This is a genomic window from Fibrella aestuarina BUZ 2 (assembly GCF_000331105.1).
Classification (GTDB): domain Bacteria; phylum Bacteroidota; class Bacteroidia; order Cytophagales; family Spirosomataceae; genus Fibrella; species Fibrella aestuarina.
Window position 1 is genome coordinate 6,391,158 of sequence record NC_020054.1, and the last position, 57,671, is coordinate 6,448,828.

Annotated in this window: 49 protein-coding genes and 1 tRNA gene (2 of these 50 cut by a window edge); 18 read left to right on the top strand and 32 right to left on the bottom strand. The window is 55.9% G+C overall.

All coding sequences use genetic code 11. The annotated features are described in order from the left end of the window. Both FAES_RS26495 and FAES_RS26500 read right to left on the bottom strand, forming a co-directional pair. Nucleotides 1–113 carry the start of a Gfo/Idh/MocA family protein gene (locus FAES_RS26495; RefSeq protein WP_015334280.1) on the bottom strand. 955 nt of this gene lie to the left of the window's left edge, so the window shows 113 of its 1,068 coding nt (coding positions 1–113); its start codon is at nucleotides 111–113; its stop codon lies beyond the left edge, outside the window. Between the two features lie 69 nt (nucleotides 114–182). Next, nucleotides 183–782: a hypothetical protein gene (locus FAES_RS26500; RefSeq protein ID WP_015334281.1), complete on the bottom strand. Its 600-nt coding sequence runs from the start codon at nucleotides 780–782 to the stop codon at nucleotides 183–185. 280 nt (nucleotides 783–1,062) lie between these two features. On the opposite strand from FAES_RS26500, the gene FAES_RS26505 reads away from it, so the two are divergent. Beyond that, nucleotides 1,063–3,909 carry a M16 family metallopeptidase gene (locus tag FAES_RS26505; RefSeq protein WP_015334283.1) on the top strand — a complete coding sequence of 949 codons (2,847 nt, stop codon included), beginning with the start codon at nucleotides 1,063–1,065 and terminating at the stop codon, nucleotides 3,907–3,909. Between the two features lie 119 nt (nucleotides 3,910–4,028). Here FAES_RS26505 and FAES_RS26510 read toward each other — a convergent pair whose 3' ends face one another. The 8 genes from FAES_RS26510 to FAES_RS26545 form a co-directional block, all read right to left on the bottom strand. Further along, nucleotides 4,029–4,574, bottom strand: a complete 546-nt coding sequence (locus tag FAES_RS26510; protein WP_015334284.1) for a DUF2911 domain-containing protein — start codon at nucleotides 4,572–4,574, stop codon at nucleotides 4,029–4,031. Nucleotides 4,575–4,665: 91 nt separating this feature from the next. Continuing rightward, complete coding sequence (aspS, locus tag FAES_RS26515) at nucleotides 4,666–6,414, bottom strand: aspartate--tRNA ligase (protein WP_015334285.1); 1,749 nt, start codon at nucleotides 6,412–6,414, stop codon at nucleotides 4,666–4,668. 287 nt (nucleotides 6,415–6,701) lie between these two features. Then, complete coding sequence (locus tag FAES_RS26520) at nucleotides 6,702–8,138, bottom strand: DUF5723 family protein (protein WP_041258428.1); 1,437 nt, start codon at nucleotides 8,136–8,138, stop codon at nucleotides 6,702–6,704. 193 nt (nucleotides 8,139–8,331) lie between these two features. Beyond that, nucleotides 8,332–8,934: a NifU family protein gene (locus tag FAES_RS26525; protein WP_015334287.1), complete on the bottom strand. Its 603-nt coding sequence runs from the start codon at nucleotides 8,932–8,934 to the stop codon at nucleotides 8,332–8,334. A gap of 102 nt (nucleotides 8,935–9,036) precedes the next feature. After that, on the bottom strand, nucleotides 9,037–9,465 hold the full coding sequence (locus FAES_RS26530) for an arsenate reductase ArsC (RefSeq protein WP_015334288.1): 429 nt from the start codon (nucleotides 9,463–9,465) through the stop codon (nucleotides 9,037–9,039). 142 nt (nucleotides 9,466–9,607) lie between these two features. Continuing rightward, a complete protein-coding gene (gene arsN2, locus FAES_RS26535; protein ID WP_015334289.1) occupies nucleotides 9,608–10,039 on the bottom strand; it encodes an arsenic resistance N-acetyltransferase ArsN2 in 432 nt (143 codons plus the stop codon). A gap of 37 nt (nucleotides 10,040–10,076) precedes the next feature. Next, the gene (locus tag FAES_RS26540) at nucleotides 10,077–10,964 is read right to left on the bottom strand and encodes an arsenite methyltransferase (protein WP_015334290.1); all 888 of its coding nucleotides are present in this window, start codon (nucleotides 10,962–10,964) and stop codon (nucleotides 10,077–10,079) included. 48 nt (nucleotides 10,965–11,012) lie between these two features. Continuing rightward, a complete protein-coding gene (locus FAES_RS26545; protein ID WP_015334291.1) occupies nucleotides 11,013–11,339 on the bottom strand; it encodes an ArsR/SmtB family transcription factor in 327 nt (108 codons plus the stop codon). Between the two features lie 180 nt (nucleotides 11,340–11,519). On the opposite strand from FAES_RS26545, the gene FAES_RS26550 reads away from it, so the two are divergent. Further along, nucleotides 11,520–13,319 (top strand): acyl-CoA dehydrogenase FadE, encoded by a 1,800-nt coding sequence (locus FAES_RS26550; RefSeq protein ID WP_015334292.1) that lies wholly within the window; start codon nucleotides 11,520–11,522, stop codon nucleotides 13,317–13,319. Nucleotides 13,320–13,671: 352 nt separating this feature from the next. Here the strand turns inward: FAES_RS26550 and FAES_RS26555 are convergent, their stop codons facing one another. Continuing rightward, nucleotides 13,672–14,208, bottom strand: coding sequence for a hypothetical protein (locus FAES_RS26555; RefSeq protein WP_229364542.1), 537 nt, complete (start codon nucleotides 14,206–14,208; stop codon nucleotides 13,672–13,674). 122 nt (nucleotides 14,209–14,330) lie between these two features. On the opposite strand from FAES_RS26555, the gene FAES_RS26560 reads away from it, so the two are divergent. Continuing rightward, complete coding sequence (locus FAES_RS26560; protein ID WP_015334294.1) at nucleotides 14,331–15,818, top strand: hypothetical protein; 1,488 nt, start codon at nucleotides 14,331–14,333, stop codon at nucleotides 15,816–15,818. 64 nt (nucleotides 15,819–15,882) lie between these two features. On the opposite strand, the gene FAES_RS26565 is transcribed toward FAES_RS26560, so the two are convergent. The 4 genes from FAES_RS26565 to FAES_RS26580 form a co-directional block, all read right to left on the bottom strand. Then, the gene (locus tag FAES_RS26565; RefSeq protein WP_015334295.1) at nucleotides 15,883–16,467 is read right to left on the bottom strand and encodes a DUF308 domain-containing protein; all 585 of its coding nucleotides are present in this window, start codon (nucleotides 16,465–16,467) and stop codon (nucleotides 15,883–15,885) included. Nucleotides 16,468–16,763: 296 nt separating this feature from the next. Continuing rightward, on the bottom strand, nucleotides 16,764–17,327 hold the full coding sequence (locus FAES_RS26570; RefSeq protein ID WP_015334296.1) for a DUF308 domain-containing protein: 564 nt from the start codon (nucleotides 17,325–17,327) through the stop codon (nucleotides 16,764–16,766). Nucleotides 17,328–17,481: 154 nt separating this feature from the next. After that, nucleotides 17,482–18,675: a PepSY-associated TM helix domain-containing protein gene (locus FAES_RS26575; protein ID WP_015334297.1), complete on the bottom strand. Its 1,194-nt coding sequence runs from the start codon at nucleotides 18,673–18,675 to the stop codon at nucleotides 17,482–17,484. A gap of 41 nt (nucleotides 18,676–18,716) precedes the next feature. Continuing rightward, on the bottom strand, nucleotides 18,717–21,146 hold the full coding sequence (locus tag FAES_RS26580; RefSeq protein ID WP_015334298.1) for a TonB-dependent receptor: 2,430 nt from the start codon (nucleotides 21,144–21,146) through the stop codon (nucleotides 18,717–18,719). Nucleotides 21,147–22,268: 1,122 nt separating this feature from the next. Here FAES_RS26580 and FAES_RS26585 point away from each other — a divergent pair. Further along, the gene (locus FAES_RS26585) at nucleotides 22,269–23,312 is read left to right on the top strand and encodes an NAD(P)-dependent alcohol dehydrogenase (RefSeq protein WP_015334301.1); all 1,044 of its coding nucleotides are present in this window, start codon (nucleotides 22,269–22,271) and stop codon (nucleotides 23,310–23,312) included. A 925-nt stretch (nucleotides 23,313–24,237) separates the two neighbouring features. Here the strand turns inward: FAES_RS26585 and FAES_RS26590 are convergent. The 6 genes from FAES_RS26590 to FAES_RS26615 all read right to left on the bottom strand — a co-directional run bounded on the left by FAES_RS26590 (nucleotide 24,238) and on the right by FAES_RS26615 (nucleotide 29,825). Further along, nucleotides 24,238–24,313: transfer RNA gene (locus FAES_RS26590), tRNA-Gly, on the bottom strand. Between the two features lie 77 nt (nucleotides 24,314–24,390). Beyond that, nucleotides 24,391–25,050 carry a response regulator transcription factor gene (locus tag FAES_RS26595; protein ID WP_015334302.1) on the bottom strand — a complete coding sequence of 220 codons (660 nt, stop codon included), beginning with the start codon at nucleotides 25,048–25,050 and terminating at the stop codon, nucleotides 24,391–24,393. A 138-nt stretch (nucleotides 25,051–25,188) separates the two neighbouring features. Then, on the bottom strand, nucleotides 25,189–25,995 hold the full coding sequence (locus tag FAES_RS26600; RefSeq protein WP_148289459.1) for a sensor histidine kinase: 807 nt from the start codon (nucleotides 25,993–25,995) through the stop codon (nucleotides 25,189–25,191). Between the two features lie 12 nt (nucleotides 25,996–26,007). Beyond that, on the bottom strand, nucleotides 26,008–26,658 hold the full coding sequence (locus FAES_RS26605) for a hypothetical protein (RefSeq protein WP_015334304.1): 651 nt from the start codon (nucleotides 26,656–26,658) through the stop codon (nucleotides 26,008–26,010). 37 nt (nucleotides 26,659–26,695) lie between these two features. Beyond that, complete coding sequence (locus FAES_RS26610; RefSeq protein WP_015334305.1) at nucleotides 26,696–27,058, bottom strand: hypothetical protein; 363 nt, start codon at nucleotides 27,056–27,058, stop codon at nucleotides 26,696–26,698. 487 nt (nucleotides 27,059–27,545) lie between these two features. After that, complete coding sequence (locus tag FAES_RS26615; RefSeq protein WP_015334307.1) at nucleotides 27,546–29,825, bottom strand: T9SS type A sorting domain-containing protein; 2,280 nt, start codon at nucleotides 29,823–29,825, stop codon at nucleotides 27,546–27,548. Between the two features lie 368 nt (nucleotides 29,826–30,193). On the opposite strand from FAES_RS26615, the gene FAES_RS26620 reads away from it, so the two are divergent. After that, nucleotides 30,194–31,210: a zinc metalloprotease gene (locus tag FAES_RS26620; protein ID WP_015334308.1), complete on the top strand. Its 1,017-nt coding sequence runs from the start codon at nucleotides 30,194–30,196 to the stop codon at nucleotides 31,208–31,210. A gap of 76 nt (nucleotides 31,211–31,286) precedes the next feature. Here the strand turns inward: FAES_RS26620 and FAES_RS29355 are convergent, their stop codons facing one another. The 6 genes from FAES_RS29355 to FAES_RS26650 all read right to left on the bottom strand — a co-directional run bounded on the left by FAES_RS29355 (nucleotide 31,287) and on the right by FAES_RS26650 (nucleotide 35,819). Continuing rightward, on the bottom strand, nucleotides 31,287–31,820 hold the full coding sequence (locus tag FAES_RS29355; RefSeq protein WP_015334309.1) for a DUF4123 domain-containing protein: 534 nt from the start codon (nucleotides 31,818–31,820) through the stop codon (nucleotides 31,287–31,289). A 31-nt stretch (nucleotides 31,821–31,851) separates the two neighbouring features. After that, the gene (locus FAES_RS26630) at nucleotides 31,852–32,433 is read right to left on the bottom strand and encodes a hypothetical protein (RefSeq protein ID WP_148289460.1); all 582 of its coding nucleotides are present in this window, start codon (nucleotides 32,431–32,433) and stop codon (nucleotides 31,852–31,854) included. A 20-nt stretch (nucleotides 32,434–32,453) separates the two neighbouring features. Further along, entirely contained in the window at nucleotides 32,454–33,533 is a 1,080-nt protein-coding gene (locus tag FAES_RS26635) for a hypothetical protein (protein WP_015334311.1), read from the bottom strand. Beyond that, nucleotides 33,530–33,895 (bottom strand): hypothetical protein, encoded by a 366-nt coding sequence (locus FAES_RS26640; protein WP_015334312.1) that lies wholly within the window; start codon nucleotides 33,893–33,895, stop codon nucleotides 33,530–33,532. Before FAES_RS26640 ends, FAES_RS26635 begins: the two co-directional genes overlap by 4 nt. 14 nt (nucleotides 33,896–33,909) lie before the next feature. Then, a complete protein-coding gene (locus tag FAES_RS26645) occupies nucleotides 33,910–34,350 on the bottom strand; it encodes a PAAR domain-containing contractile injection system baseplate protein (RefSeq protein ID WP_015334313.1) in 441 nt (146 codons plus the stop codon). A gap of 107 nt (nucleotides 34,351–34,457) precedes the next feature. Next, nucleotides 34,458–35,819, bottom strand: a complete 1,362-nt coding sequence (locus FAES_RS26650; protein WP_015334314.1) for a DUF58 domain-containing protein — start codon at nucleotides 35,817–35,819, stop codon at nucleotides 34,458–34,460. Between the two features lie 183 nt (nucleotides 35,820–36,002). On the opposite strand from FAES_RS26650, the gene uvrB reads away from it, so the two are divergent. From uvrB to FAES_RS26700, 10 genes are all read left to right on the top strand, one after another. Next, the gene (gene uvrB, locus FAES_RS26655; protein ID WP_015334315.1) at nucleotides 36,003–38,024 is read left to right on the top strand and encodes an excinuclease ABC subunit UvrB; all 2,022 of its coding nucleotides are present in this window, start codon (nucleotides 36,003–36,005) and stop codon (nucleotides 38,022–38,024) included. A gap of 280 nt (nucleotides 38,025–38,304) precedes the next feature. After that, entirely contained in the window at nucleotides 38,305–40,239 is a 1,935-nt protein-coding gene (gene dxs, locus FAES_RS26660) for a 1-deoxy-D-xylulose-5-phosphate synthase (protein ID WP_015334316.1), read from the top strand. A gap of 221 nt (nucleotides 40,240–40,460) precedes the next feature. Beyond that, nucleotides 40,461–41,186, top strand: coding sequence for a ferritin-like domain-containing protein (locus tag FAES_RS26665; RefSeq protein WP_015334317.1), 726 nt, complete (start codon nucleotides 40,461–40,463; stop codon nucleotides 41,184–41,186). 13 nt (nucleotides 41,187–41,199) lie between these two features. Further along, nucleotides 41,200–41,949, top strand: a complete 750-nt coding sequence (locus tag FAES_RS26670; RefSeq protein WP_015334318.1) for a ferritin-like domain-containing protein — start codon at nucleotides 41,200–41,202, stop codon at nucleotides 41,947–41,949. A 266-nt stretch (nucleotides 41,950–42,215) separates the two neighbouring features. After that, a complete protein-coding gene (locus tag FAES_RS26675) occupies nucleotides 42,216–42,779 on the top strand; it encodes an RNA polymerase sigma factor (RefSeq protein WP_041258430.1) in 564 nt (187 codons plus the stop codon). A 131-nt stretch (nucleotides 42,780–42,910) separates the two neighbouring features. Then, nucleotides 42,911–43,327, top strand: a complete 417-nt coding sequence (locus FAES_RS26680; RefSeq protein ID WP_015334320.1) for a phage holin family protein — start codon at nucleotides 42,911–42,913, stop codon at nucleotides 43,325–43,327. Between the two features lie 118 nt (nucleotides 43,328–43,445). Further along, a complete protein-coding gene (locus FAES_RS26685) occupies nucleotides 43,446–43,985 on the top strand; it encodes a hypothetical protein (protein ID WP_015334322.1) in 540 nt (179 codons plus the stop codon). Next, nucleotides 43,897–44,715: a phosphoglycerol geranylgeranyltransferase gene (locus FAES_RS26690; protein ID WP_015334323.1), complete on the top strand. Its 819-nt coding sequence runs from the start codon at nucleotides 43,897–43,899 to the stop codon at nucleotides 44,713–44,715. Before FAES_RS26685 ends, FAES_RS26690 begins: the two co-directional genes overlap by 89 nt. Before the next feature lie 7 nt (nucleotides 44,716–44,722). Continuing rightward, on the top strand, nucleotides 44,723–45,178 hold the full coding sequence (locus tag FAES_RS26695; RefSeq protein WP_051054331.1) for an energy transducer TonB: 456 nt from the start codon (nucleotides 44,723–44,725) through the stop codon (nucleotides 45,176–45,178). A 75-nt stretch (nucleotides 45,179–45,253) separates the two neighbouring features. Beyond that, nucleotides 45,254–46,522, top strand: a complete 1,269-nt coding sequence (locus tag FAES_RS26700; RefSeq protein ID WP_015334325.1) for an aspartate kinase — start codon at nucleotides 45,254–45,256, stop codon at nucleotides 46,520–46,522. Between the two features lie 97 nt (nucleotides 46,523–46,619). Here FAES_RS26700 and FAES_RS26705 read toward each other — a convergent pair whose 3' ends face one another. Continuing rightward, entirely contained in the window at nucleotides 46,620–47,657 is a 1,038-nt protein-coding gene (locus tag FAES_RS26705) for a PorP/SprF family type IX secretion system membrane protein (protein WP_041259544.1), read from the bottom strand. Between the two features lie 255 nt (nucleotides 47,658–47,912). Between FAES_RS26705 and FAES_RS29360 the strand changes: the two genes are divergently transcribed. Together FAES_RS29360 and ruvB are read left to right on the top strand one after the other, a co-directional pair. Continuing rightward, the gene (locus FAES_RS29360; protein WP_015334327.1) at nucleotides 47,913–52,370 is read left to right on the top strand and encodes a T9SS type B sorting domain-containing protein; all 4,458 of its coding nucleotides are present in this window, start codon (nucleotides 47,913–47,915) and stop codon (nucleotides 52,368–52,370) included. Between the two features lie 173 nt (nucleotides 52,371–52,543). Further along, complete coding sequence (gene ruvB, locus FAES_RS26715; RefSeq protein WP_015334328.1) at nucleotides 52,544–53,572, top strand: Holliday junction branch migration DNA helicase RuvB; 1,029 nt, start codon at nucleotides 52,544–52,546, stop codon at nucleotides 53,570–53,572. Nucleotides 53,573–53,694: 122 nt separating this feature from the next. Here the strand turns inward: ruvB and FAES_RS26720 are convergent, their stop codons facing one another. Next, nucleotides 53,695–53,991 (bottom strand): ArsR/SmtB family transcription factor, encoded by a 297-nt coding sequence (locus tag FAES_RS26720; RefSeq protein WP_015334329.1) that lies wholly within the window; start codon nucleotides 53,989–53,991, stop codon nucleotides 53,695–53,697. A 334-nt stretch (nucleotides 53,992–54,325) separates the two neighbouring features. Between FAES_RS26720 and FAES_RS26725 the strand changes: the two genes are divergently transcribed. Next, entirely contained in the window at nucleotides 54,326–55,567 is a 1,242-nt protein-coding gene (locus FAES_RS26725) for an MFS transporter (protein WP_041258431.1), read from the top strand. A 6-nt stretch (nucleotides 55,568–55,573) separates the two neighbouring features. Here FAES_RS26725 and bla read toward each other — a convergent pair whose 3' ends face one another. From bla to der, 3 genes are all read right to left on the bottom strand, one after another. Continuing rightward, nucleotides 55,574–56,509 (bottom strand): class A beta-lactamase, encoded by a 936-nt coding sequence (gene bla, locus FAES_RS26730; protein ID WP_015334331.1) that lies wholly within the window; start codon nucleotides 56,507–56,509, stop codon nucleotides 55,574–55,576. Nucleotides 56,510–56,522: 13 nt separating this feature from the next. Further along, complete coding sequence (locus FAES_RS26735) at nucleotides 56,523–57,452, bottom strand: DMT family transporter (RefSeq protein ID WP_015334332.1); 930 nt, start codon at nucleotides 57,450–57,452, stop codon at nucleotides 56,523–56,525. A gap of 103 nt (nucleotides 57,453–57,555) precedes the next feature. Continuing rightward, a protein-coding gene (gene der / locus FAES_RS26740) for a ribosome biogenesis GTPase Der (protein WP_015334333.1) crosses the window boundary here: on the bottom strand, nucleotides 57,556–57,671 show its end. The gene runs 1,192 nt beyond the window's last position; only the last 116 of its 1,308 coding nucleotides appear in the window; its start codon lies off the right edge, out of view; the stop codon is at nucleotides 57,556–57,558.

Sequence of the window (57,671 nt, forward strand, 5' to 3'; positions counted from 1 at the left end):
GTTTTTTGTTCGTTCCGGCCGCACACGGCTGCCAGCGTAACATCGGGGGTTTGCTGCACCGCCTGTGCGTGCAGATGGGCTACTTTGCCGGGTCCAATCAGGGCTATTCTCATGGGCTAAAAAGCAAAAAAACGGCCCTCACTTACTGTGAAGGCCGTTTGATTTCGGGAAAGCGCGACTGTCTACCGACGGCCACCGCCGATGTCGAAGCCGAGTTTCACGCCCACGTACGAGTTTTTGCTCTGTACGCTCGTGCCAACCTGTACGTTACCATTGCTGTCATACACCACTGAGTTGGTGTTGGGAACAATGTTGTATTCAGCAGCCAGTACGAAGTGGCCCGTTTTGAAGCCAGCCCGCACCATACCACCGAACACGTTACCTGCCTGGATTTCACCGTTCGTGCCCTGATTGCCGTTGGTTACGAACGACGTACCGGCAATACCGAACAGACCAACGCCAGCCCCTACGAACGGCCGGAAATTGGCGTCAGACAGCAGGTAGTTGCCCGTCAGCAGGTACGAGGCCGCGCCAGTGGCGTTACCCGATGTTTCGTTGCCGTTGTATACGACCGACCGGGCCATTGCGGCTACTTCAAGCCGAAGACCTACGTCGATCCGATCACTGACGCCATATTTTGGCTCAACGGCAAACAGGACGCCACCGCCACCACTAGGAATGGCCGCGCCCAATGACACGTTCACTTTGAACGGTTTGAATTCCTGCGCCTGTGCTGACACGGCCAGCAACAGGGCCACGCTGAGAGAAAGAAAATACTTCATCGGTTGGTTTTGTAAATGGTTTATCGGCGGCGAAAGTATATCCGTTTGCCCGATATGAAACGTTCTGTTATCACTTATTTTGTATTCAGCTCAACAACGCCCTGATAATCAGCCGAAACAGACTATCTCCTGATTAATTATGCTTAGCCTGCATGGCAACTGTTCTTTTTCGTAAATCGTTATACCCAACGTAAGTACGTAGCACCAGCTGAATAGCCTGAAAAGCGGGCATATTCGGTAGGCCCGATGCCCCGTACACCCTGAATCAACTCGTTTCTGCATGCATTCAACCCTGCTTAAGTCGCTGCTTTTCGTAGCGGCCTTGAACGTACCTGGCACGGTCACCACCGCGCTGGCCCAAACGGCTCGCAAAGCCGCCCCCCAACCCAGGCAACCCCTGACGGCCCCCATCCCGTTTGACCGCGACGTGAAGGTGGGTAAACTGCCGAACGGCCTCACCTATTACATCCGCAAGAATGCCGAACCGGCCAACCGCGCCGAGCTTCGCCTCGTCGTCAGGGCGGGATCGGTGCTGGAAAACGATGCCCAACAGGGGCTTGCCCACTTCATGGAGCACATGGCGTTCAACGGGACCAAAAACTTCCCGAAGAACGAGTTGGTCAATTTCCTGCAATCGTCGGGTATCCGGTTTGGGGCCGACCTCAACGCCTACACCAGCTTCGACGAAACCGTGTATGAATTGCCCGTACCCACCGATTCGGCGAACGTGTTTGAGCAGTCGATGCAGATTCTGGAAGACTGGGCACACAACGTAACGCTCGACCCGGCCGAGGTCGAAAAAGAACGTGGCGTGGTGCTCGAAGAGTGGCGGCTAGGCCGGGGTGCCCAACAGCGGATGCGCGACAAGTACTTTCCGTTCATCCTGAACAACTCGCGCTACGCCAACCGCCTGCCCATCGGCAAAGACAGCATCATCCGCAACTTCAAACCCGCCGTGCTGCGCGATTTCTACAAAACCTGGTACCGGCCCGACCTGATGGCGGTGGTAGCTGTGGGCGATTTCGACGTGAACCAGGTGGAAGCGATGATCCGGCAGAAGTTCGGGCGGATTCCGAAGGCCACCACGCCCCTACCCCGCCCGACGTTTACGATTCCGCCGCACAAAGACACGAAGGTGGTGATCGTGACCGACAATGAGCAGCCGAACACCATTGTTCAGATCATCTACAAACGGCCGCAATTAAAAGAAAAAACACTGGGTGACCTCCGGTCCGACATTGTCCGCGACCTGTTCAACGGGATGCTGGGCAACCGCATTCAGGAACTGACGCAGCAGGCCGACCCGCCGTTTTTGTATGGCTACAGCAACTACGGCAGTTTTCTGGGCAACCTCGACGCGTTCACGGCTTTTGCCGTCGCCAAGGAAGGCAATATCGAGCGGGCCATCCGGGCGCTGCTCGACGAAAACGCGCGGGTGAAGCAGTTTGGCTTTACTCCTACCGAACTGGCCCGTGCCAAAACCGATCTGCTGCGCGGCATCGAGCAGGCCTACCTCGAACGCGATAAAACCCGCTCGGCCAATTATGTCGGCGAGTACGTCGGCAATTTCACCGATCAGGAGCCGGTAGTTAATATTGGCTACTACTTCGATTTTGTGAAACAGCACCTCGACGGCATTAAGCTCACGGAAGTGAACGGGCTGGTCGATCAGTTTATTCGGAACGAAAACCGGGCGGTGGTGCTGATGGCTCCCGAAAAAGACAAAGCCAAGCTGCCCAGCGTGGAGCAGGTGATTGGGTACGTTGATGCTGCCGGACAAGGCCTGACGGCCTACAACGACAACGTACTCGACAAGCCGCTGCTGGCGAAGGCCCCGGTTCCCGGCAAGATCATCAGCGAGCAGAAGCTCGACAAGATTGGGGTTACTGAATTGCGCCTGAGCAACGGCGTTCGGGTGGTGTTGAAACCGACCAATTTCAAAAACGACCAGATTCTGTTTTCGGGCAATAGCCTCGGCGGCACCTCGCGCTACGAACTGGCTGATTTTCAGAGTGCCCGCTTCGCCTCGACGCTGGTATCGCTGGGCGGCACGGGTGAGTACAGTCAGGTACAGCTGGGCAAATTCCTGGCCGGTAAGGCCTTGAACGTGAGTCCGTACATAGGCGAGTTGAACGAGGGCGTCAGCGGCGGTACGGCCCCCAAAGATCTGGAAACGGCGCTGCAACTGCTTTACAGTTACTTTACTCAGCCGCGCAAAGACGCCGATGTGGTGGCCGGATTCCTGTCGAATCAGAAGAGTGCGCTGGCCAACCAACTGGCGACGCCCACGCCCCAGAAGGTCTTTCAGGATACGGTGAGCGTGACGCTGGGCAACAACAACCCGCGCCGCCAGCCCCTCACCCCCGCCGACCTCGACCGCATCAGCCTCGACCGGGCGCTTCAGATCTACAACGACCGCTTTGCCGACGCCAGCAATTTCACGTTCACGTTTGTCGGCAATTTTGATCCGATCAAGGTCCGGCCGTTGCTCGAAACGTACCTGGGTGGCCTGCCCAGCACCCAGTCGAATGAGACGTTCCGCGATCTGGGCATCCGAGCGCCGGAGGGGCAACTGAGCAAGACCGTGCGGCGGGGCGTCGACCCCAAAGCGAGCGTCCAACTGGTCTACACGGGCAACTTTGACTGGACGCCCGAAAACGCCGTGCAGGTCGACGCGCTGGCCGAAGTGCTGGAGATCAAGCTGATCGAGAAGTTGCGGGAAGAAGAAAGCGGCGTGTATGGCGTCAGTGCCAGCGGGGTTTATGGACGCTATCCGGTGCCGCGCTACACCTTCCGCATCAACTTTGGCTGTGCGCCCGAAAACGTCGAGAAGCTCGTCGCCAGCGTCAACCGGGAAGTGGCCAAGCTAAAAGCGACGGGTGCCGACGCGAAAGATATCGCCAAGTTCAAAGCCGAAACCCAGCGCGAGCAGGAAGTGCAACTACGCGACAACAACTTCTGGCTTAGTTATCTCGCCAACCAGTATTACAATGGCGACGACCCACAGGAAGTCCTGCGCCAACCCGAACTGCTCAAAACCGTGACTGTCGAGAGCACCAAAGCCGCCGCCAACACGTACCTGGGCAATAACCTGATCAAGTTCGTACTCCTGCCAACGGGGCAATAGTAGCTACCCCCAAACGCAAAAAGCCGCTTCCTAGGAAGCGGCTTTTTGCGTTTAGGATGATATATGTCATTCGAATAAATCATCAATAATTCACTCAATGTCTGCCAGTGGAAACGTACCTAGGCGGCTTTCTGAATCGGGACGACCGCCTGCGTTTCGTCCCAGGTCAAGAGCATATTCACGCCGCCGGGTTGCGGCTCAAAGCTGATGAAGAATTGCTCGGCGGCGGGCGTGTAGGTACGTGTCGGCACGGTCAGGCGCATGACGTCGGCGTCTTCTTTGTAGCTCACGCCCCACTGCCCCGTGCGGCGGTTGATGATGACCGTCCAGTCGGTGAGCGTCGGGATGGTGTACAGCGAGTAACGACCTTTGGTGAGCCGGTTACCCCCCAGACGTACATCCTGCGCCAGTTCGATGAGCGTAGCGGCATTGGCGCCTGTGCGCCAGACGGTATCGTACTTCACCACGCCCCCGAAGACCGTGCGGCCCCGTTTGCTGGGCTGGCTGTAGGTCACCTTTACAGAAATGCCATTTTGCGTGACCTGGGCGACGGCTTTGGGGCTGCGGCTGCCCGACCAGCGAAGGTACAGCGCGATCAGAATCAGGAGGAGCACAACCCCACCAATTATGAGCCAGGTGGTTGTGTCGAATGCGGTTAAGTCCATGAGCAATGAAAACAGATTGTGGCGCAAGAGTAAGTAAAAAGGCCCGTTTTAGCGGACCTTTCTAGCAGTATACAATCAAACAGGTTTCTCCTTAAACGGTCGTTTTGATCTTTAGTTCGTCCAGTTGCTTGTTGGCAATGGTCGAGGGCGAGTCGATCATGACGTCGCGACCAGCGTTGTTTTTGGGGAAAGCGATGAAATCACGAATGCTGTCGGCCCCACCGAAGAGCGAGCAAAGCCGGTCGAATCCGAAGGCGATACCACCGTGCGGCGGCGCGCCAAATTCAAACGCGTCCATCAAAAAGCCAAACTGCGCCTTGGCCTCATCGTCGCTGAAGCCCAGCAGGCTGAACATGCGGGCCTGCAAGTCGCGGTTGAAGATCCGGATCGAGCCGCCACCCACTTCGGTACCATTAATCACCAGGTCATAGGCATTGGCCCGCACGGCGCCGGGGTCGGTGTCGAGCAGCGGAATGTCTTCGGGCTTGGGCGACGTAAACGGGTGGTGCATGGCAAACCAGCGCCCTTCCTCCTCGCCGTATTCGAGCAGCGGGAAGTCGAGCACCCACAGCACCTTATAGTCGTCGGGGTTGCGCAGACCGAGGCGCGTGCCCATTTCGAGGCGAAGCTCGTTCAGTTGTTTGCGGGTTTTGTTGGCCTCGCCCGCCAGCAGCAGCAGCAGATCGCCGGGCTGTGCGTTCATGGCCGTTGCCCAGCCCGCGAGTTCGTCGGGTGAATAGAATTTATCGACCGACGATTTGACGCTGCCGTCGTCATTGACACGGGCGTAGATCAGGCCTTTGGCACCAATCTGCGGGCGTTTCACCCAGTCGGTCAGTTCATCAATCTGCTTGCGGGTATACGAGGCCGCGCCCGTTGCGCAGATACCCACCACCAGTTCAGCACTGTCGAATACGCTGAAGCCTTTGCCCTGCACCTGCTCGGTCAACTCAACGAACGGCATACCGAACCGGATGTCGGGCTTATCGGAGCCGTAGAGCCGCATCGCATCGGCATAGGTCATGCGGGGCACTTCGGGCAGGTCGATGCTTTTCACCGATTTGAACAGGTGGCGCACCAGTCCCTCAAACATGTTGAGAATGTCTTCCTGCTCCACAAACGACATCTCGCAGTCGATTTGCGTGAACTCGGGTTGCCGGTCGGCGCGCAGGTCTTCGTCACGGAAGCACTTGACAATCTGGTAGTACCGATCGAACCCCGACACCATCAGTAGTTGCTTAAACGTCTGCGGCGATTGGGGCAAGGCGTAAAATTCACCGGGGTTCATGCGGCTGGGCACCACAAAGTCACGAGCACCCTCGGGCGTCGATTTGATCAGCACCGGCGTTTCAACTTCGATAAACTCCTGGCCGTCCATGTACTCGCGGGTGCGGCGGGCGACCTGATGGCGCAGTTCGAGGTTGCGGCGAACCGGGTTCCGGCGCAGGTCGAGGTAGCGATAGCGCATCCGCAGGTCATCACCACCGTCGGTTTCATCGTCGATCAGGAAGGGCGGCAGCTTGGCGGGGTTTAGAACGGTCAGTTCGGTCGGGCGCACCTCGATATCGCCGGTGGGCAGGTTCGGGTTTTTCGCCTGCCGTTCGGTCACTTTGCCTTTCGCCTGAATCACAAATTCGCGGCCCAGCGTGCGGGCCGTGGCAAAAAGTGGAGCCGCCGACACGCCTTCTTCAAGAATAAGCTGGGTGATGCCGTAGCGGTCGCGCAAGTCGATCCAGAGTACCCCTCCTTTATCGCGAATGGTTTGTACCCAGCCACTTAGGCTAACCGTTTTTTCACTATCCGACAAACGCAGTTCGCCGCAGGTATGAGTTCGAAGCATGATAAGGTCTCAAGGGCCAACGGTGGCGACCAACAATCAAGAGTAGCACCGCGGGTATTGTCCCATCGACTGCGTTGACCGGCCAACGTTGAACGTAAAAAGTGGCCGCAAAAATAGCCAGCTTAGCAGGGTTTCGCAACGATAAAGGTGGCGATGGCAACGCCGATGACGCAGATTGAGGGGATGGTCGCGGATTCGTGACTAGCGCCGACCAACAAGTAAGCGATTATCCTTACACAATCCGTACTTATCTGCCCAATCCGCGTCCTCTGCATTCAATCTGTATGCTAGTCGTTGTCGGTGTTGCGGGAGCCGAAGCCCATCGCCAGCCCCAGGTACACATCGACGCCACGCGGGCGGATGCCGTTGTTGCTCGTACCAATTAGCCCCAGCAGGTTATCAGACCCGGCCCAGACTGGCCCGGCCCGTAGCGACAGCCCTACCTGCGCGCCCCCGTTGACCACCGAAAGCGGCACCGATACGCCGCCCCATTTTACATCGTAGCGGGGCACGATGGCCAGCACGGTAGGCTGGTGAGCCGCAATGGCCGAGTTGCTGCGCAGATCCTGCCACAAAGCGACCTGCAACCCCAGGCCCGTAGGCAGTGCGTAGTCGGCCGAGAGGTTGAGCGACGTCGGGAGCCCGCTCGTAAACTTACCCCGGTTCTGCGCTTCGGTCACGCCCAGCTTTTCGCGGATAATGTTCACGGCCTGCTCGGTATTGCGCACATCGTCGAAATCGCTGGGCAGGAATCTCGTTTTCTGCTGCGTGATATCATACGACTCGCCCGAGTACGTCACGGCGCCCAGATCGGTCAGGGCCAGCCCCAGGCGCATGGTGGGACTTTCCGAATCAAGCTGACGTACATAGGCAAGCCCAACGTCGACACCCACGCCGCGGCCCGGCGCATTGCCGCTGACCAGCGAACTGAGCGTCAGGTTTTGGTTATTCAGGAAGGACGTAAAGCCAAAGTCGGCGTTGATGCGGCTGATGTCGAGGTAGCCCCCGTCAGGTACGTTCGGGTCGGGTAAGACGGTGTAGTCGAGGCCCCGGTTCACGAAATAACCCGAGGTAAAGCCCACCAGGTATTTTAAGGTAATACCCGCCATCAGTTTGTCGGTCTCCGATTCGAGCAGTGTATGCCCGATGCTCGCGGCCAGTTCGCCATATACGTTTGTGTTTACGCTGAACGCATTGTTGCGGCTGGGAATGCTGTAATAAGCCGAACTGGCCAGGCTGGCCCGAATCGCCGCCAGCAGTTGCTCCGACGCCCCCCAAATCTGGCCCGATGCCCGTAGGCGCGTCGACAGCCCGATAACGGTGCGTGGTCCGAGGCTCAACTGCGCCGCTGGCCCCCGGAATTCGGCCCAAAGCGTGCCGTTTTTGGGTTTACCATCCAGTATTTCCTGCGTGTAATCGGTTTCGAAGCGGAGCGCGCCGTTGGCCTGCCGATACTGCCCAGGTACGTTGCCGGTCACCAGGCGCAACAGCGAGTACGGTGCCTGATACCGTACGTAATTGTTGTTGACGTTGAGGCCCACTGCCCCAAGGCTGAAGTAAAACCGGTGGGGTGAATCGGCCAGCCACGCCGGATTTTGGTAGGCACGGTGAATTCCCCCTTCTGGACTAGTCGTTAACCCCAGCAGGTTCTGCGCGGATGCGACGAATGGGGCAAGACCGGCACCAAGAAGAAAGAGCCGACGGAGGTAGGATCGCGTACGCAAAGATGAGTTGGTTGTATTCATGCGCAGGCTACACTACAGGTTGTCTATAGGTAGCTATACGCCGCAAAGAAAACGCAACGCGGCTAAAGCGTGCGTTTTCTTTGTTTTTCTGATGAAACGGACGAAAGACCGCCTGACAGCCCGACGTTTTCTGGAATTACCCGCACCGATGGCCGTTAGGCAACCCGGCGGCTTAAACGCCCTCAGCTTCAACCGTTTTCACGGCAGGCACCAGGCGCGTCAGCAAGTTTTCGATACCAGCTTTCAACGTGAGCGTTGACGAGGGACAACCACTGCATGAGCCCTGCAACAGCACTTTCACCGTGCCGGTTGCTTCGTCGAAGGCGTGAAAATTAATGGCGCCCCCGTCTGACTCAACCGCCGGCCGGACGTACTGGTCGAGCGCGGCTTTGATCTGCTGTACGGTTTCGCTGTCGGCTTCGAGGCGGGTCGAGTTCAGCTCCATGGTGCGCTGCACAAACACGGGCTTGTCGGCCTCAAAATAGTCTTTCAGGAAGACCTTTACTTCAAATAGAATCTCACCCCAGTCGACGTCTTCGTCTTTGGTCAGGGTGATGAAATTACCGGCAATAAACACCCGACGGACACCATCGACGCCAAAAAGCGCCACGGCGAGGGGTGAATTTTTGCCTTCTTTCAGCGCTTCCGACGGCTCGGCATAGTCGAACGAAAGACCATCTGGAACCAATTCTCGGTTCAGCACGAACTTCATCGAGTTGGGGTTCGGGCTTTGTTCCGTATAAATCGAAACGGGCGGGCGCAACGCTGCGTGCATGGTAATGAGGTTAACGTTTGAAGGTTAACGTTGACCGTTCTGCGCAAAGTTCAACAAATAGGACGATGAGCGATAAACGGTGAGGGCATAACGTGGGCTCGCCTAGTCTTTATCACTCGCCACTCTCGTCACAAACGCCTCGCTGAAGGCTTTGATCTGATCGCGGATGCGGGCGTAGTTAGCCATGACGCTCGCTTCGTCGGGGCCGGTGACTTTAGAGGGGTCTTCGAAATTATGGTGTAGCCGATTGGTTTGCCCAATCCAGACGGGGCAACGCTCAGCGGCGCTATCGCAGACCGTAATCACATAATCGAATGGAAGGTGCGCGTACTCATCCACGTGATTCGACGTATGATGGCTGATGTCGATCCCATCGTCGGCCATCGTCTGTACGGCGCGGGGGTTCAGGCCGTGCGTTTCGACGCCCGCGCTGTACACCGCCGCCCGGTCACCGGCGAACCGTTGCAGGTACCCATGCGCCATCTGGCTGCGGGTCGAGTTACCGGTGCAGAGAACAAGGATATGTAACATAGTCAGGTTAGTGTTTTCTATTCACTGTTGACAGTCCACTGTTTGTCGAAACGAATTGCTTGCTGTACAGATGCCGATATGGGGGATGAGCCGTTGACAACAGTGAACGGTAGACGGAGGACAGCGAACAGTGGACTGTTAACTATATAGTGAGCTGCATGACCACAGACGAATCCGGGCAGAGTGTGCTGAACTGCTGCGTTTGCGCAATGGCTTCAGGTACGTTGTCGCGACTGATGTAGCCAAAACCCAGGCGTTCAAAATAGGCATCGGCCGATGTGGTGAGCAGGTATAGGTCCGTCAGGCCGTTGTGCTGCGCCGCCTGTAACAGGCCATCCACTAACGTCTGCCCGATGTATTGGCCCCGGTACTCGGGCGAAACCACCACCGAACGCAGCAGCCCCACCTCACCCAACGGCTCGATCCCGGCCGCCCCAATCAACTCACCCTCCTCCGACTGAGCCAGCAAAAAGGTCGACAAATCGGTGGGCAGATCGGCGGTAGGCAAGTCCGCCTGCGTCAGTAGGGTAACAAGGGCGGGGCGGTCGTCGGCGGTGGCGGGGCGGTACGTCATGGCTTGGCTATTTGGGAGCAAAACTAACAGACACGGATTAACAGCAATCGGGGCCGCAACAGGCGGTGCCAGCCGTAGCCCCCACCAACGTAGCTTCAGCCGACGCCTGAACGTTCGCTTTTTCGGCGTAAACCGTGATACTGAAAATACCAATCTGCGTAGCCTTGTAAGCCGTCAGTTCCGCCGCCGTCAGGTACTGCGTCAGCAAATCGTCGGGTAGTACGATGGGTTTCCGCTTCTGAATCTGGACGTTTGTAAAGCCAGCCTGCGTCACCGTGTCGAGGTAGGCCTGCTCCTGAATGGCACCCGATACGCAGCCCGCGTACAGCTCGGCCGCCTGCCGAATTGCGGGGGGCAACGTACCGGCCAGCACGATATCGGAGATGCTAAAATGGCCGCCCGGTTTCAGGATTCGGAAGGTCTCGGCAAACGCCTGGGCTTTGTTGGGTACCAGGTTCATCACGCAGTTGCTCACCACCACGTCGGCCAGGTTATGGGGCAGCGGCATGTCTTCGATGTCGCCATAGACAAACTCGACGTTGGTGTAGCCCAGCTTTTTGGTGTTCTGCCGGGCGCGGTCGATCATAGCGGGCGTCATGTCGAGGCCAATCACGCGGCCGGTTTCGCCCGTTTCGGCGCGGGCCACAAAGCAGTCGTTGCCCGCCCCGGAACCCAGATCGACTACGACGTCACCGGGTTTGATCTGGGCAAATTGCGTGGGCAGGCCGCAACCCAAACCGAGGTCGGCGTCGGCAACGTACCCAGCCATGTCGGTGTAGTCGTCGGCCATAATCGCCGCATCATCGAGGGGCGAGCAGCCACAGGCCGAGCCGCAGCACGAGGCCGCATTGACCGTCCGCGACTGATCGGCCACCTGCGTGTAGGTGTCGCGCACAAGCGTTTTGAGTTGTTCGTCGGTTTGCATAGCAGAATTGGTTTATTGCGATATTACGATGATTAAGGTCAATTTTTTTTAACAGCAGATGTTCCCCTCAAATGACGTCAGCAACGACCCAAAAATGGCTTTGGCTTCTGCCCAGACGTCTTCGTTGATGCAGTAGCACACGCGGGGCGGCTGCACATTTCCCTTCACGATACCGATCCGGCTCAACTCTTTCAAATGTTGCGACACGGTGGCCTGCGACAGCGGCAGCACGTCGACCAGATCGCCGCAGATACACGACTGCGTTTTGACCAGGTGCTGCAAAATGGCAACCCGCGCCGGATGCGCAAACGCCTTGGCCAGATCGGCAATGCGGTTTTGGTCGGCGGTGAATACTTCGGTCTTGGTCAGTCCCATGCTGTAAAGGTAGGGGTAGTTTTATTAATCGCAATAATACGATAAATATTTTTCATCTGTAGCGGACAACGGTCAGGCGGAACACCCATTTATAAAAAATTGTTATGCATGCATACTACCTATCCACCCATTCACCATATTTGTAGTGAAATAGTATGCACGCATAACAATTCCTGACCAATGATTGCCACCGACAACAAAGCGTCGATTAAGGGCGGCGAATTCCTGATCAAAGACACGGACGCTTCGCAGGTTTTCATTCCCGAAGAATTTACCGAAGAACAACAGATGATTGCGGCCACCTGCCGCGAGTTTCTGGAACGCGAAATCTGGCCCCGCCTCGACGAAATCGACGCGGCGAAATCGCCCGAGCTGATGTCGTCGTTGATGGACAAAGCGGGTGAACTAGGGCTGCTGGGTACGTCGGTTCCCGAAGAGTACGGCGGTTTCGGCATGAATTTCAACACCTCGATGCTGGTGGCGGAAGCAACCGGCGCGGGTCACTCGTTCTCGGTAGCGCTCTCGGCCCATACGGGCATCGGTACGTTGCCGATCGTGTATTACGGTAACGAAGAACAGAAAGCTAAATACCTGCCCAAACTCGCCACGGGTGAGTGGAAAGCGGCCTACTGCCTCACTGAGCCCGATTCGGGGTCAGACGCCAATTCGGGCAAGACCAAAGCCAAACTGACCGAAGACGGCAAGCACTATGTCATCAACGGGCAGAAGATGTGGATCACCAACGGTGGTTTCGCCGATCTGTACATCGTTTTTGCCAAAATCGATGATGATAAAAATCTGTCGGCCTTTATCGTAGAGCGTTCATACGACGGCATCACGATGAACGAGCCCGAGCACAAACTGGGCATCAAAGGCTCCGATACACGTCAGGTTTTCTTCAACGACGTGAAGGTGCCGGTCGAGAACCTACTGTCAGAACGCGGCAACGGTTTCAAGATCGCCGTAAACATCCTGAACATCGGGCGAATCAAACTGGGTATCGCCGTTGTGGGTGGTGCCAAACAGACCGTCAACGAAGCCGTTCGCTACGCCAACGAGCGCAAGCAGTTCGGCATCAGCATTTCGCGGTTTGGGGCCATCAAGCACAAACTGGGCGAAATGGCCGTGAAGATTTACGCGTCGGAATCAGCCAGCTACCGGGCGGGTCAGAATATCGACGACGCCATCGAAGACCTCAAAGCGGGTGGCATGGACGACGCCCAGGCCAAACTGAAGGCGCTGGAGCAGTTTGCCATCGAGTGCGCCATCATGAAAGTACACGGCTCGGAAGCCCTCGACTACGTGGTCGATGAGGGAGTTCAGGTGTATGGCGGCATGGGTTACTCGGCCGACGCGCCGATGGAACGCGCCTACCGCGATGCCCGGATCAACCGGATTTTCGAAGGCACCAATGAGATCAACCGGATGCTCGTGGTGGATATGCTCCTGAAGCGGGCCATGAAAGGTGAACTCGACCTGATGGGCCCGGCCATGGCCATTGCCAAAGAGATCATGTCGATCCCCGATTTCAGCAGCGACGACGACGAAACGCTGTTTGCCGCCGAGAAGAAGGTGCTGAAAAACCTCAAAAAAGCCGTACTGATGGTAGCCGGTGCCGCTGCCCAGAAGTTCATGGCGAAACTCTCGCACGAGCAGGAGATCCTGATGAACCTGGCCGATATGGCAATCGAGGTGTATGTGGCCGAGTCGGTGCTGCTGCGCGTCGAGAAGCTGATCGGGCTGAAGGGCGAAGGCGCGCTGTCGCTGCAAAAAGACATTGCGCTAACGTACCTGCACGAGGCGGTCGAGAAGATCAACAACGCGGGCCGCGCCGCCATCACCAGCTTTGCTGAAGGCGACGAGCTGCGCGTGATGCTGATGGGCCTGAAGCGGTTCACGAAAATTGAGCCGATGAACCTCAAAGACGCTCGCCGCCGCGTGGCCGACGCCATGATCGCGGAGAATAAGTACGTGTTTTAGTCATTCGTTGTCATCTGCCTTTGGCGTCATTGGTTGTCATTAGGCTGCGCCGTTATTCATCGTCATTTATCGCAAAGAATGACCATCGATGACGCCGTAGGCAAATGACTACCAATGACGGCGCAGCCTAATGACGCCGAAGGCAACTGACATTCCCCCTTTACAACAACTGAAGAGTCAAAAAGCCATTGCCGGGTTCGGTGATGGCTTTTTTGTGTGACGTGTTGAACGCAAAGGCGCTAAGGAACACGCGAAGGGCGCAAGGGTGCTATTAGATTTCCGATTACACCTGTGAAATAAAAATGCTTTGCGCCCTTCGCGTGTTCCTTAGCGCCTTTGCGTTCAAACTAAACTACTTCTTGGCGTTGATATGGCGGATGACTTCGCGTTTGGGGAAGGCTAGTCGCCACACGGCCAATGGCTGCTTCTGCGTACCGAAACAGGCCTGACAGAGCTTATCGGTGACAGGGACGGCGTCGTTGTAGACAAAGAGCGTGTCGCCGATGCGCTGAATGTTGGACGATTGCGGCAGCTTCTTCTCGACGTTATATAGGTACGCGTCCAGCACCTCGCGTTCTTTCTGGGCCAGCTTGGGATTTTGTACGTCGGCGGCGCCCAGCAGGCTGATGGTCATGCCGTAGCGTTTAGCCAGCGCCTGCGTCTTGGGCAGGGCACTCAGATTGCAGACAGTGGGCGTTTCGGCCCCGGCCGTCAGCTTGGCGGTGGCTTCCCGGTTAGCGATGGCCACGATCTGCTCCCCCCAACTATTTACGGCTTCACTGAGATCAGCATTCGTGACACGCTTTACTTTCATGTCGGCCATTTGCTGTTTGAGCTGATCGTTGTACTGCACCCGGTCGGGATTGCACGAAAAAAGGAAAGTCGACAAAGTGGCGGTAAATAAGAGGCGAGCGCAGTGCATTGGGTACGTTGTTTGTCCCAACAACGCCAAACCCAAATGATCGGTTTTCACGTTATCCTAGTAAATTTGATTGACACCCATCAACGCGTATGTACGAGAAAAATATAGGTACAAAACAGAAAGCGCTACGCATCAACCTCGACCGACGCATTTACGGCTCGTTTGCCGAGATCGGGGCGGGGCAGGAAACAGCGGCTATGTTTTTCAAAGCGGGGGCCTCGTCGGGAACGGTAGCCAAGACGATGTCGGCCTACGACATGACGTTCAGCGACGCCATCTATGGCACCGAAGAGAGCGGCCGGTATGTGGTTGAATCGCGGCTGGTGAAAATGCTCAACAAAGAGTACAGCCTGCTGGAAAAACGCCTATCGGAAAAGCGCGGTGCCGATACGACCTTTTTTGCCTTTGCCAACACGGTGGTCGCGCTCAACTATCAGAAAACCAACGAAGGCCACGGCTGGTTGGGGTGCCGGTTTCAGAGTGAGCCACAGGGACCATACAACGACGTCATTATCCACGTGCGGCTGCTCGACAACGAGAATGTGCTGCAACAGCAAACGCTGGGGGTTATTGGCGTGAACCTGATCTACGCTTGTTTTTACTACAGCAAATCGCCCGAAACGCTGCTATTGTCGCTCATGGATGACCTCTCACCGGAGCGTATCCAGATCGACACGGTGCGCTGCGAAGGGCCCGAGTTTGCCCAGGTCGACAACCGGCTGATGAGTTTATACCTGGTCCGCAATGGTTTCACCGACGCCACCCTGTTTGACCCCAGCGGCCGGATTCTCCAACCCAAAGAGGCCCTGTACAAGAAGAACATTCTGGTGATGCGCGGGCGGCTGCGCCCCCTCACCAACGTGCAGCTCGACATGATCGAGAACGGCTACAAGCAGTTTCTGGAAGAGCCCGACGTGGAGGCCAACCGCGTGGTGCAACTCTCCGAACTGACGCTGCATAACCTGAAAGCCAACGAACAGGGTATCGATGAGAAGGACTTCCTCGACCGCGTGGATATCCTGTGCAGCATGGGGCAGACGGTGATGATCTCCAACTACCATGAGTATTACCGGCTGGTAGCGTATCTGTCACGCATTACCCGCCTGAAAATCGGCCTGATTATGGGTATCCCGAACCTCGAATACATTTTCGAGGAGGAGCACTACTCGTTTTTGCCGGGCGGCATTCTAGAGGCATTTGCCACGCTCTTCAGCCGGAAGGTAAAGCTGTTTATTTACCCTACCCTGCGTGACGGACAGCTCTATACGGGCCAGCAGTTTCAACTGGCCCCCACCCTGGAGCCACTGTTTCAATACTTGAAACAGAACGACAAGATCGAGGACATCACCGACTACAACGAGCAGAACCTGCACATATCGACGGATCAGGTGCTGGAGATGATTCAGGCGGGTCAGGATGGTTGGGAAGACATGGTACCGGCACAGGTGGTGAAACGCATCAAAGACAACTGCCTGTTTGGTTACCCCTGCGAAGTGGAGTATGTATCCCTCAGCGAGCAGATCAAGCAAGCCGCCGAGCAGGGCGAGTTGGGTGCCGTTGAGTCGGCAGGCGTATAAGGGGGGCTGGTTCTGAGTTTAAAAGCTCAGAACCAGCCCCCGCGCTGTTAGTTAAGGTTTGTGTTTATTTCAACCGGTTTTCAGCAATCGTCACGGTTTTTTCGTCATTAAGCCGAGTTCGCAGAATGACCAGAATACCGAGTCCGATCGGGAAGAAGCCCATGATGCCAAGCGACTGGACAAAGCCGATGGGGCGCATCAGTATATCAAAGGCCAGATAACCCGCCAGCAGTACACTGGCAAAATGAGTTAGCTTATTGACGAGGTTGTAAAGTGAAGCGCCGCCCTCCATCAAGGCTGCATACATAGAGCGCACAGCCTGTAGAAAAGCGTAGACTAACGCCCAAAAACCCAGCATGTCCACAAAGTTTTTTAACCCCTGGGTTGCCGTTATCAGAAACACGATACCGAAAATTGTGTCATTCAGGCCGTGTAGAATAATCCAGAAGTTATTGGGGTCGACCCGGCTGTTGATACGGGCGTATGCAGAGCCAGTCAAACCAGCCAGGATAGTGATTATACCAATCGTCCGGCCGATAGCTGGCGTGAACGTATTCGCGTAGACAAATAGGCCTACTCCCAGTAGGATATAGCCAATCCCTCGGGCTATCAGCAACCATCGTTGCTGCATTTGCTGTTGATTGTTCATAACACCTATATGGTAACTAGTACGTAAGTTTTAACGCAACAAAAAGCCGTTTTGTTTAACTAAAATCCTATTCTCTTCAACAAACCAGCCTATTACCAAACGTACTAAGCTACTTACCCGATGGGGCCGACAACCAGACTACTCATTAATTGTCAGCAAATAACTACCTACAAATCAGCTATTTATTCCACAGAAAAAGCCAACGAACACGTTTATAAATGAACAAGCCCCGTATTCGGTTTGCATTCGTAGCGATGCAAACCGAATACGGGGCTCCGTTTTTCAATCGGTGAGCACTACCGCGGTGCTGATATTGGTTTTTCCTCGGTCAGTCGAACCTGGATAATGAGCAGAATACCCAGCCCGATCGGGAAGAAACCCATAATGCCCAACGAGTCGATCAGACCGATAGGGCGCATCAGGGTATTGAAGGCCAGATAGCCAGCCACCACTACGCTCAGGAAATGCAGCAGCTTATTCGCCAACGACGAGCCACCTTCCATCAGGGCAGCATACATAGCCCGGACGGCCTGCAAAAAGGCGTAGATCAACGCCCAGAAACCCAGCATATCCACAAAATTCTTTAGTCCGCTGCTGGCAGTGATCAGAAAGACCACCCCAAAGATCAGGTCGTTCAGGCTGTGCAGAACCACCCAGAAGTTGTTGCCGTCGACCCGGCTGTTGGCTCGTGCATAGGCCGAGCCAGCCAGACCCGCTGCTAACGTAACTGCGCCCAGGATACGCCCTGTACCCGGCGTGAAGGTGTTGGCATAGATAAACATGCCGACCCCCATCAGGATGTAACAGACCCCGCGGGCCGTCAGTAGCCAGCGGTGCTGAATGTGCTGTTGGTTGTTCATAACGTTGTGTTGCTTACGTACCCACTACAACGTACCCAGCAGAGCTTTGTTCGGCATTTTAGAGCCTACACATCACCCCCAACAGACCTCTTTCCGGCTTATACTCAGCCAGATAGACTTATCCCATTAAGTTAGTCGACTACATAAGCTCCCCTCAGGGGTTAGGTAGCTGGCTGGTTCGCAACCGGGGCCGGGCATGGTGGCGGATGGGCTTGTGATGCCGGATCGCTTTTTTGGTCTTTTTACGACGGCCCCACCAGATCAGAAAGCCTGTGACGGGGAGGCTGGCGACCATCAGGCTCGCCAAAAAGGCAATGAGTTTACCCGGTAGTCCCAATATGGCTCCCACGTGGACGTCGTAGTTGAGCCGGGCAATTTTCTGAGCCACCGACACCGTCTCATCGAAACGCCCATACTGGTGATTGACCGACAATTCCTTTAGCGTATACTGATCGTAGTAGCGATGGTCGCCCTGCCAGTAGGTAGCGGCATCAGGGTTGGTACTGATCGCAATGGAGGCCGTTGGCGCTTCGGGAAAATGCACCTCGACGGTTTCGGCAGTTGGGTTGCTGACCATCGTTTGCTGCCACAACCGGTCGATAGCGGGCAGGTTAACGCTAGGCAGGCGGGCAGGTACCGTCGAGGTGGGCTCGTAGTAAGCCGGCAGGGCCTCGCCACCCGACGTCGCCCAGTACACCGATTTGGCAAACCACTGGAAGCCCCACACCAGCCCGGTCAACGCCAGCAGCATGGCAATACCCATCACATAGAAGCCAAACACATTGTGGAGGTCGTAGTTGCGTCGCCGCCAGGGGGCCGTCCATTTAACCGTGAACCGCTGTTTGCGCGCCGCCCGGTTTTTGGGCCACCACAGCACCAGCCCCGAGATAAGCAGCACCACAAAAATCAGGGTTGCTGAGGCCACAATGGGCTGCCCGATGGTGGGCGGCAACCAGAGGTAATAATGCCCCTGCAACACCTGATAGAAGAAATCGTGGCTCATGTCCTGCACGTGCAGTACCTTACCCGTATACGGGTGAATGTAGGCCAGGTAATAGTAGGTTGGCTCGTAGTGGTAAAACGCCAAGATCGCTGCCCGGCCGCCGGTGCGGTACGTAACGCTGTGCAGGTTTTTGCCCGGCAACAGTTGCGCCCCAATCGCCTCGAAGCGCGACGGTGGTAGCAGTGGCCGCGTCTCCGCCAGTACGTAGCGGTAGGCTTGGGTCAGGTCTTCGATCTCCGTTTTGAAGGCATACAGGCAGCCCGTGACGGCAACGATGAATACGATCAGCCCCGAGGCTAACCCAAGCCATAGATGAAGTTTACCAACTGCTTTCCTGAACGTCATACCCTTGAGCAACTAAACAGACTACAAACCAACCCTCTTCCTTAAAACTTGTAGGTCACACTCCCCACGAAGCTGCGCAGCTTTTGGGGGTTCATGGTGGTGTAACCAATCCAATAACGCTCGTTGGTGAAGTTATCGGCTTTCACAGCCACCCGGAATTTGCGCTGCTCATAAAAGGCCGACGCGTTCAGGACCGTGTAGGCGGGCAGAATAAATACTCCCTGGCTGATGCTGTTCTGAATCTTGTTGTCGCTGGCGTAGTTCCCACCAACCCCAACGCCGAGGCCACGCAACACGCTGCTCTGAATCCGGTAGCTCAGCCACAGATTGGCCAGCACGGGCGATGAGGCCGTGGCCGGGCGGCGACCGTTCACATCAGCGTCGGCGTTGGTCAGCTTCGAGTCGTTATACGAGAAGCCCGCTGCCAGGTTGAAACCCGCAAAGGGATTGGCGACGACGTCGACTTCAACACCCCGGCTCAGTTGAGTGCCGTCTTGGGTCTGGGCGAATCGGGCGGCCGCCAGTGGGTTCGGGTCGGTGCGCAGCAGGTTTTTCACCTGGATATCGTAGTAGCTGATGGTAGCACTCAGGCGACCGCTGTAGGCGTTGAGCTTTACCCCCGCCTCAAACTGGTTGGCCTGCTCGAGTTTGGCAAACCGTTGCGCCAGGCTATCCGGGGCCGTCACGTCGTAGGCGTTGTAGATGCCCTGGTTGTTGAAGCTGTTCTGGTAGTTGGCAAACAGCGACACCTTGTCTTGTACCGCCTGGTAAACCAAGCCAAATTTGGGGGAGAAAGCCGTTTGCTGATAGCCAGGTACGTCGGAGCCAACCTTTCCGCCTTTGTTGTTGAAGTTATCGACACGCAACGCGGCCAGCACGCTCAGCCGGTCGGTCAGGTTCAGCACGTCCGACACGAAGGCGCTGTATGTGTTGCGGATGCCCGTGATGGGGTACGTGAAATCGGGCGCCTTGCTGGCGTAGAGCGCCGCCAGCGCTGCCCCGTTGAACTGGCTGAAATCGGTATTACCCGACAGCGGAATGGTGTCGAACACGCTGCCGAAAAACAACTGATTCGAATTGACGTGTAGGTAATCGAGGCCCAGCACGATCCGGTTGCGCAGGCTGCCCAGCTGGAAATCGCCGTTGATCAGCTGCTGCACTTCAAACACATCGTTGGTGCTGTTGCGCGTCGATTGGTCGGCCCGGACCAGGTTGTTGGTGCCCAGCGCGCCGCCCGACGGCAGCAGGTAGAAGTAGGGGCCAAAGCCATTCGAGAAACTGTGGCTGCTACTGAGGTTGGTCGATGACGTAAACGAGGGCGAGATCCGGTAGTTCACCTGCCCAAACAGGTTGGTGCTGCGCGTTTGCTGCGTCAGCCCCTTGCCCATGTAGGAGTTCCGGTAGTCGATGTTCAGTTCGTCGGCGCGGGTAGCCCCGAGCGTGGAGGCCGGTACGTAGAAGAACAACAGTTGCTTGCCGATACCCTCGCCCCGGAACAGCTCCGCATCGAGCAGAATCGACAACCGGTCGTTGGGTTTGTACAACAGGCTGGGGGCCAGCGCAAACCGGCGGCTAAAGCCCTGCGTCTGGAACGTCCCTTCGTGGGTAAACGCCGTATTAACACGCAGCATCAGGTTCCGGCTCTGGTTGAGGGGTGTGTTCACATCAACGCTGGCCCGCTGAAGATCGTAGCTACCCGCCGAGAGGGACACTTCGCCGCCGAAGGTTTCGTAGGGCTTCTTGGTCACCCGGTTGATGAGCCCGCCGTAGGAGGTCAGCGCGCTGCCAAACAGCGTGGCCGATGGGCCTTTAATCGTTTCCAGCTTCTCCAGATTGACGGCGTCGATGTCGCTCGTGACGTTGCCTGCCAGTCCGTTACGTAGCTGACTTTGTACGATAAAGCCACGCGTATTGTAGAAGCTGCCGCCATCGCCCGCGCGGCCGGTCGCTTCCCACATCTTCTGAATACCCGGGGCATTACGCAGGGCATCATCGACCGAGAAAACGAGCTGTTCGGCCAGCAGCTCTTTGCCGACGCTGTTGTATACCTGTGGATTTTCCAGATTCTTCAGCGGCATCTTCGACACGTAGTCGCTCGACGGGCGGGCAAACCGGTTGATACGCCCAGCGCTGACGGTCACCTCCTGAAGCTGAGCCGTGTTTTCGGCCAGCACAAAATCGAGCGTTGCACTTTCGCCCGCATTTAGGGTCAGCTCCTTTTCCGCCGTAGTCAGGCCCACCGCCGATACCTGCACGGTATACGTACCTGGCTTCACCCGGTTGATGGTGTAATTGCCTTTGTCGGTAGTGACGGCCCCCTGCCCTTTTCCTTTCAAACTTACCGTTACCGCTTCGGCCGGATTGCCATCAGAGGTGGTTACGGTACCACGAATACTAGCGGCTTGCTGAGCCTGTGCCACGAACGGCAATAGCCCGATAGCCAGTATATAAGCCTTTATAAATGGTCGCATACAGTTGCTTTGGTAATGAATCTGGTTGCAAAGCAAGGCAAGGCGAGCGACAAAACGAAATTGTTTTTAATTAATCTAAATAATACCTGTTCAATACAAACTCATTCCGGGTATCATCCTACTTTTCCGAAAACTGCGTAGCCTGATGGCTTATAGCCAAGAAAAGCCAGCTAGGCGGTAGCTGGCTTTGCGGAGTGTGGCACACGAGCCGCCGAAACGTTAGCCCTTCTGGCTGTACGCCAGACCGAGTGACAACGTACCTGAAAGGTCGGCAAACCAAACAGCGCTACGTCGACTGAGCTTTCTCGTCGTGCAGCACAATCTGGGTAAATGTGTGATTGCACCAGCAGCAGCGATACCGTCGGGCAGTCAGGAAAAAGAGCAATAGTCTGGTCATCGGATTACGCTTAATCCGTTCGAGCGTATGATCTGCCCCGCAATTTGGGCAACGGCATTGAGTTGAGAAATTTAAGAGAGCCATGAGGTTGCAACAAACACGTTTACTGGTGAGGTACTGGCAAGCGGACGGATTTGCCGTATGTCGACTAACCTGCCCAATCGCTTACTTTTCTATTTGAAAAATTCAATTTAATAGGGCAATTATTATTGCTAACTCATTGATAATTAGCCAATTTGAAAGGTAGTCAAAACAAATAAAGCTGATGCGTTTCGCCCCCGTTTTAATGGGTATGTTACTGAGCGGCTACTACTTTTTACTCAGTTACTTACAGCCGAGTCAGCGTAGTTAAACCGTGTTTGAATTACCTGTGCTGACAACGTACCTGGCTCAGCAGCCTAGTTTTCTCTTGAAACGTTACTGAAATAGGTCGCAGGAAAGCCACACCGGGCTGTAGGCAGACCATACTAAACCGTAGCCTATCAGCTGGAAACCCTCCAGCGCACTAGGTTATTGGACCTGACTTCATCAGCCAATCAACTCATTATCAGCGCATAATTGATCAAAAAGTCACACTGACCCAAGAATGACTGATTAAAAACATCAGACGGGATTAGGCTGTTGAGTCAACGTACCCAGCCTACCCGCCAGCAGCCGTCTGTCAGTTTAGGCCGCACAGGTACGTTGGGCTTCTGTACCTTACTTCATTTCTAAAAAACCGCATTATGATCGCCGCTAAAGGATACGCCGCGCAAACCAAAGACACCCCACTCGCCCCCTGGACCTTCGACCGCCGGACGGTTGGTCCTCATGACGTTCAATTTGATATTACCTACTGCGGCGTTTGCCATTCTGACCTGCATCAGATCAAAGACGAATGGGGCGGCGGCATCTTCCCGATGGTGCCGGGGCACGAGATCGTTGGCCGGGTCATCGCAGTGGGCGATCAGGTCAGTAAGTTCAAGATGGGCGATCTGGCCGGTACGGGCTGCATGGTCGACTCGTGCCGCACCTGCGAGAATTGCCAGCATGGGTTGGAACAGTATTGTATCAACGGCAACACGCTCACCTACAACAGCCTGGAGCAGGATCGGAAAACGCCTACCTATGGCGGGTATTCAAATACCATTGTCGTGCACGAAGATTTTGTGCTGCACATGCCCGAGCAGCTCGATCTGGCGGCAGCCGCGCCGCTGTTGTGCGCGGGCATCACGACCTACTCGCCCCTGCGGCATTGGAAAGTGGGCAAAGGGCATAAACTGGCCGTAGTGGGGCTAGGCGGCCTGGGCCATATGGGCGTGAAATTCGGGGTTGCGTTTGGCGCCGAGGTGACCGTGTTGAGTACGTCGCCAAAAAAAGAAGAAGACGCCCGGAAATTAGGCGCCCATAAGTTTGTGGTGACCAGCGACCCCGAGCAGTTGGCCGCCGTAACGGGCTATTTCGACTTTATTCTGGATACAGTTTCGGCCGGACACGACTACAATCAATATTTGGCCATGCTGAAGACCGACGGGGTACACATTTGTGTGGGGGCGCCACCGACGCCAGCAGCCATTCTGGCTTTCAGCCTGATTCCTGGCCGCAAATCGCTGGCGGGTTCGACCATCGGTGGCATTGCCGAAACCCAGGAGATGCTGGATTTCTGCGCCGAGCACGACATCGTTTCCGACATCGAGCTGATCGATATCAAAGACATTCAACCGGCCTATGATCGGATGCTGAAAGGCGACGTTCGGTATCGGTTCGTGATCGATATGGCAACATTGTAACAACCAGCCAACCTGGATAAGATTGGCAATGGCATTTTTCCACAGACAAAAGCCCTGTCCAATTGGTATCCAATACGCCGATTTAAACGACTAGCAGGGTCGTAGAATTAATTTTTCTTTCATTCACAACATCTGCACATATATTGGCATACAAAAATGAGCAGATTACCGTCTTTCTTCGCTAATTGCTGGCTGAAAGACGCCATTGATCGTTTAAAACATACCAAAGACGCTGTCTTTCCATCGCCTGGCAGCTCCCGGCGGGTGCAGCGTACGGTAGGTTGCTTAACGGATAAATAGACAGCTTTACCCGATGATAAACATCGGGTAAAGCTGACCAGAAATAAAACAGGTCCATGCAAACACATGGACCTGGTAACCTTCTTTAGTTGGATAAAGCGTAATGTGAAAAGCTTCAGCCGCATCGAGTTGAAGCTTTTTTGTTGACACCCTCGATAGTAATGCACGCAAATATGATACCTGCGCTAACAACGCCAACGTTTACTCTGCCAAATTATCGATTAGATAATCTATTTGTAGTTAGTCAATTTAACTAGATTAACCTAATTGTCATTCGGTCAGCGGCTATAAACGAATGGGGCTACCGTATGATACGGTAGCCCCAAGTACGTTTGATAGTTGGATAAAGCAAAGAAAATGTATAAAATCACTTAAAATGCTGCCTGCTGAATCGCTAGAAGCCTGTCTGCATTTATACATATGACTAGTCTTCTAACTAGAGTAGCCACTCTATTGTTGAAAAAAGGCAATAAACTTTTTATTAACGTATACTAACAAATTAGTAACCATTCTATCACTTAATGCTTTTTGCGCGACAGGTAGGCTTTGCAAGCAATGTGGCCAGCAGCTAGCGCGATCGCCAACAAAAAAGCCAGTTAGATTGATCTAACTGGCTAGTTGTGACTGGAGCGGGAAATGGGTCTCGAACCCACGGCCTGCAGCTTGGGAAGCTGCCGCTCTACCAACTGAGCTACTCCCGCTTGTGAGGTACAAATATACAGTCTCGCCCTACTCCTGCAAGTACCGTTGACAAAAATTACGGATGGGCTGTTACCAGCTAGGATAAGCCCAACCGGATGGCTTCCATCACCAGCCCGACACGCGTTTTTACCTGTAACTTCTCAAACACCGCCTCCCGGTAGCCGTCTACTGTACGCGGGCTCACGCACATCTTATCCGCAATTTCCACGTAGGTCAACTCGCTACAGGCCAGTTTTACGAAGTGCCGCTCGCGGTCATTGAGCCGGGTTGCTAGGCTGGGTTTTGCCTCAACGGGCGGCACCAACGCGGTTGGCCGGCTAATCTGCCCCAGCAAATGCCCGGTCAGAAAGGCCGATGAATACAGGCCCTTATCCCGCACATCGTCGAGTGCCTGTCGGAGTTCGTGCGGGTGGCAACCTTTCAGCAGATAGCCGCGAGTGCCATGCTGCATCATCTGTACGACCGTCTGTTCGTCGTCGAGCATGGAAAGGGCCAGCACACGCACCGCCGGGTAGCGTTCGCGCAGCATTATAGCGGTGTCGAGGCCATTCATGACCGGCATGTTTACGTCGAGCAGCACCAGGTCGGGCACGGCCTGCCCGTCCAGTTTCCGAAACAGATCCTGCCCGTTTTCAGCACAGAATAAGATGGTGTAGTCATCGAGCCGATTGATCAGATCGGCCAGTGCCTGCGCCAGTAACCGATGGTCGTCGACAACCGCAACGGTGGTTTTCATAAATCAACATAAGATAATGTCAGACAACAAGTTAAGTAAATAATTTTGCAGCCGTCAATACCGGCTTGGCAGTAGATTGCGCCTGATTAGTTAGTGGACGGTGGGCAACTGGCTCCGCGCCAGTGACAGCAGACCGGATCAGCTGATATGAGGAATGGTCAGCACAACCTGCGTTCCCTCGCCGGGAGCCGTGTGCCATACGCAACGTCCGCCCAACAGCTGCGCCCGCCGACGCAGGTTACGCAGCCCCTGCCCGCCTTTATCGAGTGGGCGGGCGCTTACCTCGGACATCGAAAAGCCGGGCCCATCGTCGGCTATGATCAGCTGAAGCGCATCGGGTTGGTAATCGAGCGTCAGCCGGATGGGTGCGTAGGGCGCGTGCTTAAGGGCGTTATTGAGGGCCTCCTGCACCATACGCAGCAGCACGATTTCACGGTCTCCCGACAGCGCGTAGGCATCGCCCAACACCCGGAGCTGGGTACGTGTTGAACCCGCCGCCCGGTCAATCCGCTCAAGTTCCAGCCGGATGCACTCCGGCAAGCCAAAACGAGCGACGGTGTCAGTACTGAGCGATTTCGACAAATTCCTGACGTCGGCCACCACGGTGGCGGTGTGGGTGAGCAGTTCCGACACTTTACCCTGCACCGGTAAGTGGGCGGTTTCATCTTCGAGCAGGTTCAGGTGCAGCCAGATCACCGACAACATTTGCCCAATGTGGTCGTGCAGTTCGTCGGCAATGTGCTGGAGCGTCTGGTTCTGGGTTTCGAGCTGAGCCGTCAGGATTTCGCGCTGATGGGCTTCGTGCAGGTGCGTTAGTTCGGCCTGGTGCTCCACGTACCGGCGCTTATAGATAAAGAGCAATACGGTAATAAAGGCACCCAGTAGCAGCAGCAGCAACGTACCTACGATAATCAGCAACACGACATCCGATAATCCGTACTCCATACGCATAACTGATTATACCCCCCGCTGAACGTACCGTCGATTTACGTACCAAGCCACGATAAACAGCACCGCCTGTAGCCCGTTCAGCAATTCCTGAATCCAATATACCGACAACGCATGTTGTGTAGAACGCTGAATGAGGTAGTTCATCAGCCCCTGCACGAATAAATTGCCCAACGCCGTGTAGAGAATAGCCGTACTGACCCAGAACATGGGGTCTTTTTCGAGCCCGGCCACTTTTATTTCGGTGAAGAGTTGCCGGATGTATTGCAGCGCCCAGACGCACAGCAGGCAGTTGTAGAGGGTAAGGGCGTAGGAGTTATAGTGCGTCCACGGCTGAATAGTGAGCGAGAACGCCAGCGCAACCACTGTAAACAACCCCGCCGACCAGACCGCCGCCCGCCGCCAGAACACCCCCACTAACGCCCGGCTGAACATCAGGGAAAAAGCTACGTATTGCCCAATCGTGAGTAGGTGAAACACGTACAGGTTGTTGGGCTGCTTGAGCACCCGCCAGGCAATCACGGCCGTCAGGTTGCCAACGAAGGTGACCCCGATACCAATGGCCAGCCATCGTAAGGGGGGCGTCAGTACGCTGTAATGACTGCCATACAATAGCGTACTAATGCACAATACAGACAGATAAAGAATGGTGTCGATCATGTCAAAACGGGCAGGCAGTCGGTGCCTCAGCGGTTGGTTAACCTACCGTATAATAGCGGTCCGATGAGCTATCCGGGCAGGGTGGTCGACTGCAGCAGCACATAACCGCTACGGCATCGCTCCCGTCGAGGGCACGCCCATCGGTGGTACTGGGCGCCAGGAAAAAGAAATGGTTACCGGCTTCGTCGAGGGCGTTATAGAGTTTGACGTAGCTGGACCCTGCGGCCTCGGTGAGGGTTATAATTTCCTGTAACCGACGAATGCTAATGGATTCAACCTGCGTAAACTGAGGCCGCACGGCTTCCCAGTCGGCAGGTGATTTCAGCGAGTCGCCCAACCGGGCGACGGCCTCCCGGAGTTGTTCCGGGCTTAAATCGTTAAGATTGACAGATGTGGACATACTATTGAGGCTTGTGGTGACTACAGGCGGCAAACTAAGCTCGGCTGTAACCGGTGAACAGGGGAAAATCACCCTATTTACCGGTTTTTTTCCCCGTCAGAATAGGGCATAATGACCCGTTCGTTCTGGTTTCAGTGGCTGTATGTTTGATTAAAAATTCAGAAGGCGATTCACTCTGTGCCTTACGGTGAGTTTTCCGCCTAGTCCACACCATCCACTTTCTCGGTTGCGGGCCAGTAATCGCTGGCTCGCCCGCAACCGACTGACTGTCCTACAACGTACCTGCGCTCCTTTCAACAACCTACAGGCCGCCCTGGGTACGTTGCTCCCTGTGAGCAGCCTTGGCTGTACCTGATACAAATCCATTGCCCAATCATCGCGTATTCTGCACGATAAACACAAAACGGCTAGTGCGCATCAGGCCGCTACCGCGTACCTGTCTGTTGCGCACCGGCCGTCTTTTAGCTATATGGAGGGTAGGACCTGCCTACTCGACCAGAATACGCCGCACCGTGGTCTTTTCTCCCACCCGTACCCGGAGCAGGTACGTACCGGCGGGCCATTGGCCGAGCGACAGAGTCGTTGTCGGTTGCGTGGTGCGTTGCTGTTGCTTCGTCTGCCCCTGTACATCCAGCACATCAAGCGTAGCCGCCTCCTGAAGCGGCTGGGTAAATTGTACCGTCAGGGCCGAAGTAGCCGGGATTGGGTATACCCGAATCGATTTACTTAGGTCATCAGTAACGAGCGGTTCAGTTGCCAGCAACGGCATCACCGTGATCAGCAGTGGGGAAGGCAGCGCAGGCGCATTGCCACAGCTATTGGTTAAGGCCGTCAGCCGGTAGGCGGTTGTGCGTTGAGGGCGCACCTCGATACTATGCGGGTTGGCGTTGGTGGTTACCTGCTGCGCAGCCCCGACCACGTTGCTACTGTCGCGATAGCTGAACGTCCATGGCCCTTCGCCACCGAACGTAACGTTGAGTTTGACCAGTTCACCCACTTGCGCCGGGTTCGGTGTGGCCGACAGCGTTGCACTGGCAGGCGCCCGCACCGCGATTTGGGTAGGGGTGGCCGTGTTGGTTGTCGACAGGTCGGGGTTGGTCGATACCACGAGCAGTGAATAAGTACCTACGGCTATCGTCCCCGGCAACGTACCGGTCACCTGCCCTACCCCAACCCGCTGTTCGTCCAGATCCGTGTATGTCAGTGCCGTCGTACCTGGCTCAGTCCGGGCGATGCGTAACCGAAACGTGTTCCCTGCGTTGAAACTCCCCGTGGTTTGGAAACTTGCCGTCACTGGGCTACCGGCACAGACCAGGCTGGCCGACAGGGGTAACGTACGAATCGACGGGACTGCCACGGTGATGGTGGCCGTACTGGCAGGTAGGCCCGTACCACAGTTGTTGCTCACCTCGGCTACCTGATAGACCGTCGTCACGGTGGGAGCCACCCGGATCGTCGTGTCTTTCTGGGCGGTCCCCGAAACGCCGTTCGACAGCCTGAACCGGTAGGGTCCGTTGCCCGTAAACGCCAGCGTGAGTGGGGCCGTCTGCCCGAGCGTGATGGTTGTACTGCCCGATAGGGCCAACGTGGGCGGACCCAACACAAACACCCGAATGGCCACGCGCGGACTCACACACCCGTTACTCCCGGTCTGCGTTACGTAATAGATGTCACCATCCGCATTCTTCGTTACCTCGCTGGTTGAAGGAGTCGGAGCCGCCGTAAAGGTCGCCCCCGTGGGGTCGGTCCAGCGGAGGTTTGTGCCAGTGGCCGACAGGGGCTGAGTTGCACTGCCTTTACAGATGTCAAAGCGGGTCTGGCCAACGGCCGGTATCGGCGTAGTCTGGATGGTCACCGTCAGGCGGGCCCTGATGCTTTCGCAATTATTGACTGACTGCGCCACCAGATACGTCTGTACGCCCAGTTGGCCCGTTGGCGGGCTAGGCGCCGTGGTTTCTGAAAGCAGTTTGTCACTAGCATCGTACCAGAACAGATTGGCATTGGCGACCGTGGTGTAGGCAGCCAGAGCCGGAGCGTTGCTATTCTGGCAGTACGTCAGCGTCGGGTTGGGCACTGATGGGGCCTCGGGACGGGGTTTCACTTCGGTTTGAAGGTAGGCCACAGCGTCGTTGTCGGGATTGCAGCCCCGGCTGGCATCCGTTACCACGAAACGCAGGTTGTAGGTCGCTTTTCCAGGCGTTGTTGTCGTGATAGTCGGAGCCGTAAACGTTTTCTGACCCGTAGGCGCGGCGTCGCTGCCCACGTCATATTGCACCCGGTAATTATCGGGCACAGGGCCAGTGATGTCCGATAGCGTAACGGGTTTGTCGTTCTGGCAGAAGGTATACTGGTAGGTATTGGGCGCAATCAGTTGAAGCGGTAGAGCCGGGGCGCCGGGCCGTGTTTTCACCGTCAGGGTGGTTGGGCTTACGGTGCCCAACACGCCGCTGCTCACCACCCGCACGCGATACCCGTTGCCATAGCTGGTACTGGCCGGAATCGTTGCTGTTACCGTATAGGCCGCTCCATTCTGGGTAGCGGCACCCGTGGGTACGTTCACAAAGGCACCATTCCCGTTGGCCAGTTGGACGGTATAAGCGGTGTTGCCCGTAACCGACAAGCCGCTACTGGTAAAAGGCACCTCGATGGCAGTACCCGCACAGATGGCGTTCGTTGCAATGGCCTGGGTCGTGATGAGTTGCGCAAAGGTGAGCGGGCTCGCACTATAGAGAATCAAAAAGAGAAACAGCCGTATATATTTTGTCATAATTACCGAAATGAGTCAACGCAAACGATTCGCCTAAGGCCAATTGGCAACAAGTGACCTACTATGTAGACGCACAAACAAAAGCGGGTCAATACCACTCAGCTAATTTATAAAGACTCATCAGCATAGCCTATCCTCACCCTGTGAACTAGTCGGGGCTATTCCCCTATACTGGCGAAGGGGCCAAGCAACTTAGTAGCCGCTGTAGGCTCAATCAGACGATGGTTATTGAGCACTTAAGCAACCTGAGCAACGACTTTTTATACATACTTTCCCATGAGTAAGTTTTGTCTTATTTTTATGAAGTACCATTTGTTAATATTTAGAATAAAGTATAGGTTTGATTAATTGTTAACCTAATCAAACCAATGAAAAGATTCCTTTTACCCATCGTTTGTTTGGCTGTCGTAGGCGCCGTATCGTCTTGCTTCGACCCCACCATCGATCAGTCAGGTACTTCATCAGCAAGTGATCGACATGCAAAACAGGGCGAAGAAGGCCCGCGGCAGTGCGCCACCATGGACGTGCTGGCGGAAAACATCAAGGAGAATCCAGGCCTTGCTAAAAAACTGGATGATATCGACAAACAAGCCAGCCGTTTCATGAAAGGCAGTTCGCTGGCCGCCGCCGTAGCCTACACGGGCGTAGTGACCATTCCGGTACGGGTGCACGTTATCTACAACACCGCGCAGGAGAACATCAGCGACGCGCAGATTCAGTCGCAGATCACGGTGCTCAATCGGGATTATAGCAAAACCAACAGCGACGTCAGCCTGTTGCCGGGTGTCTTTTCGGGGTTGGCTTCCGACATGCAGATTCAGTTTACGCTGGCGAGCGTCGACCGTAAGCAGTCGAGCAAAACCTCGTGGGGCACTCGCGATGCGATGAAGAGCAGCAAGAAGGGCGGCGTCGACGCCGTTGACCCCACGCGCAGCCTGAATATCTGGGTCTGCAACATCGGTGGCGGCATTCTGGGCTATGCGCAGTTTCCGGGTGGCACCGCAGCAACCGATGGCGTAGTGATTGGGCCGCAATACTTCGGCAGCCGCGCCCTTGTGCCGTCGGGTGGGTATTTTGCCACACCTTACGACAAAGGCCGCACCGCCACGCATGAAGTTGGTCACTGGCTCAACCTGCGGCACATCTGGGGCGATGCCAGCTGCGGCAATGATCAGGTTGCCGACACCCCCACGCAGCAGACGGCCAATTATGGTTGCCCCGCTTTCCCGCACGTAACCTGCGGCAACGGTCCCAACGGCGATCTGTTCATGAACTACATGGACTATACCGACGACGGCTGCATGTACATGTTTACCAACGGCCAAGCCGCCCGCAGCCGCGCCCTGTTCGCCTCGGACGGCGCCCGCCGGACGTTCGTGCAATAGACAGGTACATTACCCTTTATACGCGGAAAGCGCCTTTCACGAGTTGGTGGAAGGCGCTTTCCGCGTGTAAGGACAGCTATACATGGTGCCGCTGGTATCGTTTAACTAAGTATTGCTTCAGGTACGTATGGGCTTCGGCGCGCGGCAGGCGTTGTTGGTTGAGCTGCCCCTGTTCAATAGATAAGTTGAGCGCATAGGCCGGATCTTCGTCTTCAGCGATAAAACAGCGTACCGGTCCGAAAAACGCACGTAGCTGATCGGCGTCGCAGGTGGGCAGGAACAACCGCAAGGCGCGGGGGTCGTAGTAGCGAAAATACAGCGCGGGCCCCTGTTCGGGTCTGACATACAGGAAGCGCTTCAAGTGCTGGTACAACACCGATGGCTCTGCCTCAGTCACCACCACTACCCCCCAGGCCTGCCCCCAGCCTTCGGCCAGTACCCAGTCAACAAAGGCGGGATTTTGCAGGGAAAACAGATAGGGGGCTACGTGGCTTAGGGTTTCTTCAGCACTACCCGCATAAAGACACCGGTACTGATTGTCGCCCACGAGCTCTTTAGCCGTCTCTATGGCCTCACTCATTCGGGCGGCGTCCAATAATACATGAGCCATATGATGTGGGTACGTTCTGGTCAATGACCGGTCAATGTTTTGTTAATTCGTCGGCCGGATAAGCTTCGTTGGGGTTGTCCGCTACGGTCGTAGCCTTAATGGCACGGCCACCCACCTTAACCACATGTGGTTTACCGGTTACCCAACCCTGAAAATCGTCTTTTCCGATAGATTGCCGGGCGCGAGTCTGAAAGGCGATTTCTTCGCCGTATTCCAGATCAATAAAGATCAACGACGTGCTGGTAAAGCTTTTTTTGTCAAGTATCCCGTGCGGTTGGTAGAGTGCCAGGTATTTACCGTCTGGCGACCAGCTTTGCTGATTGCCAGCCTTGGTATCGATCATGTAACCGTCCTCGGGCCGCGCTTCGATGGTAAACGTGTCGTCGGGCAGGTGGATCGTCAGTTTTTTCCAGGCAGCCACCTCGCCCGTTGCCTCCAGCAAAGCTGGTTCGTGGAAGGTTAATTTGATCTTTGAGACAGGATGCGTCATGGTGAAGCTGGGTTTAACGCTTCTTGTAACCACCCGACGCGTGGCCTGACCGTTGGCGGGCGGGTTGATGCCCCCAACCGCCCAGAGCAGCGCCAGAGCAAAAACGAAGCATGGATGTAACATACTGGTAAGGTGGCGTGTGTTCATGAGGGCGGCGTATCAGCGGGCACTACCGGGTTAGGCGCATCGCGAATGCGCTCGTATCGCCCTTTCATGTCTGTACCCCGCCGGGCAGGCCCATAAATAGAATTGATTTCGTCCTGATACGTTTCCCGATTCTCTCCCCAGTCGGCGGGGTTCTTCGACACCTTGGGGTTGTTCTTGTAGAACGTATCAAGGGCCGAACCATAGTCGGTTGACAGATAGGCGGGGCGGTTTACGCTCTGGTCCAGCGCCAGCGCCCGGCCTTTGTCGGAGGTCATATAGTCGGCGATGGGATAATCGTAGCCTTTGGGCTTTGTACCAGTCGCCTTGTCGATCCGTTTTTTAAAGTCGATGATCTGCTGATCTTTAAACTCATCATCTTCACCCGCCTTACGCATAGCATCGAGTGCCTTCTCGACCTCTGCCTTGGTTTCGGCGTCGGTATTCGGATCGCAGTAGCTTTTGATAAAGGCATACAGTTTATCACCACCGATAGTCACCTGCTCGCCTTTACTATTGGTGTAGGTATACTTGGCGCGCGTTTCGGTGGTCGTGATGGTTTTCTTTTTCTTGCCCTTCCCTACCGTCTTGGTCACTTCGACCTCTTCGGTATCCCAGCCCTGATCCTGAAAGACCGTCTTGTACTTGTCGGGCTTGCGGGCTTTGAACGCCACCATCTGATCGGTAAGCTCGCCTTTACCGTCTGGGGCAATCGTTTTTTGCATGGCGCCCATTGTCAGGGCCTGATTATCGTAGGCCTGCACCGCGTTGAAATCACCTTCGTTGGGCGACATCAGCAACATCGTTTTGGCGTCGCCTTCGGTAATCTGCTGACTGTCGATGAGGGAGTGCCACCGCCGATAGCCACTGATAGGCTGTTTGTTCGTTTTGTTGTTATACGCTGGCCCCCGCAGCTTACCATACCGCAGACAGCTCCAGTCACTTTTAGCCGGTTTGGCACAAGGCTGCGTGCTTTTGCTGACTGCATTGGTTTTGGGCACGGCACCGGTAGCCGCTTTCAACTGTGCAGCTCTGGCGGGTGTCAGCGGCCTTGCGGGCGGTTTGGGTTGTGTGTTCATGGCTTGGGTTTGGCGTCGGTCAGGTACGTGTCCAGCTGGTTTCGCAACTGTTCTGTTTTCTCGTCTTCATGTAGACTGCCATCGGTCAAAATCTCGATCGCCCATTCGCTATTCAGCGGAAAATCGGGGCCATATACCAGCCTAAAATCAGTAAAAATAGTCAGGTTAGCGTCGGTAGTGAGCCCGTAGCGGCGAGCCGCATCGAGACTTTGCCGGATTGACGTGCTGTGCGGATCAGTAGCCAACTGCTGGGCATAGTCATCGGGTAGGTGCATGGCCACATGCTGGCGGATGCGCTCAATCAGTCGCTCCTGAAAATGAGCGTCGAGGCGTTCGATCTGGTGGGTGCGAATGGTCAGCATGTAAGTAAATCAGCCTAGCAGACTTCACAGAATATGGCTCCGTTGGCGGCGGCCTGTTTGAGAGCCATGGTTTGCCGAGCAGCTCGTTTCCCGGCATCAGACAGCTTGTCCAGCCAGTTTAGATCAGGCAGGCTTACGCCCGGTACGATCACGCCCACATCCCCAATCAGCACAGTCGGGCAGCCACCCACGATAATGCCCCCGTGTAAGGTATTGTCGCCCATACGGGCAGCCGGCTTGCCATTGATATACACCGACATCGACCCGACAATAATCGAGTCAGTTGGCCCTACGCACACACAAGTATCCCCTACCGTTGCCGCAGGCAGGCCACCGATCAGTACGTTAGGTGATCCTTTCAAGATGGGCCCTCCTACGTGAGGCACGGGCGGTGTTCCTGGCGTAACCATCGGACAGGTGTGCATATCGGTTGAACGAGCAGCAGGCTTTCCCATTTCATCGGCGCTTTTACTAGGCTAAGTTATCGAGATAACGTTCACTCACCAGTACCATTTTATAGGTTTTAGTTACTGGAAAGTAATCCGGCCCTACCCTTTTACGCTCAGATCATGCCGCGCGCCTTCAGTTCGAGGTATTTGTTGACGGTGTTGGCCGTCAGGTCTTTGGGGGCCGTCAGGATGCTCTGGATACCGTATTGCTGTAGTTCTTTAACGATCTGGCGCTTTTCGTAGGAAAACTTTTCGGCAATTGTTTTCAGGTACACGTCTTCGGTCGTGTGGGCGGGGGTGTCGAGCAGCGAGCGGAGTTCGGTGTTATCGAAAAAGACCACCAGCAGCAGGTGATCCTTGGCCAGTCGGCGCAGGTAGGGCAGTTGCCGCCGCATCCCGCTGATCGTTTCAAAGTTGGTAAACAGCAGCAGTAGTCCGCGCTGACGTACCTGGGTACGTATGGTGGCGTAGAGTGCCTCGAAGTCAGTTTCGAGATAGCGCGTTTTCTGGCGGTACAGCACCTCCAGAATTTTCAGCATGTGACCCGGTCGGCGTTCGGCGGGCACCACCTGTCCGATCTTGTCGGAAAACGTGATGAGCCCGGCGCGATCCTGCTTGATCAGCGCAATGTTGCTGAGCACCAGCGAGGCGTTGATGGCGTAGTCGAGCAGGGTGAGGCCTTCGAAAGGGGAGCGCATTACACGGCCTTTGTCGATAAGGCAGTAAACGGCTTGCGAGCGTTCGTCGGTATAAGCGTTCACCACCAGATTCGACTGGTTAGGATCGGAGCGGCGGGCGGTGGCTTTCCAGTTGATGGTGCGCAGGTCATCGCCCTGGGTGTAAGGACGTACCTGCTCAAACTCCATGCTGTGCCCGATGCGCCGAATCTTCTTGATACCCAGTTCGGTGAGCCGGTTGCTGGCCGCCAGCAGTTCATATTGGCGCATTTGCAGGTACGACGGATAGACGGGCACCAACCGCCCCTGCTCAAACTGAAACCGACGTTTCAGCAGCCGCATAGGCGTCATCACGTAGACATTGATAGCCCCGAAACTGTACTCACCCCGGCGGGTGGGGCGCAGGTCGTAGCGAAGCGTTCGGACCTCGTTGGGCTTTACCTCGCTCTGAAACAGCACGTCGCGCCGTTGAAACTGAAAGGGAATTTCATCGATAATCTCGACCGATGCGTTAAACGGATACCGACTTTCGAGATACAAAGTGATGGGGTTATCGTCGCCGTTCGACAGCCGTTCGGGCAGGGCGCGCCGGGCGAAAAACACGGGTTGGCTACCGACCTGACTTTGCCGGAACAGCAGCACCGCATCGATCACGACCAGCAGCAGAAACACCCAAAAGGCAATTTCCAACACGGGCAACAATAGCGGCAGCGCGTAGGCCACCACGAAAGCAACCACGAAGCCCAGCAGGATCAGCCAGACACGAATCGAGACAAAAAGGGCGCGGAAGAGGCTCATGCGAGGCAAAATACGGCTTTTGTGCGATCCGGGTACAGCTTCATCGCAGGATTGTCGTACGATTCGCTCAACGTGTAACGACGAATCAGAAACCTTTCAAAACTACCTTGTCATTCGGGCCGTTTATGCGTAACTTGCTGTATTCCGCCGGGCAGCGTATGCCAACTCGGAGCAACAAGACTGATGAACTTTGAATTAACCTCGGAATTTCAACCGACCGGCGATCAGCCCAAGGCCATTGCCGAACTCGTTGACGGCCTCAAAAAGAACGAACCCGCCCAGGTGTTGCTGGGGGTTACGGGCAGCGGGAAAACCTTTTCCATCGCTAACGTCATTCAGCAGGTCAATCGGCCTACGCTGGTACTGAGCCATAATAAAACGCTGGCCGCGCAGCTGTACGGCGAATTCAAGCAGTTTTTCCCCAATAACGCCGTCGAGTACTTCATCTCGTATTACGACTATTACCAGCCCGAGGCCTACATCGCCACGACCAACACCTACATCGAGAAAGACCTGGCGATCAATGAGGAAATTGACAAGCTACGGCTGGCGGCGACGTCGGCACTGATGAGTGGCCGACGCGACGTAATCGTGATTGCGTCGGTGTCGTGCATCTACGGCATGGGCAACCCCGAGGAGTTCCGCAACAACGTGGTGCGTATCGGGGTGGGCGAACGCATGAGCCGAAACCAGTTTCTGCACAAGCTCGTCAGCATCCTATATAGCCGCACCGAGGGTGAGTTTGCCCGGGGCAATTTCCGCGTCAAAGGCGATACCGTCGATCTGTTTGTGGCCTACGCCGATTTTGCGTACCGGGTTATCTTCTTCGGCGATGAAATCGAGACCATTCAACGCATCGATCCGGCTACGGGCAAAAAGCTGTCCGACGAAAAGCTCGTGACGATCTTCCCGGCCAACCTGTTTGTAACGGGTCGTGATACGCTCAACGGTGCGATCACCCAAATTCAGGATGATCTGGTTTCTCAGATTCGGTATTTTGAAAGCGAATTCCGGGAGCAGGAAGCCGAGCGGATCAAGGAGCGCACCGAGTTTGACCTGGAAATGATGCGCGAACTGGGGTACTGCTCGGGCATCGAGAACTACTCCCGCTACTTCGACCGCCGCAAGCCCGGTCAACGCCCGTTCTGCCTGCTCGATTATTTCCCCGACGATTTTCTGATGGTGATCGACGAAAGTCACGTTACCATTCCGCAGATCCGGGCGATGTGGGGCGGCGACCGTTCCCGCAAGGTTGCGCTGGTCGATTACGGCTTCCGGCTGCCCTCGGCGATGGACAACCGCCCATTGACCTTTCAGGAATTTGAAGACCTGTCGGGTCAGACCATCTATGTATCAGCAACGCCGTCGGACTACGAACTGCGGAAGAGCGAAGGCGTGGTGGTCGAGCAGTTGATTCGCCCCACGGGTCTGCTTGATCCCGAGATTGAGGTACGTCCCAGCCTGAATCAGATCGATGATCTGTTGGAAGAAATCGACGTGCGGATCAAGCGGCATGAGCGGGTGCTCATTACGACCCTGACCAAGCGAATGGCCGAAGAACTGACCAAATACCTGGAACGGGTCGGCATCAAGACGCGCTACATTCACTCGGAAGTAAAAACCCTCGACCGCGTCGAGATTTTGCGCGATCTCCGTCTTGGCAATTTCGATGTGTTGGTGGGGGTCAACCTGTTACGCGAAGGTCTCGATCTTCCCGAAGTATCGCTGGTGGCGATCATGGACGCCGACAAAGAAGGCTTCCTGCGCGACATCCGGTCGTTGATCCAGACCATCGGCCGGGCCGCCCGGAACGCCAACGGGAAGGTGCTGATGTATGCCGATACCATCACGGGGTCGATGGCAAAAGCAATCGACGAAACCAACCGCCGCCGGGCCATTCAGATGGAATACAACACCGATCACGGCATTACGCCACAGACGGTGCTGAAATCGCGGGAGGCAATTCTGGGTCAGACTAAAGTGGCCGATTCCAAACCCAAGCACTTCTACGTCGAGCCGGAAGAGATTCGGATTGCGGCCGACCCGGTGGTTCAGTACATGGGCAAAAGCGACCTGGAACAGTTGATCAAGGAGACCCAGTCGCGTATGGAACGAGCCGCTAAAGACCTCGACTTCATCGAAGCCGCCCGCCTGCGCGATGAGCTTTTCCAGCTCCGCGATAAGCTGAAAAAGGAAGCGGTATAACCTAAAAGTGCCCTTTACCAGACAGGTAGCGGTATACAGTAAAAGCTACAGTCGCTAGCTATCTGGTAAAGGGCAAAACTCCTTACACTTGGGTAACAGCCACTTAGGGGGCTAAAACAAAGGAATAATCCTATTATACCCGTGCTGGACCCTACCAATTATCCAAGTTATAGCGTACTTTTGCGCCCTTGCTGTCAGACCTTTACAGGGAATGGGCGTAGAAACAATTCCCCACCCAGGCTTGTTTACCCACCACAGTTAACACTTCACGCGGTTTATCATGCTGATTACCCCCGGCCCTCTGTTGGCAACCGTTCATACCCCCGACCAGTTGCGCCACCTCTCCAAAGAACAGCTGCCTCAGCTTTGCGATGAACTCCGTCAGTTCATCATCGATGTGGTATCGGTCTACGGAGGGCACTTTGGGGCCAGCCTCGGGGTTGTCGAGCTCACCGCCGCGCTTCATTACGTCTTCAACACGCCCGACGACCAGCTCATCTGGGATGTGGGGCATCAGGCCTACGGACATAAAATCCTCACCGGTCGCCGCGATAACTTCCACACCAACCGCTTCTACGGCGGGCTGTCGGGCTTTCCCAAGCGCAAAGAGAGCCCCTACGACGCCTTTGGCGTGGGCCACTCATCGACGTCGATCTCGGCTGCGCTGGGTATGGCCGTGGCGTCACAGCTACAGGGTAACCCTACCCGCAACCACATTGCCGTAATCGGTGACGGGTCAATGACGGCCGGTCTGGCCTTCGAAGGCATGAACCATGCGGGGGCCACCGATGCTAACATGCTCATCGTGCTCAACGACAACTGCATGAGCATTGACCCCAACGTGGGTGCCCTGCGTGAATACCTCACTGACATCACCACCTCGCCCACCTACAACAAGGTCAAAGACGAGGTCTGGAACCTGCTGGGTAAGTTCAGCACCTTCGGCAAGTCGGCTCAGGAGATCGTCTCTAAAGTGGAGAACGCCATTAAGTCGTCGGTGCTCTCCCAAAGCAACCTTTTCGAGTCATTGCATCTGCGTTACTTCGGCCCCATCGACGGCCACGACGTCGACCGGCTGGTGGATGTGCTGGCCGATCTGAAGACCATTCCCGGCCCCAAAATCCTGCACGTACTGACGGTAAAAGGTAAGGGTTACGGCCCGGCCGAGAAGGACCAGACCAAGTGGCACGCCCCCGGCCTCTTTGACAAGCTGACAGGCGAGATCAAGAAGAAGACGTACCTGACGCCGCAGCCGCCCAAATACCAGGATGTCTTCGGCCACACGCTGGTCGAGCTGGCCGAGCAGAATCCACGCATTGTGGGGGTAACTCCGGCTATGCCGTCGGGCTCGTCGATGAACATCATGATGAAGGCCATGCCGGATCGGGCGTTCGACGTAGGTATTGCCGAGCAACACGCGGTGACCTTCTCGGCGGGTATGGCCACGCGGGGTGAAGTGGTGTTCTGCAACATCTACTCCACCTTCATGCAACGGGCCTATGACCAGGTGATCCACGACGTGTGCATCCAGGAACTACCCGTCATTTTCTGTCTGGACCGGGCTGGCTTTGCCGGGGCCGACGGGCCCACCCACCACGGGGCCTATGACCTGGCGTATATGCGGTGCGTGCCCAACATGATTGTGGCCGCCCCCATGAACGAGCAGGAGTTGCGTAACATGATGTACACGGCCGCTTCGGCTACGGTGCAACAGGGCAAGCAGGCGTTTACTATCCGCTATCCCCGGGGCGAAGGGGTGATGCCCAACTGGCGCACTCCCTTGGAAGAACTGCCCATTGGTAAGGCCCGGCTGGTGCAGGATGGCGAGGACGTAGCTATCCTGACCATCGGTCATATCGGCAACTATGCCACGCAGGCGCTGGGTACGTTGGCCAAAGAAGGCATCCGGCCCGCGCACATAGATATGCGGTACGTGAAGCCGCTCGATGAGGCGATGCTGCATCAGGTGTTCCAGCGCTTCGATCGCGTACTGACGGTGGAAGACGGTTGCTTACAGGGCGGTTTTGGATCGGCGGTGCTGGAGTTCATGGTGGATCATGGCTACAGTGCGCGGGTGAAACGCCTGGGCATTCCGGATGCAATCATCGAGCATGGCGAGCAGTTGGAGTTGCAGCGCGAATGCGGGTTTGACCCACAGGGCATTGCCGACGCCGTTCGCCACTTGCTTTACGCCAATCAAAAGGTAAGTGTATAAAACACTATCCTGTTTAAACTGGATCTGGGGAGCGATTTAGCCTGAAAAACGGGCTAAATCGCTCCCCAGACGTTTTATTGTGTGCGCCCGTCTTTTCCTCTTTACAGGGACTTAGTTAGAAATAACGAACTTTTTTCAGGCGCTACAAATCCAGAGGGGCTTCATATTCCGTAAGCATAGTGGGTCTGCAGGTGGCAGATCATAGTAACGTTTGAAAAACTATGCTTACATCCAAGAATGATCAGCAGGAGTCAAGCCCTGTTGTCTCGCCCGAACACCCGTCCCTGATTGTTGGTCGGCGGTTGTTTCTCCGCTACGCCGGTTTCACAGCCGCTTCGGCCAGCCTACTCGTAACGGCTTGTAGCAAAAACGATAACGTTGGCACCAACCCTACCCCACAGGCTGTCGACCTCGGCGCCGGTGATGTCGGTATCCTGAACTACGCCTACGCTCTTGAGCAGTTGGAAGCCGCCTTCTACACGCAGGTTGTGGCTACGCCCTACAGCGGCATGAGCGCCGACGAAATGACTATCCTGACGGAAATTCGGGATCACGAGCAAATCCACCGCGACTTCTTCAAAACGGCAATCGGTAGCGCCGCCATACCGGCCCTGACGCCCAACTTTGGCGCCATCAACTTCAACGACCGCAACAGCGTGCTAACTGCCGCCCGCACCTTTGAAGACCTGGGGGTATCAGCGTATAACGGAGCCGGTAAGCTGATCAAAGACGTAAAATACCTGCTGCTCGCCGGTAAAATCGTGTCGGTGGAAGCCCGCCACGCTGCTATTATCCGCGACCTGCTCAATTCACGCACCGCAGCCTTCGCTGGTGACGATGTCGTTACGGCCTCGAATGGCTTGGACGCCGCTCGCCTGCCATCGGCCGTGTTGCCGCTGGCCCAGCCGTTCATTCAAAATAAAGTAACCGCCACTCAGCTGGCTTAATATACTCAGCACTATGAACCTGTTCCAGCTTTTCGAAGATATCGAGAAAATAGACGGCGATATGCCCGAACGCGTGTCGTACTACAGCCGCCGTAACTGGCTAAAAATGAGCCGTAAGGTATCGACAGCCGTAGCCGCCCCAACCGTGTTGGCGGCCAGCCTGAACCAGGCCTACGCACAGGCGTCGCAAACGGCCGTTGTCGATGTACTGAACTTTGCCCTTACGCTCGAGTACCTCGAAGACGAATACTACCGTACGGCGTTGAATACCTCCGGCCTGATCGCCTCCGATGACCAGATCATCCGCCAGATCAGCAAGCACGAAGCCGCTCACGTAGCCCTTTTGAAAGGAGCGCTGGGCAGCGCTGCCATTGCGAAACCTACGTTCAAATTTGGCACCGTCTTCAGCAGTCAGCAAACATTCCTGGCCGTAGCCCAGGCCCTGGAAGACACGGGTGTGCGAGCCTACAAAGGTCAGGCGGGTAATCTGCTTGGCACCGACGCCCTGACGACGGCTTTGCAGATTCACTCCGTTGAAGCGCGCCACGCCGCCATGATTCGCCGGGTACGTGCCCAGAAAGGATGGATCTCTGATCCGGCTGAGCAGCCGGCCGCCGTGTATGCGGGTGAAGACAACACCACGCAGGCGGATGTAGCCCTGCCTGGTGCTACCGGCAAGGATGCCGCCCGCGTTCGGGAGGCGTTCGATGAGCCCCTCACCAAAGAACAGGTGTTGGCTATCGCAGCCCCTTACCTGGCTTAGGTAACAATAAATTTCCAAGTTTCTGCCTACTTGTATAACTAGGTGTTAACTTGTTCATGCAAACCCGCAAGGTCCTGTCAATATTGTCAGGACCTTGCGGGTTTTGTCCCAACCCATTCGTTACCCTTTAAATTTTAAACTATAATGCCAATGCGCTGTTGACTACTAGCAGCACATATACGCTGCTCATATTATTACATACTATGGGTCAGGTATACGTTGCTACTATTCAGCCGCTATATTTGGAGAGACAACCCCTACCTGCATTGTCTAAGCGTTCGCCTCTTGCTACAGAATCGGTTCTCGTCGAAAAGCTACTTCAGCGCGACGAGCAGGCTTTTCAGTGGCTATACAAACACTATTCGGCAGCTCTTTACGGTGTCTTACTGAAGATTGTCCGGGAAGAAGAGCAGGCCCAGGACCTGCTCCAGGAAGTATTCATAAAAATCTGGAACAATACCGCTACCTACGATACGCAGAAAGGAAGACTTTTCACCTGGATGCTCAACATTGCCCGCAACACCGGCATCGATGCCGTTCGGTCGGGCAAAGCCATGAGTCGGCCCAGTAGCGCGCAGACGTTGTCCACCGATGACGCCGGTACCTTCGCCGTCGATCGCGAATATGCGGTTGCCCCGGAAAACCCCGACCATATCGGGCTGCGCGAAGTCATCCAGAAGCTCCGCCCCGATCGGAAGCAACTCATCGATTTGGTCTATTTCGGCGGTTATACTCATGAGGAAGCCGCCGACGAGCTTGGCTTGCCGCTCGGCACGGTCAAAACCCGCATTCGCTCCGCGTTGCAGGAACTCAAACAGTTGTTTCGATAAGGCCCTTCGGCCTGTCTGTTTAGGTAACCATTTCGGCGCCCTTAGAATAGACAATCGACAAAAGCTTAAAACAAAGCTGCCACTTGTTAGTAGTATCTACTGGTAATCCACAGTAAACTATTGAACGAGTCATGTTAGAACGTCTGGAGGAAATTCGCGAAAATATATTCCGCTACCTCGAAGCGCGTATTGAACTCTTTACCCTCGAAACGCGGGGTAAAGTTGAAGAAGGAGCCGTAGTGGCCACTCACGGAATTATTCTGGGCTTCCTGGCGACAATCACGACCATCTTCCTGTTCAGCCTGCTGGCAGCGTACCTCAACGAGGTGACCAATAGCCGGTACCTTGGCTTCCTCATCGTGGCAGGTTTCTTCCTGATACTGACCATCATTTGGGCGGTGTCGAAGCAATCGATGACCAGCCTAATCCGAAAAATTGCCTACAAAGCCCTCAAGGAAAGCCAGGAGAAGAAGGCCGACGACCGTTCACAGGCCGTGCAGGATCTGATGAACCAAACCACGGCGTCGATGAAGCAGATTGGCCAATAAGCAAACGGGTAGTTTGTCTTTTCCGCCAAGCGCCAACAAAGCGTTCGGGGCTATGCCCTGTAGCGCGATAACGCATCAACAACACAACTTTTTCTTTCTATTTTAGACACGTAATATCATGGATGATCCTAAAGTACCGTTTTCTGATACGACAGCCCGCCGAGCCCAACTGATGCAGGCGACCGAACGCTTCAAATCATCGATCCAGGATAACGTCGATTCGCTGAAGTCTGACGCCTCAGAAATCGGGAAAACGACCGCCTTGGTGGCTGGTGTTGCTTTCGGTGTATTTTTGCTTGCCAATCTGATTCTGCCGAAGTCTGACGAATACCGCCGGGCTGAGAAATACGGAGAATGGGATGACGACGACGAGTACACTGAGTATGACGACGAGGATGATGACGACGAGCCTGTGGCCCGGAGACAGCCCAAGTCGGTTCAGAAACAAGCCAAAGAAACGCAACGGTCAGCGGCAGCGAGCGGGCTCATTGGCGGATTGTTAACGTCAGTATTGACAAACATCGCCAAAGAACAGCTCTCAGGCCTGCTGACGCGCATTCGGACAAATAATGCAATCAACCCCACAGCGCAACACGCTGACACCCAATACCACGAAAAGGCTTCCACACAGCCTGCTGACTACGCTAATCAGTCGTAGGGAGCAAGGTCGTAAATCCTTTGCCGTATTGCTCGACCCGGATAAGGTTGAGCAATACGATTTTGACCAAACCGTCAGCCGGGCTGCTCAGCATCAGGCTGACTTTTTTTTGGTAGGTGGTAGTCTGATCACTGATTATGTTCAGCGCGACATGATCGCTACGATCCGCCGCCTGACCCAGATCCCCGTCATTCTGTTCCCCGGCAATTCACTGCACATCGAGCCCTCTGCCGACTCCTTGCTGTTGCTGTCGCTCATTTCGGGGCGCAATCCTGAATTGCTCATCGGCCAGCATGTGATTGCTGCGCCCCTGCTCAAGCGCAGCGGGCTCGACATCATCCCGACGGCCTACATGCTCGTTGATGGGGGCGTACCTACCACGGTATCGTACATCAGCAATACGACTCCCCTCCCCCACGACAAGCCGGGTGTGGCGGCCTGCACCGCTATGGCTGGCGAACTGCTGGGACTACGGCTAACGTACCTGGATGCGGGCAGCGGTGCCCGGCGCCCGGTGCCACCGGCCCTGATTGCCGCCGTTCGGGCCGCCGTTGACTCCCCGATTGTGGTGGGTGGCGGTATCAACTCCGGCGAACGAGCCTACGAAGCGCTCAACGCCGGTGCCGACCTGATCGTGGTGGGAAATGGCATCGAACAAAACCCCGATCTATTGCCTGAACTGGCCAATGTGGTGGCCTCGTTTAATTCGTTATCCTCCGTTAACCAATAAGATACGTATGCGTACCTGGCTTGTTCGTTTGCTCCAAACGAGCCTTTTTGCCATCACCTTACAGATGGCGCTGACTACAGCTGGCCACGCCCAGCCCAAACCCCGCCGAACGTACCCAGGCCGCTTTTATACGTCGGTTGAGAAACTGGCCCAGTTTCCGGGTGGGCGCGAGGCGATGCTCCGTTTTCTGGCCGATAACATCGAGTACCCCAACGTGCTCGACCGGATTCAATACAAGCCGGGGCCGGTTACGGTCCGGTTCATTGTGGCACCGGATGGCGCCCTGTATGACATTACAGTCGACTCCAAACCGGTGACCAATCCTGAGGCGGAGAAAGGCATGGATACCTATCGCATCAGCATTATACGGGCTATCGAAAAAATGCCCCGCTGGCAACCGGCTCAGCTAGATGGCGGCCCGGTCGCTATGCTCTACACCTTGCCGCTACAGGTCGACAACTAAACCGACGAGTGAACGAACGAAACTACCCATGAAGGCAGCGAGTGCCCTGAGCTGTTCGTTCATTCGTTTACCCATATGCACGTATTCAAATTCGGTGGCGCTTCGGTGCGCGACGCGGCTGGTATTCGTAATGTAGGCCGCATCATCAGTCAAACCATTGCCGACGGAGCCGAGTTGCTGGTTGTCGTTTCGGCAATGGGCAAAACCACCAACGCGCTCGAAGAGGTTGTTGTCAGCCATATGGCGGGTCGCGCCGATGAAGCACAGCTTCGGTGGCAGAACGTGGTGATTGCGCATGAGTTGATCGTGGCCGAATTTGAACTGTCCGAAGCGCTGCTGGCACCGGTCAGGGAGACATTTGCGACGGTAGCCACGCAACTGACCACACCCGCGATGCAAGGCTACGACGAAGTCTACGACCAGATCGTGTCGATGGGCGAGATCATCTCAACGCAACTGCTGGCGGCCTACCTGACCCACCTCGGCTTACCCGTGCAGTGGACCGATGCCCGACAGCTGATTCGTACAGACGACACATTCCGTGAAGGTCGCGTTGACTGGACTACGACCGAGACACAGATTCAGTCGCTGATGGCCACCAAACCCGGACTGGTGCTAACACAAGGCTTTATTGGCGGTACCCCAACCGGCGGAACGACGACCCTCGGCCGCGAAGGTTCCGACTACTCGGCGGCGATCTTCGCCTACTGCACGCAGGCGCAGGACGTGACCATCTGGAAGGACGTACCTGGCGTGCTGAACGCCGATCCGCGCTATTTTGACGAGACGGTGCTGCTGCCCTCGCTGACGTACCAGGACGCCACGGAACTAGCCTATTATGGCGCGACGGTCATTCACCCGAAAACCATTAAACCGCTTCAGAATAAGGGCATACCGCTTTATGTGCGGTCGTTTGTGCAGCCTGACCAGCCGGGAACGATGGTGGGCGGCCCACCCGTGCCGAATCCAACGCCTTCGTTTATCTTCAAGGTAAATCAGCTGTTGATCTCGCTGCACCCAACCGATTTTTCCTTTATCGCGGAAGACAACCTGAGCCTGATTTTTGGCTTGTTTGCCGAAGCGGGCGTGAAGATCAACCTGATGCAGAACACGGCGCTCAACTTTTCCGTCGTGGTCGATTCGCGCCCTGAGCGCATCCCCGATCTGCTCGAACGGCTCCGCGAACACTTCCGCGTTACCTACAACGAAGCCCTCGAACTCATCACGATCCGGCATTACGACCAAAGCACCATCGACCGGGTACTCGTGGGAAAGACCATGTTGCTGGAACAAAAAAGCCGCATCACCGTGCAGTTGGTGGTGCGGGATGAAGGGGGGAATTAGGTTCGAGTTTGAGGTTAGTGTTTCGAGTTTGGTGTTTCCCGTTGACTGATGCCGGGAGCAAACTTGCGTTAGCTAACTCGAAACTGTAAACTCGAAACTAAAACTTGGGGCATGACAACATGCCTTTCTTCGGCTTGTAGCGGTCCCGGTTGCTTTCGGGGCGGTCGAAGATGTAGGAAAGTGAAATCTCGTGTGAGCCCCCGCTGGCGAAACCCAGCGTAGAGATAGTAGCATCGTAGCTATAACCAATCGAGAATTTATCGGCCCGGTAGCCAATCAGCCCCGCAAATGCGTCGTGGTTATTGATCCGCTGATCGTACTTTTTGAAGGGAATTCCCCGGTAATACACGCCCACCGTAATAGGCGAGTAAGTCAGGTACGTACCGATATCGAGCTGGTCGTATTTACCCTGAAACTTATAATTGACGACCGGTGAAATGCTGATTTCGCGGTCCATCTCATCACCATAGCCCGTTATGCCCTGCAACGGAATGCGCAGGCCAGCCTGTAGGCTTCCCTTAATGGGCAGTCGGCTTCCGCTGGTGGCCGAGAAGAAACTCTGGTCGGGCCGGTTGATGTGGTGCGCCGACAGCCCCACCCAGAACCAGTCGGAGTAAAAAAGGCCGCCCGTCGAGAAATCGAGATACTTATTGACTGGCGCGCCCGCCAGCACGACTGGATCGGAGGTTTTATCGCGAATGATGCCGCTGGTCGAAAACTGATCGCCAAACGTCAGCCCGAAGTAGTTGACATTCCGGTTGACGTAGCTGCCCTGCACCCCGAGCCGGACAAACGATGCCTCGCCCACCTGAAACTGGTATGCATATTGCGCAGCAAACTCTGTTGACTGCACGGCACCCTGTCCCTGGTTGTCGCTGATGAACATCACGCCGATACCACTATTCAATTTCGGGATGAAATGGTCAACGCCGACGACCGTAGTGACGTAATTGGTAATGGCAGGCCACTGGTTACGATAATTGATGGTGGCTCGTGGTGCCAGCGCCGAGCCTGCAAAAGCCGGATTGAGGTACTGCGGAGCCGCATAGAACTGCGTAAACTGAGGGTCCTGTGCCCAGGCCGACAGGTTGCCGAGCAACATCAGCACGCCAAGAAACGTATATCGTAATGCCATATGGATAAAACTGCGCAAAATTAACGCCAAACAGAACGTGAACGGGCTTTTCATACCGAGTATTGACGGTCGTTAGGTCCGGCCACAAATCGAGCAACTGGTTCCAACGTTTATACGTGTAATACTCGTCTTATTGAGTGAAACGTTGAGGGTTAGCCCGGTAAAATTTTACGCTTCCCGATTCGTTTAACATAACGTAACGAGTCTGTTGTCTGTTATGTACGCGCCAGACTTTCGTTTGTTCTCAACATACCTATGAACCGCTGGGTTACCTTTACCATATACGCGACACTTTGGGCGATAGTCGGGCTGCTGCTCCTTCCTTCCAGCGGGTGGGCGCAAACCGGGCCTGTGTCGAGCACGCCCACGGCTGCTTCGCTGATTCGGCAAACCGAACAGGAAAATCAGATCAAGATTATCGGCAAACTGTGTACGCCTACCAACCCGGGGGGCGGGCCAGTCAGCACTACCGGCAGTTCGGGTTCCGCGACCTCGGCTAACGCCAACTGCGGCAGTGATCCCGTTAATTTCTACGACGTCGACCCGGCGTCCTTCAAAGACCGAACCGTTTGGGTGATCGACGGTGGCGCTCCGCAAACCGGCGGCGTAGCCAGCACGTCCTTCACGACACCGGGGGTCAAATCCATAACGCTGACCCGTTTCTACTCATCGACCGTAACCGGCGGCGTCTCCACCACTGTCAGTGTACCCAAGACATTCACCGTCAACGTAGGTACACCCCCGAGGCAATTTCAGAACTGGCGCAACGACACCACCATTTGTAAAGGTACCGAACTGAAGATTGACCCATATCCGAGTGGGGCGCCTGATGGCGTAACGTACCTGTGGTACCCAAAAGGCGAGGTTACGCAGTCAATCAGCACCACCGCCTCGGGCTGCTATTCGGTAGAGGTCACCAATGCAGAAGGCTGTTCGGTGCAGGATAAAATCCAGGTCAGTCTGTGTCCGGAGCAGAACGCCTCGGCGGGTTCGAAATGGTATTTTGGCAACAACGCCGGCCTTGACTTTGCCGGGGGCGAGCCCAAACCCATCGACGACGGTAAGCTGAGTACCATCGAAGGGTCGGCCTCCATCACCGACACAAAGGGAAACGTACTGTTCTACACGGATGGCATTACGATCTTCGACAAGGATGGCAAGCCCATGCAGCTGTTCGACCCCATCAGCGGCACGCTCACCACGGCGGCGTCGCTCAGCGGCAACCAGCGCTCTACGCAGTCGGCCATTATCGTGCCCAAGCCGGTTTGCCGGGGTTGCGATTACGAATACTACGTCTACACCACTGCCGAAATCAACGGCACCCGGCAGGTTACGTACAGCATCGTCGATATGCGCCGCAACAGCGGGGCCGGTGCCATCACCCAGCAGAATTTGCCGGTCGTTTCCAACACAACGTCGGCCAGCAGTACCGAACGGTCGGCCTCGGTGCGCCGCGACCGTGACACAACCTATTGGGTGATGACGCACGATTACGGGACCAACTGTTTCCGGGTTGACCACCTGACGGCGCAGCTTAAGACCGAACAGAAACAGTATTGCCTCGGCACGGCACACGATTCGCCCGCCCGTGGCGAAGGACAGATGAAATTTGGCCCGGCTCCCCAACCCGCCAGCACGACCGCCACCAGCGGCACAGGTACGTCGGGAACGGTGGTTTCGGGAACCGCTACACAGGGGAACAGCAACACGGCCGTCAGGCCCGTGGCGGTGGTCATACCCGGCGACCCGAATAGTACGGACCCTGACCGACAGAAAAGCTACGTCGAGATATTCAACTTCAACACGGAAACGGGCGAACTCAAGGGACCCGATAAACGAATTGATATGGGCCCCGCACCGCCCACGTCTTATGGGGTCGAGTTTTCGCCCGACGGCAGTAAAGTATACGTCACCCAAATAGGCTCCGTCTCCAGTGTGAGCGGGGTACAAACGCAGACGGGACCCTCGCGCATCATACAATACGACATTACCGACGCCGACCCAGCCAGTACCAGTGCGGTGGTGGCCGAAAGCACGCAACAGCAGTTTGGGTCCTTGCAGATCGGCCCCGATGGCAAAATCTACGTAGCTGTACAGGGGGCTTCGTCGCTGGGGGTGATCGACAACGCGGATGGCAGTGGTGGCACCACGACCAACCCGTTTGCCAAGCCGCCTACGTTCACGCTGACGGGGCAGGATTTGGGCGGAAAAGTCAGCCAGTTGGGGCTGCCCAACCAGGTGGCCAACTTCAGCCAGCCTTCGAGCAACCCCGGTGTGTCGGCCAGCAATGTCTGTCAGGGGAATCCGGTTGAGCTACAGATTACGCCTTATTGCCCCAAACTGAAAGAAACGTACAACCTGCGGGTACGAAACAGCGCGGGCGCCATTGTGGCTCAAACCCTGTCGTTTACGACGACTTCGCAGAGCTACAGCATTTCGACGCCAGGTACGTACTCAGCGACGCTGGAGGTGCGCGTGATTACATCGACCGGCACTACCTGTACGACCGCCACAGCCGAGACATCGTTTACCGTCATTGAACAGCCCCCGGCCTTCGACCTTGGGCCCGATATCAACAAGTGCGATTCGAACCCCGTTTCGCTAACGATCCCCGCCGTAGCCGAGCAGTATGCCTGGGTATTGGGCAGGCAGATTGTGAGCACGTCGAGGGTACTCAGCACGACTGTCTCCGGTCGGTACACAGCTTATATCGGAAACGGTGGCGAGTGCGTGGAGCAGGATCAGATCACGATTAATTTCTACAGGCCCGGTAACATTGACCTGGGGCCACCCGTCCCGCTCTGTGAGAAAAGTACGCGCGAACTGACCCTAACGTCCCCCGGATTCACCTCCTTCAGTTGGACATCGGGGGTATTGAGTACGACCCTGACCGACCGGACCATTACCATTGATAAACCAGGTACGTATTCGCTGGTGGCCTCGTATGACCGAACAACGCCGACCGGGCCACTGACCTGTTACGCCCGGGATCAGATCGACGTGGTGTCGGCCAAACTGCCCACCATTACGTCATCGCTCCGGCAACCGGCTAGCTGTACTGCCGCCGATGGGGTCATTACCATTACCCCGGCCCCCACGTCGGTCGTATCGGGTACGCCCACGGCCAGCACATCGTTTACCTATTCCTGGACGACCGTCAGCGGATCACCCATTTCCACCACAAGCAATTCGGCTTCCGCGCTGACAGAAGGTACCTATCAGGTCAGCGTCACCGATGCCAATGCCTGTTCAGTCGTGACGCCGTTCACGTTGCAATCGACGTCGCAACGATTACAGCTGGCCCTGACGCCTTCGCTGCAACAGTGCGGCGAGCCCACGAGTGGCAGTGTCGCGCTGGGCGTTACCAACGGCACCGCCGTTGAAGTTCGATGGGTAGGCCCGCCGGGCTCGTCGTTTGTGTCGACAGGTACGTCGCTGACGGGTGCTTCGGCGGGCGTCTACAGCGTGTCGGCAACCAACAGCCTGGGCTGCGTCTCGTCAGCCTCAACCACCATTGGCCTCAGCACGACCTCGACACTCAGCCTATCGAACCGCAGCAACTGCGTGGGCGATACCGTGCAACTGATTCCGTCTCGGTTGGGCAACTTCACGAGTGGGGTCATTTACCGCTGGAACACCGGCGAAACCACCGAACGCATCTCGCCCCGGACGGCCGGTACATACTCGCTGACGGCTACGAACACGCAGAACGGATGTATCGGTACGGCCAGTGCAACGGCGCAGTTTGTGCAGAAACCCAACGTGTCGGCGGGCAATAACCTGTCGCTCTGTTTAGGCTCACCGCAGTCACTTACGTTGCTGCAACTAACGGGCGCCAGTCCCGGCGGGGGTACGTGGGCAGGACCGAGCGTCAGTTCGACCGGTTCGTTCACCGCAAATCCCGCTCAGGTTGGTCAGGTTGTGACCGTGACGTATTCGGTTACCGTTAGCGGCTGCGCCAACTCAGCACCGCGCCAGATCGCTTTAAATCAGGTGCCACAGGTCAATGCCGGCCCCGATGCTGATTTCTGCGAAGGCAGTGGTCAGGCCCTGCGCGCTTCGGGCTCGCCGGGTGCCCTGTTCCGTTGGAGCGATGGTACGCAGGGCTCGTTGATCCGCCCTAACCAGACCGGACGCTATACCGTAACGGCTAGCCTGAACGGCTGTGAAGCCAGCGATGATTTGCAGGTGCTCGTGCGGCCCGCGCCCCGCTTCGACCTAACCCGGCAGGCGGTTATCTGCGTGGGCGATCGCCAGCAGACTCAGTTGCGCGTAGTACCGCAGAGCAACGACCAAACCGTTGTCTGGACCACGACCAATACCACGTCGACGACGCTTACCGTCAGTGCAGCCGGTACGTATTCGGTGGTGGTGACGGGCGCCAATGGCTGCGTGGCGGGTGATGCGGCGGTGGTACTCGATCGTTGCGAACCACGTGTGTTTGCGCCCAATGCGTTCTCGCCCAACGGTGACAATAGCAACGACCGGTTTAGTCCGCTTAATGCCTACACAACGGATCTTGAACTGCGCATTTACAACCGCTGGGGTGAAGTGATTTTCGCCAGTACGCCCGAGACGCCCGATTGGGATGGCACCTACCGGGGCGAACCGGCGCAGTCGATGCTCTACCCCTACACGATTACCTATCGCAGCCAGTACTTCCCAGAACGCCCCGCCGTCGTCAAACGCGGGAGCGTGTTGTTGCTGAGGTGAGTGTGCGTTTAACGGTTGAGGGCTAACGTTTGCGGTTGGCTGGTGCATAGAGAACGCGCCAGCCAACCGCAAACGTTAGCCCTCAACCGTTAAACGGCTTTCTTTGAACCTTGACCCTTTTTTCGTATCTTTAAGGTAGAACAGACAGGACAACAATTACCTGATAATCAGTTATGCGCAAGGATTTTATGACCGGGTCGGGGGATGCGATGTCGGCTACGGAGAAGGAAATCGAACGGGCATTACGGCCCCTTTCGTTCGAAGACTTTACCGGGCAGGCCAAAGTCCTCGACAACCTGGAGGTCTTCGTCAAAGCGGCGATGCAGCGCGGCGACGCCCTCGACCACGTGCTGCTCCACGGCCCTCCGGGTCTGGGTAAAACAACGCTATCGCACATCATTGCCAATGAGTTGGGGGCCAATATCAAAATGACCTCGGGCCCCGTGCTCGACAAACCCAGCGATTTGGCGGGCCTGCTGACCAACCTTCAGCAAAACGACGTGCTGTTCATCGACGAGATTCACCGGCTCAACCCAATCGTGGAAGAGTACCTGTATTCGGCGATGGAAGATTACAAGATCGATATCATGCTCGACTCGGGCCCGAATGCCCGCACCGTGCAGATTAAGCTCAATCCGTTTACGCTCATCGGGGCCACCACCCGCGCCGGGATGCTCACCTCCCCCCTGCGCGCCCGCTTCGGGATCAACTGCCGCCTTGAGTATTACGACGCCAAACTGCTCACGACCATCGTGCAGCGGTCGTCGGCTATTCTGGGGACGGCTATCGATGAGGACGGCGCCTTTGAGATTGCCCGCCGCAGCCGCGGAACGCCGCGTATCGCTAACAACCTGCTGCGCCGCACGCGCGACTTCGCGCAGGTGAAGGGTAACGGTTACATCAACGTCGCGATCGCCGAGATCGCGCTGAACGCGCTCGACGTCGATCAGCACGGGTTGGATGAAATGGACAACCGTATTCTGTCGACCATCATCGAGAAATTCAAAGGGGGCCCCGTCGGGCTGTCGACCATTGCCACGGCCTGCGGCGAGGAGTCGGAAACGATCGAAGAAGTGTACGAACCGTTCCTGATTCAGGAGGGCTTTCTGAAACGTACCTCGCGGGGCCGCGAAGCCACCGAGAAAGCCTATTTCCACCTCGGCGTGGTACCAGGCATGCGCAACGGGGAGTTGTTCAACTAAGTACCAGCTAAATGCACGAAGTCCAGTGATCAAGGTTATTGGGTGTCTTTACCGACACGTCACCAACCTCGAACGCTGGACTTTGCTGTAGTTTATAGCTATGCCAAGTGCGCCACCGCGTGTTAGGCGGCGGTCAGCATCTTGCTCCGATAGATGCACTCAATGATGTCAGATACCGAACTATCGACAAGAAAATAATAGATATTCTTGCCACTCCGCCGGATTTCCAGAATCCCCTTATCGCGCATATTGATCAGGTGATGCGAAATCAGTGATTGCTCGGCATTCAGGTTTTTATAGATCGTTGATACATTCAGTTCTTTGTTTTCGTGAAGCATCTGAATGATTTTGATCCGCAAAGGATGTGCTACTGCTTTGAGCACATAGGCTGTCTTTTCAATGCGCTTATCGTCTTCCATAATTTTACGGGTTTATCCAGGTTGTGTGGGTTGACCAGGTTTTCTTTAAAATGTTGTCCGTTTAACCTCAATCCACCTACTGCTAACTAGCCAGACTTACAATCGATTCTTGGTGAAATGACTAATTGGGCAACCACAACAACGTACCCGATGTAAGTGGTCTCTGTACACAGACTTAGGTTATTCTAAATGGTCACACCCTGTTGTTTACAGAATTGTGAAAATTAATGAACGGTCCTATCCCGTCGACCTATTGGCATAGATTATGTGGCAGCGCCAAGAATGTCCCGGCAAACGCTTATGTTACATCGCCTTAGGTCATCTCGCCTGTTTCATGAGCTTTCGTTCCCGCGTTCTGTCGCTGCTGGTGCTGCTGTCTACGATAACGTACATTGACCGCACCTGTATTTCGCTGGTTGCCGCCGATATCAAAAAAGAGTTACACATTGCCAACGACGCCTGGGGCTGGGTGTTGAGTGCCTTTGCGCTTTCCTACGCCCTGTTTGAACTACCTACCGGCGCCCTGGGCGACCGCCTCGGCCCGCGCCGGGTGCTGGTGCGCGTGGTCGGGTGGTGGTCGGCGTTTACGGCGCTCACCGGCACGGCCACCAGTTGGCTTTATCTGGTCATCGTCCGGTTTTTGTTCGGAGCAGGCGAAGCGGGCGCTTACCCCAACGCCTCCATTGTGGTGTCGCGCTGGTTCCCGAAGCAGGAGACCGGACGGGCGCAGGCGTATATCTGGGCGGCCGGGCGCGTGGGGGGTGTCTTGGCGCCCTGGCTGGTGCTGCCGATTGCCGCTAGTTACGGCTGGCGGGTTTCGTTTTACGCCATGGGTTTGCTGGGCGTAATCTGGCTGGTTGTCTGGTACGCCTGGTTCCGCGATTTTCCGTCCGAAAAAGCGGGGGTACCCGATGAGGAACGTACCTACATCGAAGCCAACCGGCGTTTCAAGCACAACAGCCATCATATCCCTTGGAAAGCCGTGCTGCGCAGCCGGAACATGTGGGCCATTATGCTCATGTTCCACTTCTTCATGTATGGGGCTTATTTCTTCACGGGCTGGCTACCAACGTACCTGAAAGAAGGGCGCCACTTCAACCAGAGTCAGATGCAACTGTTTGCAACCCTGCCGTTTGTGCTGGGTGCCATTGGCTGCTTCGTGGGCGGCTACGCCAGCGATTGGCTTTCGCGCCGATATGGGCTGCGTATGGGCCGCCGAAGTGTGGGCATTGTGGGCATGGGCCTATCAAGCGTTATTATTCTGAGTGCGGCCTTAGCCACTGACAATCAGACGGCAGCCGTGTTGTTGGCCGTGGGCATGGGGTTCAAAGACCTGACGCTGCCCGTCGCTTTCGCCGTTTGCAACGACGTAGGCCGCAGCCGGGCGGGCGTGGTATCGGGGGCCATGAACATGGTGGGGCAGTTGGGCGCGGTCTTTCTGGGCGTAGTATTTGGCTACATCGTTGAAGCCACCGGCGATTTCAACAAACCGCTCTTCCTGATTGCCGCCCTGCTGCTCGGCGGCTGCCTCCTGTGGTTTCGTATCGACCCGCTGGAAGAAGTCGTGTTGGAGTAACCCGTGTTACTGCCAGCGATTCCAGAGTTGCTTCGTGATTTGCGCAATGACCCGTTCGCGGGTTGCCTGATCGGCCCGGGCGTCGCTGACGAACACGGCGATAGCCAGATGCTTTCCGCTGGGCAACGTGATCAGCCCAACGTCATTCGTGGCGGCGGTTTTACCGTCAACGGTCATCGACGTACCCGTTTTATGGGCGACCAACGTACCTGGCGGCAGTTGGCCTTTCAGCCGGTTCGGGCCAGTGGCGGTGTCCGTCATCAGCTTCAGCAGGTACGTTCGGCTGGCATCCGACAGGCCCCGCCCCAACTGCAATTGCCGCAACAGACTCACCATCTCGACGGGCGTGGCCCAATTGGCGTATTGCACCGAGTCAGCGGAACCCAGTTCGCGCTCGGTATTCCTGACCATGACCCCCGTTACGCCAATCGTTCTGAGGTAGCTCTGCACCGACGACGCCCCGCCCACAAGCCGTAGCAAGACGTCGCTCGCCGACCCATCACTTTCCGAAACGGCGTAGCGTAGCAGTTCATCGATACTCACCGTTGCCCCGCTCGGGTGCTGATCGCGCAGCGGACTGTGCTGTTTTGGCCCAACGTAGTCGCCTGTTCCGACCGTAATCGGCTTCTGCCGCCGTATCGTACCGGCATCGATCGCCGCCAGCGTGGCCATAGCAATCGGAAGTTTATAGACACTCTGCATCGGAAAACGTTCCGTTCCCGCGTAGGCAATGCTCTCGCCCGTCTCGACAATAGCCGCTGCCACGCCAACACGCCCCTTTGCTTCGGCTCCCATCTTTTTCATGAACGCCTGCATGTCAGACTGTTTGACGACAAAATTGGTCTCGCGCCGTTTCGGCGGTTGAGCGAGCACGGCGTGACACAGGCAAACGAGCCCGACGATTGAGGCAATCCGATGCATAGCTAAGCGACTTGAGCGCATGGGTTGATTGTGCTTATTTTTTGCCTTTCCAGCCGATCAGAAAGACACCGGCCAGGACGAGAGCCGTACCGACAAACTGCCAGCCGGAAATGTGCTCGCCCAAGATCGACGTGGCCAGCACGATCGTAAAAATAGGGCCGATACTACCGATAATCGACGCATTGCTCGACCCAACCCGCTTGATGCCCTCCGCCATCAGAAACGTTGGGATAACGGTGTTGACGAGAGCCATCAGCAGACCGAGGCCGTAGACCCGTAGCGGGAACTGTGCCAGGTGCAGCCCGTTTTCGATCGCGTTGTGCACAACCGTTGGCACCACGGCGGCAAGCAGCGCATAGCAGGTGTAGCGCTGCGCTCCCAGCCGGGCGATCATGGTGTCGCTACCGACCAGATAGATGGCGTAGATGAGTCCACTCAGCACTACCCAGAAGGCACCCAGCCAAATCATGTGGGTGTTTTCGCCGCTAGTCAGGTGCGGCAGGAAAGCGATCAGGATGCCCGTGTAGGTTAGGGCTAGTGCCAGCCACTGCAAGCCCGCAACCCGCCGTTTGAGCACGGTCGCGTTCATCAGCAACACGAACGTAGGGTAGCAAAACAGCAGAATGCGCTCCAGACTCGCGTCGATGTAGAGCAGGCCCAGAAAATTGGTGTAGCTGGCGAGGTAGTAGCCCGTGATGCCCAGCAGCGCCACGATACCCCATTGTTTGGCGGGTAGCTGAAGGGGCGGCAGCCGCTGCGACAACCACAGCAACGTACCCCCATAAAACGGCATCGAAAAGAGCATTCGCAACGTCAGCAGATCGATGCTGTCGACGCCATAGCCATACCCGACTTTAATCAATACACCTTTCAACGCAAAGCAAAACGCCGCCAGAAATACGCACAGCGCCCCCACCCAATAGCGGGTACGCGGCGGAGCAGAAGCGGTAATGGGCGTTTGCATGGGGGTTAATGAATAATGTACAATGAACAATGTATAATGGCCCAAGTGGCAGACTACTGCGTCAGCCCACTATACATTGTTCATTGTACATTATTCATTCGTTTTACTTCTGCCGGAAGAACAACGTCAGCGGGACGCCATCGAAGCCGAAGTGCTCGCGGAGTTTGTTTTCCAGGTAGCGCTCATACGACTCTTTGATGTATTGCGGCAGGTTACAGA

What these genes read in the sequence shown, in the direction of transcription:
- FAES_RS26500 (WP_015334281.1), bottom strand. Translation starts at nt 782, where the DNA reads ATGAAGTATTTTCTTTCTCTCAGCGTGGCCCTGTTGCTGGCCGTGTCA.
- FAES_RS26505 (WP_015334283.1), top strand. Translation starts at nt 1,063, where the DNA reads ATGCATTCAACCCTGCTTAAGTCGCTGCTTTTCGTAGCGGCCTTGAAC.
- FAES_RS26510 (WP_015334284.1), bottom strand. Translation starts at nt 4,574, where the DNA reads ATGGACTTAACCGCATTCGACACAACCACCTGGCTCATAATTGGTGGG.
- aspS (WP_015334285.1), bottom strand. Translation starts at nt 6,414, where the DNA reads ATGCTTCGAACTCATACCTGCGGCGAACTGCGTTTGTCGGATAGTGAA.
- FAES_RS26525 (WP_015334287.1), bottom strand. Translation starts at nt 8,934, where the DNA reads ATGCACGCAGCGTTGCGCCCGCCCGTTTCGATTTATACGGAACAAAGC.
- FAES_RS26530 (WP_015334288.1), bottom strand. Translation starts at nt 9,465, where the DNA reads ATGTTACATATCCTTGTTCTCTGCACCGGTAACTCGACCCGCAGCCAG.
- arsN2 (WP_015334289.1), bottom strand. Translation starts at nt 10,039, where the DNA reads ATGACGTACCGCCCCGCCACCGCCGACGACCGCCCCGCCCTTGTTACC.
- FAES_RS26540 (WP_015334290.1), bottom strand. Translation starts at nt 10,964, where the DNA reads ATGCAAACCGACGAACAACTCAAAACGCTTGTGCGCGACACCTACACG.
- FAES_RS26545 (WP_015334291.1), bottom strand. Translation starts at nt 11,339, where the DNA reads ATGGGACTGACCAAGACCGAAGTATTCACCGCCGACCAAAACCGCATT.
- FAES_RS26550 (WP_015334292.1), top strand. Translation starts at nt 11,520, where the DNA reads ATGATTGCCACCGACAACAAAGCGTCGATTAAGGGCGGCGAATTCCTG.
- FAES_RS26560 (WP_015334294.1), top strand. Translation starts at nt 14,331, where the DNA reads ATGTACGAGAAAAATATAGGTACAAAACAGAAAGCGCTACGCATCAAC.
- FAES_RS26565 (WP_015334295.1), bottom strand. Translation starts at nt 16,467, where the DNA reads ATGAACAATCAACAGCAAATGCAGCAACGATGGTTGCTGATAGCCCGA.
- FAES_RS26570 (WP_015334296.1), bottom strand. Translation starts at nt 17,327, where the DNA reads ATGAACAACCAACAGCACATTCAGCACCGCTGGCTACTGACGGCCCGC.
- FAES_RS26575 (WP_015334297.1), bottom strand. Translation starts at nt 18,675, where the DNA reads ATGACGTTCAGGAAAGCAGTTGGTAAACTTCATCTATGGCTTGGGTTA.
- FAES_RS26580 (WP_015334298.1), bottom strand. Translation starts at nt 21,146, where the DNA reads ATGCGACCATTTATAAAGGCTTATATACTGGCTATCGGGCTATTGCCG.
- FAES_RS26585 (WP_015334301.1), top strand. Translation starts at nt 22,269, where the DNA reads ATGATCGCCGCTAAAGGATACGCCGCGCAAACCAAAGACACCCCACTC.
- FAES_RS26595 (WP_015334302.1), bottom strand. Translation starts at nt 25,050, where the DNA reads ATGAAAACCACCGTTGCGGTTGTCGACGACCATCGGTTACTGGCGCAG.
- FAES_RS26600 (WP_148289459.1), bottom strand. Translation starts at nt 25,995, where the DNA reads ATGGAGTACGGATTATCGGATGTCGTGTTGCTGATTATCGTAGGTACG.
- FAES_RS26605 (WP_015334304.1), bottom strand. Translation starts at nt 26,658, where the DNA reads ATGATCGACACCATTCTTTATCTGTCTGTATTGTGCATTAGTACGCTA.
- FAES_RS26610 (WP_015334305.1), bottom strand. Translation starts at nt 27,058, where the DNA reads ATGTCCACATCTGTCAATCTTAACGATTTAAGCCCGGAACAACTCCGG.
- FAES_RS26615 (WP_015334307.1), bottom strand. Translation starts at nt 29,825, where the DNA reads ATGACAAAATATATACGGCTGTTTCTCTTTTTGATTCTCTATAGTGCG.
- FAES_RS26620 (WP_015334308.1), top strand. Translation starts at nt 30,194, where the DNA reads ATGAAAAGATTCCTTTTACCCATCGTTTGTTTGGCTGTCGTAGGCGCC.
- FAES_RS29355 (WP_015334309.1), bottom strand. Translation starts at nt 31,820, where the DNA reads ATGGCTCATGTATTATTGGACGCCGCCCGAATGAGTGAGGCCATAGAG.
- FAES_RS26630 (WP_148289460.1), bottom strand. Translation starts at nt 32,433, where the DNA reads ATGTTACATCCATGCTTCGTTTTTGCTCTGGCGCTGCTCTGGGCGGTT.
- FAES_RS26635 (WP_015334311.1), bottom strand. Translation starts at nt 33,533, where the DNA reads ATGAACACACAACCCAAACCGCCCGCAAGGCCGCTGACACCCGCCAGA.
- FAES_RS26640 (WP_015334312.1), bottom strand. Translation starts at nt 33,895, where the DNA reads ATGCTGACCATTCGCACCCACCAGATCGAACGCCTCGACGCTCATTTT.
- FAES_RS26645 (WP_015334313.1), bottom strand. Translation starts at nt 34,350, where the DNA reads ATGGGAAAGCCTGCTGCTCGTTCAACCGATATGCACACCTGTCCGATG.
- FAES_RS26650 (WP_015334314.1), bottom strand. Translation starts at nt 35,819, where the DNA reads ATGAGCCTCTTCCGCGCCCTTTTTGTCTCGATTCGTGTCTGGCTGATC.
- uvrB (WP_015334315.1), top strand. Translation starts at nt 36,003, where the DNA reads ATGAACTTTGAATTAACCTCGGAATTTCAACCGACCGGCGATCAGCCC.
- dxs (WP_015334316.1), top strand. Translation starts at nt 38,305, where the DNA reads ATGCTGATTACCCCCGGCCCTCTGTTGGCAACCGTTCATACCCCCGAC.
- FAES_RS26665 (WP_015334317.1), top strand. Translation starts at nt 40,461, where the DNA reads ATGCTTACATCCAAGAATGATCAGCAGGAGTCAAGCCCTGTTGTCTCG.
- FAES_RS26670 (WP_015334318.1), top strand. Translation starts at nt 41,200, where the DNA reads ATGAACCTGTTCCAGCTTTTCGAAGATATCGAGAAAATAGACGGCGAT.
- FAES_RS26680 (WP_015334320.1), top strand. Translation starts at nt 42,911, where the DNA reads ATGTTAGAACGTCTGGAGGAAATTCGCGAAAATATATTCCGCTACCTC.
- FAES_RS26685 (WP_015334322.1), top strand. Translation starts at nt 43,446, where the DNA reads ATGGATGATCCTAAAGTACCGTTTTCTGATACGACAGCCCGCCGAGCC.
- FAES_RS26690 (WP_015334323.1), top strand. Translation starts at nt 43,897, where the DNA reads ATGCAATCAACCCCACAGCGCAACACGCTGACACCCAATACCACGAAA.
- FAES_RS26695 (WP_051054331.1), top strand. Translation starts at nt 44,723, where the DNA reads ATGCGTACCTGGCTTGTTCGTTTGCTCCAAACGAGCCTTTTTGCCATC.
- FAES_RS26700 (WP_015334325.1), top strand. Translation starts at nt 45,254, where the DNA reads ATGCACGTATTCAAATTCGGTGGCGCTTCGGTGCGCGACGCGGCTGGT.
- FAES_RS26705 (WP_041259544.1), bottom strand. Translation starts at nt 47,657, where the DNA reads ATGGCATTACGATATACGTTTCTTGGCGTGCTGATGTTGCTCGGCAAC.
- FAES_RS29360 (WP_015334327.1), top strand. Translation starts at nt 47,913, where the DNA reads ATGAACCGCTGGGTTACCTTTACCATATACGCGACACTTTGGGCGATA.
- ruvB (WP_015334328.1), top strand. Translation starts at nt 52,544, where the DNA reads ATGCGCAAGGATTTTATGACCGGGTCGGGGGATGCGATGTCGGCTACG.
- FAES_RS26720 (WP_015334329.1), bottom strand. Translation starts at nt 53,991, where the DNA reads ATGGAAGACGATAAGCGCATTGAAAAGACAGCCTATGTGCTCAAAGCA.
- FAES_RS26725 (WP_041258431.1), top strand. Translation starts at nt 54,326, where the DNA reads ATGAGCTTTCGTTCCCGCGTTCTGTCGCTGCTGGTGCTGCTGTCTACG.
- bla (WP_015334331.1), bottom strand. Translation starts at nt 56,509, where the DNA reads ATGCGCTCAAGTCGCTTAGCTATGCATCGGATTGCCTCAATCGTCGGG.
- FAES_RS26735 (WP_015334332.1), bottom strand. Translation starts at nt 57,452, where the DNA reads ATGCAAACGCCCATTACCGCTTCTGCTCCGCCGCGTACCCGCTATTGG.